34 protein-coding genes and 1 riboswitch are annotated in these 43,948 nt (G+C 51.4%); of the genes, 13 read left to right on the plus strand and 21 right to left on the minus strand.

What is annotated here, in order from left to right; translation table 11 throughout:
* Both I8J30_RS30085 and uvrA read left to right on the plus strand, forming a co-directional pair.
* Nucleotides 1-1,047, plus strand: a 1,047-nt coding sequence (locus I8J30_RS30085) for an exosporium glycoprotein BclB-related protein (RefSeq protein ID WP_276316197.1), incomplete at its 5' end; no start/stop codon positions are given.
* Nucleotides 1,048-1,521: 474 nt separating this feature from the next.
* A complete protein-coding gene (uvrA, locus tag I8J30_RS30090; RefSeq protein ID WP_210664112.1) occupies nt 1,522-4,029 on the plus strand; it encodes an excinuclease ABC subunit UvrA in 2,508 nt (835 codons plus the stop codon).
* A gap of 66 nt (nt 4,030-4,095) precedes the next feature.
* On the opposite strand, the gene I8J30_RS30095 is transcribed toward uvrA, so the two are convergent.
* Entirely contained in the window at nt 4,096-5,118 is a 1,023-nt protein-coding gene (locus I8J30_RS30095; protein WP_210664113.1) for an SDR family oxidoreductase, read from the minus strand.
* A gap of 76 nt (nt 5,119-5,194) precedes the next feature.
* Nucleotides 5,195-5,560 (minus strand): DUF4180 domain-containing protein, encoded by a 366-nt coding sequence (locus I8J30_RS30100; RefSeq protein ID WP_210664114.1) that lies wholly within the window; start codon nt 5,558-5,560, stop codon nt 5,195-5,197.
* A 230-nt stretch (nt 5,561-5,790) separates the two neighbouring features.
* On the opposite strand from I8J30_RS30100, the gene trpB reads away from it, so the two are divergent.
* Both trpB and I8J30_RS30110 read left to right on the plus strand, forming a co-directional pair.
* On the plus strand, nt 5,791-6,954 hold the full coding sequence (gene trpB, locus I8J30_RS30105) for a tryptophan synthase subunit beta (RefSeq protein WP_210664115.1): 1,164 nt from the start codon (nt 5,791-5,793) through the stop codon (nt 6,952-6,954).
* Between the two features lie 24 nt (nt 6,955-6,978).
* A complete protein-coding gene (locus I8J30_RS30110; protein WP_210664116.1) occupies nt 6,979-7,686 on the plus strand; it encodes a histidine phosphatase family protein in 708 nt (235 codons plus the stop codon).
* Nucleotides 7,687-7,735: 49 nt separating this feature from the next.
* On the opposite strand, the gene I8J30_RS30115 is transcribed toward I8J30_RS30110, so the two are convergent.
* A complete protein-coding gene (locus tag I8J30_RS30115) occupies nt 7,736-8,422 on the minus strand; it encodes a TetR/AcrR family transcriptional regulator (RefSeq protein ID WP_210664117.1) in 687 nt (228 codons plus the stop codon).
* Between the two features lie 177 nt (nt 8,423-8,599).
* Here I8J30_RS30115 and I8J30_RS30120 point away from each other — a divergent pair, with 177 nt between their 5' ends.
* Both I8J30_RS30120 and I8J30_RS30125 read left to right on the plus strand, forming a co-directional pair.
* A complete protein-coding gene (locus I8J30_RS30120) occupies nt 8,600-10,051 on the plus strand; it encodes a DHA2 family efflux MFS transporter permease subunit (RefSeq protein ID WP_210664118.1) in 1,452 nt (483 codons plus the stop codon).
* A 110-nt stretch (nt 10,052-10,161) separates the two neighbouring features.
* A complete protein-coding gene (locus I8J30_RS30125) occupies nt 10,162-10,974 on the plus strand; it encodes a VOC family protein (RefSeq protein ID WP_210664119.1) in 813 nt (270 codons plus the stop codon).
* 51 nt (nt 10,975-11,025) lie between these two features.
* Here the strand turns inward: I8J30_RS30125 and I8J30_RS30130 are convergent, their stop codons facing one another.
* The 4 genes from I8J30_RS30130 to I8J30_RS30145 form a co-directional block, all read right to left on the minus strand.
* The gene (locus tag I8J30_RS30130; RefSeq protein WP_210664120.1) at nt 11,026-11,370 is read right to left on the minus strand and encodes a zinc ribbon domain-containing protein YjdM; all 345 of its coding nucleotides are present in this window, start codon (nt 11,368-11,370) and stop codon (nt 11,026-11,028) included.
* Between the two features lie 105 nt (nt 11,371-11,475).
* A complete protein-coding gene (locus tag I8J30_RS30135) occupies nt 11,476-11,925 on the minus strand; it encodes an SRPBCC family protein (protein ID WP_210664121.1) in 450 nt (149 codons plus the stop codon).
* 9 nt (nt 11,926-11,934) lie between these two features.
* Nucleotides 11,935-12,270, minus strand: a complete 336-nt coding sequence (locus tag I8J30_RS30140; protein ID WP_210664122.1) for a MerR family transcriptional regulator — start codon at nt 12,268-12,270, stop codon at nt 11,935-11,937.
* Nucleotides 12,271-12,421: 151 nt separating this feature from the next.
* Nucleotides 12,422-13,597: a YhgE/Pip domain-containing protein gene (locus tag I8J30_RS30145; protein WP_240548489.1), complete on the minus strand. Its 1,176-nt coding sequence runs from the start codon at nt 13,595-13,597 to the stop codon at nt 12,422-12,424.
* A 195-nt stretch (nt 13,598-13,792) separates the two neighbouring features.
* On the opposite strand from I8J30_RS30145, the gene I8J30_RS30150 reads away from it, so the two are divergent.
* On the plus strand, nt 13,793-14,401 hold the full coding sequence (locus I8J30_RS30150; protein ID WP_210664124.1) for a TetR/AcrR family transcriptional regulator: 609 nt from the start codon (nt 13,793-13,795) through the stop codon (nt 14,399-14,401).
* Between the two features lie 95 nt (nt 14,402-14,496).
* Here I8J30_RS30150 and I8J30_RS30155 read toward each other — a convergent pair whose 3' ends face one another.
* Nucleotides 14,497-15,228 (minus strand): class I SAM-dependent methyltransferase, encoded by a 732-nt coding sequence (locus I8J30_RS30155; protein WP_210664125.1) that lies wholly within the window; start codon nt 15,226-15,228, stop codon nt 14,497-14,499.
* Between the two features lie 213 nt (nt 15,229-15,441).
* Here I8J30_RS30155 and I8J30_RS30160 point away from each other — a divergent pair, with 213 nt between their 5' ends.
* Nucleotides 15,442-15,957 carry a Crp/Fnr family transcriptional regulator gene (locus tag I8J30_RS30160; RefSeq protein WP_210664140.1) on the plus strand — a complete coding sequence of 172 codons (516 nt, stop codon included), beginning with the start codon at nt 15,442-15,444 and terminating at the stop codon, nt 15,955-15,957.
* Between the two features lie 6 nt (nt 15,958-15,963).
* Here the strand turns inward: I8J30_RS30160 and hmpA are convergent, their stop codons facing one another.
* The 3 genes from hmpA to I8J30_RS30175 all read right to left on the minus strand — a co-directional run bounded on the left by hmpA (nt 15,964) and on the right by I8J30_RS30175 (nt 19,896).
* Entirely contained in the window at nt 15,964-17,232 is a 1,269-nt protein-coding gene (gene hmpA / locus I8J30_RS30165; RefSeq protein WP_210664141.1) for an NO-inducible flavohemoprotein, read from the minus strand.
* A gap of 158 nt (nt 17,233-17,390) precedes the next feature.
* Complete coding sequence (locus tag I8J30_RS30170; protein WP_210664126.1) at nt 17,391-18,980, minus strand: histidine kinase N-terminal 7TM domain-containing diguanylate cyclase; 1,590 nt, start codon at nt 18,978-18,980, stop codon at nt 17,391-17,393.
* Nucleotides 18,981-19,026: 46 nt separating this feature from the next.
* Complete coding sequence (locus I8J30_RS30175) at nt 19,027-19,896, minus strand: endonuclease/exonuclease/phosphatase family protein (protein ID WP_240548491.1); 870 nt, start codon at nt 19,894-19,896, stop codon at nt 19,027-19,029.
* A 127-nt stretch (nt 19,897-20,023) separates the two neighbouring features.
* Here I8J30_RS30175 and I8J30_RS30180 point away from each other — a divergent pair, with 127 nt between their 5' ends.
* The gene (locus I8J30_RS30180; protein ID WP_210664128.1) at nt 20,024-20,803 is read left to right on the plus strand and encodes a DeoR/GlpR family DNA-binding transcription regulator; all 780 of its coding nucleotides are present in this window, start codon (nt 20,024-20,026) and stop codon (nt 20,801-20,803) included.
* 1 nt (nt 20,804) lies between these two features.
* Here I8J30_RS30180 and I8J30_RS30185 read toward each other — a convergent pair whose 3' ends face one another.
* Both I8J30_RS30185 and I8J30_RS30190 read right to left on the minus strand, forming a co-directional pair.
* On the minus strand, nt 20,805-21,656 hold the full coding sequence (locus I8J30_RS30185) for a DMT family transporter (protein WP_210664129.1): 852 nt from the start codon (nt 21,654-21,656) through the stop codon (nt 20,805-20,807).
* Between the two features lies 1 nt (nt 21,657).
* Complete coding sequence (locus tag I8J30_RS30190; protein WP_210664130.1) at nt 21,658-22,488, minus strand: alkaline phosphatase family protein; 831 nt, start codon at nt 22,486-22,488, stop codon at nt 21,658-21,660.
* A gap of 225 nt (nt 22,489-22,713) precedes the next feature.
* On the opposite strand from I8J30_RS30190, the gene I8J30_RS30195 reads away from it, so the two are divergent.
* Entirely contained in the window at nt 22,714-23,493 is a 780-nt protein-coding gene (locus I8J30_RS30195; RefSeq protein WP_091224767.1) for a sporulation protein, read from the plus strand.
* 54 nt (nt 23,494-23,547) lie between these two features.
* Here the strand turns inward: I8J30_RS30195 and I8J30_RS30200 are convergent, their stop codons facing one another.
* The 3 genes from I8J30_RS30200 to I8J30_RS30210 all read right to left on the minus strand — a co-directional run bounded on the left by I8J30_RS30200 (nt 23,548) and on the right by I8J30_RS30210 (nt 29,779).
* Nucleotides 23,548-26,031: an ATP-binding protein gene (locus I8J30_RS30200; RefSeq protein ID WP_210664131.1), complete on the minus strand. Its 2,484-nt coding sequence runs from the start codon at nt 26,029-26,031 to the stop codon at nt 23,548-23,550.
* A gap of 173 nt (nt 26,032-26,204) precedes the next feature.
* A complete protein-coding gene (gene cysI, locus I8J30_RS30205) occupies nt 26,205-27,926 on the minus strand; it encodes an assimilatory sulfite reductase (NADPH) hemoprotein subunit (RefSeq protein WP_210664132.1) in 1,722 nt (573 codons plus the stop codon).
* Between the two features lie 35 nt (nt 27,927-27,961).
* Nucleotides 27,962-29,779, minus strand: coding sequence for an assimilatory sulfite reductase (NADPH) flavoprotein subunit (locus I8J30_RS30210; RefSeq protein WP_210664133.1), 1,818 nt, complete (start codon nt 29,777-29,779; stop codon nt 27,962-27,964).
* Nucleotides 29,780-30,273: 494 nt separating this feature from the next.
* Here I8J30_RS30210 and I8J30_RS30215 point away from each other — a divergent pair, with 494 nt between their 5' ends.
* From I8J30_RS30215 to I8J30_RS30230, 3 genes are all read left to right on the plus strand, one after another.
* Nucleotides 30,274-30,450: a carbon storage regulator gene (locus I8J30_RS30215; RefSeq protein WP_210664134.1), complete on the plus strand. Its 177-nt coding sequence runs from the start codon at nt 30,274-30,276 to the stop codon at nt 30,448-30,450.
* Nucleotides 30,451-30,632: 182 nt separating this feature from the next.
* Nucleotides 30,633-33,137, plus strand: coding sequence for a flagellin N-terminal helical domain-containing protein (locus I8J30_RS33830; protein ID WP_276316198.1), 2,505 nt, complete (start codon nt 30,633-30,635; stop codon nt 33,135-33,137).
* A gap of 195 nt (nt 33,138-33,332) precedes the next feature.
* Nucleotides 33,333-33,488 carry a carbon storage regulator gene (locus I8J30_RS30230; RefSeq protein ID WP_091224761.1) on the plus strand — a complete coding sequence of 52 codons (156 nt, stop codon included), beginning with the start codon at nt 33,333-33,335 and terminating at the stop codon, nt 33,486-33,488.
* A gap of 22 nt (nt 33,489-33,510) precedes the next feature.
* On the opposite strand, the gene I8J30_RS30235 is transcribed toward I8J30_RS30230, so the two are convergent.
* From I8J30_RS30235 to I8J30_RS30260, 5 genes are all read right to left on the minus strand, one after another.
* Nucleotides 33,511-37,623, minus strand: coding sequence for a helix-turn-helix transcriptional regulator (locus tag I8J30_RS30235; RefSeq protein ID WP_210664135.1), 4,113 nt, complete (start codon nt 37,621-37,623; stop codon nt 33,511-33,513).
* Between the two features lie 517 nt (nt 37,624-38,140).
* Entirely contained in the window at nt 38,141-38,905 is a 765-nt protein-coding gene (locus I8J30_RS30240) for a YheC/YheD family protein (protein ID WP_210664136.1), read from the minus strand.
* A gap of 394 nt (nt 38,906-39,299) precedes the next feature.
* Complete coding sequence (locus tag I8J30_RS33395) at nt 39,300-41,837, minus strand: ATP-binding cassette domain-containing protein (protein ID WP_240548490.1); 2,538 nt, start codon at nt 41,835-41,837, stop codon at nt 39,300-39,302.
* Nucleotides 41,810-42,700 carry an energy-coupling factor transporter transmembrane component T gene (locus I8J30_RS30255; protein ID WP_210664137.1) on the minus strand — a complete coding sequence of 297 codons (891 nt, stop codon included), beginning with the start codon at nt 42,698-42,700 and terminating at the stop codon, nt 41,810-41,812. The genes I8J30_RS33395 and I8J30_RS30255 overlap by 28 nt, the downstream gene beginning before the upstream one ends.
* Nucleotides 42,697-43,680 carry a DUF4430 domain-containing protein gene (locus I8J30_RS30260; protein WP_210664138.1) on the minus strand — a complete coding sequence of 328 codons (984 nt, stop codon included), beginning with the start codon at nt 43,678-43,680 and terminating at the stop codon, nt 42,697-42,699. The genes I8J30_RS30255 and I8J30_RS30260 overlap by 4 nt, the downstream gene beginning before the upstream one ends.
* A gap of 130 nt (nt 43,681-43,810) precedes the next feature.
* Nucleotides 43,811-43,948, minus strand: a riboswitch (cobalamin riboswitch). This riboswitch is flagged as partial in the annotation.

Below are 43,948 nucleotides of genomic sequence, written 5' to 3' on the forward strand. Positions count from 1 at the left end.
CCCGCCCCCCCCCCCCCCCCCGCCCGCCCTGCTCCGCCCCCCGCCCCCGGCCCTGCCGCCGCCACCCGTGCCTCCGCTCTGCCCCGTACCCCCGCCCCCCCCGCTGCTTCCCGTGCGCCTGCTGCCACCGGTGACCCTGGTACGCCTGGCGCCGCTGGAGCTACCGGTGCGACTGGTGCGACCGGTGACCCTGGTACGCCTGGCGCCGCTGGAGCTACCGGCGCGACTGGTGCGACCGGTGACCCTGGTACGCCTGGCGCCGCTGGAGCTACTGGTGCGACTGGAGCCACTGGCGCGACCGGTGACCCTGGTACACCTGGCGCCGCTGGCGCAACCGGTGCGACTGGAGCCACTGGTGCTACCGGTGATCCTGGTACGCCTGGAGCTGCCGGCGCGACTGGTGCTACTGGCGCTACTGGCGCAACCGGTGACCCTGGTACGCCTGGGACTGCCGGAGCTACTGGCGCGACTGGCGTTGGCGCTACAGGGGCTACTGGTGCTACCGGAGACACCGGCGCTCCCGGAAGCGGTGCTATCATTCCATTTGCTTCAGGGTTGCCTTCCACTTTAACAACAGTACTTCTCGGGCTTCTCAACACTTCAAGTGTGATTGGCTTTGGAACCAATGCATCGAATATCACCATTACAGGCGGAACCATCGATCTTACCGGGGGAGCCGGTATCTTACTAAACGAAGCATTCTCGGTTCCGCGCGCAGCAACCCTGACATCCATGGCTGCATACTTCAGTACTACAGCAGCATTAACTCTAGTAGGTTCTACTGTAACCATAACAGCCCGGTTGTTCCAATCTACCACGCCTAATAATGCCTTCATTGCGGTTCCTGGAGCAGTTGTAACATTAGCCCCTGCTCTCACCGGAACACTGGGCATTGGTGATACCAGCAGCGGAATTACGACAGGACTCAGCATTCCCGTAGCAGCAGGTACCCGTCTATTAATGGTGTTCACCGCAACGGTTACTGCCGGCGCAGATGTTGCAACAGTTATTGCCGGTTATGCAAGCGCCGGAATCTCCCTCGTCTAATACAGACATGAAACTAATAGTCATCTATTCAAAGGCCCTCCTTCATGGAGGGCCTTCTGTCTGTCGAGAAACTCGCTCCCCGAAGTCTAACGGTTGCCAGAGAGGCTATTTCACGATTTAAGCATGGTTTCCGCCCGAAAATGGGCAAATAAGCTCCAAGATAACCGTTAGAGAAAATTCAAAGCCAGAAAAGACCAAATAAGCACTGTGGCAACCGTTAGAACACAGCCCCTCCGCTCTGGCAGGGGATTGTCTATCGAGCGGAAGACACGTCAAGTTAGTAGGTTTCTCTTGAGGCCCTCCTCTGCGGAGTGCCTTATTTCTATGTACAAAGCCTCTAACTGAAGATTAATGTATACTGACAAAGTTTGCACTTAATACTCTTGCTACCATCGATACGAAACTCCAACAACCTTAGCATTTGCACAAATGTTATATAATAAGGTTAGTTCTTCATTAGGGAGGAAAATATCGGTGAACGATTGGATCGAAATTAAGGATGCGCATGAGAACAATTTAAAACATGTATCCCTTCGCATTCCGAAGTACAGGCTTGTTGTGCTGACAGGGCCATCCGGCTCCGGTAAATCAACGCTTGCAATGGATACGCTGCAGCGAGAATGCCAACGTCAATACATGGAATCGATGGGCATGGTCTCCGACTCCATCAATAAACCAAAGGTCGGCGCCATTATTGGCCTGTCCCCTTCAATCAGCGTCGGACAGCATGTCACGAACCGCAATCCACGCTCAACAGTAGGAACCGTTACGGACATTTACACTTATTTGCGGGCGATTTTCTCCCGGGCCGGGCACCGTGCTTGTCCTTCCTGCGGCGAAAGCATCCCTCCCGGGCCCGCGACCACTGCCCATATAGGAGCTGCTGAAGAAGACGACCGCCAAGAATGGGTGAATTGTCCAAAATGCCATACCGCTGTTGAACGGCTGACCATGTCGCATTTCTCGTTCAACCAGCCGCAAGGCGCATGTGCAAGCTGCTCAGGCCTTGGCATGGTCTCCACCCTGCGAATGGAAGCTGTGTTCGATCAAGAGAAAAGCCTGCGAGGCGGCGGCGTTCCGTCCCTATTCGAGATGATGATCGACTATTATACCGTCATCTTGAAGGCAGCGGGCGAATATTACGGCTTCCACTTCGACCCGGACCTTCCGCTCAAGGACTACAACGAAGTTCAGCGCGATCTGCTCTATTATGGTGTGGAGAGCGAGCAGTTTATGCGCCATTATCCGGATACCAAACCCCCGAAGAAAGTGAACAGCGGCAAATTCGAGGGCATTCTTACCGGCATATGGCGGCGCTTCAAAGAGAAAGGGCCGGATGCGGAGGGCAGCATGAACACCGCCTCCTTGTTCCATCAACAGCTATGCCCGGACTGCCACGGTGCGAAGCTGAATGAACTTGCCCGCTCCGTGAAAGTAGGCGGCGCGGCCATTCACGAAATATCCGATTGGCCGCTTGGTCATGTATATGACTGGGTAGGTCGCCTCCATAATGAACTGTCCCCTGACAGTCTCGAAATGCTGGAGACGATCGTATCCGACGAAATCCCCTCCCGTTTGAAACGGATTCTGGATGTCGGACTCGGCTATCTGTCGCTCAATCGGCAATCCATCACGCTGTCCGGCGGTGAGGCACAGCGGCTTCGGCTCGCATCCCTGCTCGGTTCGGGACTGACAGGCGTCCTCTACATTCTCGATGAGCCGACCGCCGGCTTGCATCCGCGGGATACGGATGGCCTCATTCAAGTGCTGAAGCAGCTTCGGGATCTCGGCAACACGGTGCTTGTCATCGAGCATGATGTGGAGATGATGCGAGCGGCCGATCATGTCATCGACATGGGTCCGGGCGCCGGCAGCACCGGCGGGCGTGTCGTGGGCGAGGGATCGCTGGACGATCTAATGGCCGCCGAGGAGTCGGTGACCGGGGCTTACCTGCGCGACGAAGCGCATTACAAGCTTACCCGCAAAAGTCGCCGTCCAGGCAATGGTCGCAAGCTCACCGTGCGCAATGCACATGCCCGCAATTTGAAGAACGTGACCGTCTCGTTCCCGCTTGGCTGCCTTGTAGCGGTAACCGGCGTGTCCGGGTCAGGCAAATCCACCTTGCTCTTCGACTTGCTGGCCGAAGGGGCAAACGATAACTTGCAGCCGGAAGGCTGCGGCGGCATCGAAGGCACCGAGGAAGTCGGCAACTGGATAACCGTAGATCAGTCCCCTGTAGGACGGATGCAGCGCTCTAATGTGGCGACTTACACCGATATGTTTACGGCGATGCGCAATTTATACGCAGGGTTGCCGGAAGCGAAGAAGCTGAAGCTGACGCCGAAGCACTTCTCCTTTAACACCCCGGGCGGACGCTGCGAGAATTGCCAAGGGCTTGGTGTCATTACCGTGGATATGCACTTCCTGCCGGACATCGAGGTTCGCTGCCCGGCTTGCAAGGGCCGCCGCTTCCAAGAAGAAGTGCTGCGCGTTACCTATGAAGGGTACTCCATCTCGGATTTGCTGGATCTGACCGTTCAAGAAAGTCTCGCCGTCTTCGAAGGCGCGGCGAAGATGGCCGACACCATCGGCCTGCTCTGCGAAGTCGGCCTCGGCTATCTGCACTGGGGCCAATCGGTGCGGACGTTATCCGGCGGCGAAGGCCAGCGGCTGCGACTTGCCAAGGAGCTCGGCAAACGCACGAAGAAACACACGTTATATCTGCTCGATGAGCCGACAACCGGTCTGCATCCGGCCGACGTCAGACAGCTGACCGTGCTGCTCGACAAACTGGTCGATGCGGGCAATACGGTTATCGTCGTCGAGCACAATATGGAGCTGATTCGCGAATCCGACTGGATCGTCGATATCGGTCCCGAAGGCGGCGAGCTTGGCGGTACCGTGATGGCGGAAGGTACGCCCGAACAAGTCGCACAGGTACGCCAATCGTTCACAGGCAGATACTTGCGGGAAGCACTGTAAGCAGCACCAAAAAGCCGCTTCGCCCTCACAGCTGAGGAGGAGAAGCGGCTTTATTTTTCTAATCGGCTACCGGCCTTTAACGGACGCGATTGCCCCTTGCAGCGCATCGATCACCTTATCGCACCAAATATCGAATTCGGGATCTTCCGTTTGGCATTCCGGATGAGCGAGTACGTGGGCCACGGTCTGTTTAACCCCTTGATCGAAGCGAGTTGAAGCGACAAAATCGGGAACAAGCCGTTTGAGCTTCGCATTATCGAACACGACGGAATTGGCTTTATCCCCGATCAAACCGCCCGTATAATCCTCTTTGCTGCATGCCGCCAAGAACTCCGATGACACATGAACCGCTTGAAGTTTAACGCCCAGCGCATCCGCGATGGCCGCGTAAATTTGGTTCCAGGTCACCGTTTCGTCGGATGTAATTTGAACGGCTTCACCGATTGCGTGAATGTTGCCCATTAAGCCGATGAACCCTTTGGCAAAATCGCGATTATGCGTCATCGTCCACAAGGAAGTGCCGTCGCCGTGTATAATAACCGGTTTGTTCGCCAGCATCCGCCGGGCAACCTGCCAACTCCCCTTGCTGCCATGTACGCCAAGCGGAATGGAACGCTCATCATACGTGTGGCTGGGCCGCACAATCGTAATCGGGAAACCTTGTTCCCGGTATTGCTTGATCAAATATTCTTCGCACGCGATCTTATTGCGGGAGTACTCCCAATAAGGATTGGCAAGCGGCGTGCTCTCCGTGACACGGTAATCCGACAGCGGCTTCTGATAGGCTGAAGCGGAGCTGATGAAGATGAACTGCTTGGTTTTTCCATGAAACAACCGGTAATCCCGCTCGAGCTGCTCCGGACGAAACGCAATAAAGTCTGCCACGACATCGAAGCTCAAGTCTTCAATCAGCTTGGCTACTTGACTTTCATCGTTAATATCCGCTTGAAGCACCTTTACATTAGCGGGCAAACTCTCGTTGCGATTGCCTCGGTTCAACAGATACAGCTCACATCCGTCAGTTTCCGATAACTGCCTCGTGATCGCGGAACTGATGATGCCTGTTCCCCCGATGAATAATGCTTTCATAAGCCACCTCCGAAAAGAATTAGAAAGATACTTTACTTATTCTCTTCTTGTCCGCGTACTCCTCTTGAATGGCTACTCAAACACCATGGAGCGCATCCAGCGCAGCCTGCTGATCCTTTAGGAAAAACACCTGCTTGCCGTGATTGCTCTCGTAGATGAAGTCCTTCAAGCTCTTGCTGTCGTAGCCTTCGTAGTCCCCGACGATCGCCAGCTTCAGCTGGTAATTCGTAAATTTCTGCAGAATGTCCCCGGCAATGCGGGTTTTGAGGTCGAAGAAAGCTTCCGTTACATTGGATTTGCTTACTAGTATTTTGTCGCAGTCCTCGTTATAACGAACGGTTGCCATTAAATCCAGCGCACTCTGCACGTCTTCGATGAGGATATCCGAGCTTTCAATGATCGCGACTTTCGAGTTTCCTTGCTGATGAACGGTAATATTCACAGGTACACACCTTCCTTATTTGCCTTGCCACACGACACGCGAATGCCCGCAGCTGCAGTACACTTCCATATTCCTTACTATACACTTCCATTTGCAGAAAATCCCCGTCTTTATTCGCTCTCTCGTTTTTCTTCCGGTTACCCATATTTTCAATGACAATCTCACATAGTATGATAGGATAAAAGAAATTCGCTTCATATCCTACATTCCGTATTGGAGGCGCTTTCAAGATGAGTGATACGCACGTGCAAGAAGGATACTTTGGTGAGTTCGGAGGCAGCTTTGTACCGCCTGAATTGCAAGAGGTACTTGATTATTTGAGCGCGCAGTTCTATGCCTACAAAGATGATCCCGAGTTCAATGAGGAATTGCGCTATTATTTGAAAGAGTACGTCGGCCGTGAAAATCCGCTTACCTTCGCCAAACAGCTGTCTGAAGCATGGGGCGGTCCCAAGATTTACTTGAAGCGCGAAGACCTGAACCATACCGGCGCCCACAAAATCAACAATGTGGTTGGCCAAATTCTGCTCGCCAAACGGATGGGTGCCAAACGAATCATTGCCGAGACGGGCGCCGGCCAGCATGGCGTGGCAACCGCAACGGCATGTGCCATGTTCAACATGGACTGCGTCATTTATATGGGAGCGGAGGATACGCGTCGCCAATCGCTCAATGTATTCCGCATGGAGCTGCTTGGCGCAACCGTCGTTCCGGTTCATAAAGGACAAGGCCGGTTGAAGGATGCCGTAGACGAAGCGCTGAACGATCTCATCCAAAACTACAAAAATACATTCTATCTGCTCGGCTCCGCAGTGGGTCCGCATCCTTTCCCGACGATGGTGAAGCATTTCCAATCCGTCATCAGTGAAGAGTCGAAGCGGCAAATCCTGGAGAAAGAAGGCCGGCTTCCCGATGCGGTGCTGGCTTGTGTCGGTGGAGGCAGTAATGCGATCGGCGCTTTCGCCCACTACTTGGACGAGCCTTCCGTAAGGCTTATCGGCGTGGAGCCTGACCAAGCGCCAACCTTGACCGAAGGCGTGCCGAGCATCATCCACGGATTCAAGTGTCTGGTGCTGCTTGATGAGGAAGGCAATCCGAAGAAGACGTATTCGATTGCCGCGGGTCTCGATTACCCGGGGATCGGTCCGGAGCACAGCCATTTGAAGGTAACGGAGCGAGCTGAATACGTAACCGTCAGCAACGAAGAAGTATTAGCTGCCTTCCAAGAGCTGTCTCGTACAGAAGGCATTATCCCGGCGCTCGAGAGCGCGCACGCGATCGCGTATGCGAAGAAGCTCGCCCCAACCATGAGCAAGGACCAAATTATTATCGTGAACTTGTCCGGACGCGGCGACAAAGATGTGGAGCAAGTGTTCCATATGCTGAAGAAATAAAGGCATGGGATCCGGAGGTACGCGATGAAAATCTATATTATTCGTCATGCAGAGCCTGATTACCCGAATAACACCATCACATCGCCCGGTCATCTTGAAGCACAAGCGCTCGCGGAACGGCTGTCCGGCACCAAGATTGACCGCATCTACAGCTCGCCGCTGGGACGAGCCCTTCATACGATGCAGTATACCGCGGATAAAATCGGGATGCAGGCGACCGTCCTGCCGTGGCTCGAGGAGCTGGGCGGCTGGCAAATGGCGAATCGAGACGGCCATCCCATAGTCGCATGGAATGCCGATCACACGTGGGTCCGCGAGCATCGGCCGTTCCCTTCCAGCGACGATTGGCATGAGCGGGCGCCCTACAATGACCCTTCCTTCGCAGAACGATTCCAAGAGATTAAGGATAACTCGGATCGCTTCTTCTTGGAGAACGGCTACCGCCGCGAAGGCGGGCGCTATAAGATTGAGCAATCGAACCGAGATACGATCGCGATCTTCTGCCACCTTGGCTTCGGCCTGGCCTGGCTGTCCCATCTGCTCGAGCTGCCGTTGCCAATGGTCTGGTCCGGCTTCTGGATTGCGCCAAGCTCCGTCACTACCGTGGTCATGGAAGAGTACGACCACGGCTGGGCAGCTCCGCGCTGCTACGGCATCGGAGATGTCGGACATCTCTACCATGCCGGACTGCCGCTCAGCAGCGCGGGCTTGATCGCGAACAATATTGATTAACAAAAGAAGCCTGCGGAGACTACTGCTCCGCAGGCTTCTTTGTGTCCTATCAGGCTGCGCCGTAGGTGACTTTGCGTACCAGATGTTCGATTCGTTCCACCATCGACGAATCATCGATCTGCACGTACACGTCGGGCTTGAATAGCTGCAGCTTCTTGAGTTGATAATAATCGCTTATCGCGTTTCGCAGCGTCAAATTCTGCTTCATCAGGCAATGCGGGTCCAGCAAATTCCGGAACATCAGCTCGTCTTGCAGGATAAGCAGCGTCGCATTGAGCTCCTGCATGTAGCCCTCTTTCATGCCGCGTTCATAGAACTTGCGCAGCCTCTCATTACGCTCGCTAATGGCCACATTCAGAGAAGCCATCAACTGCGGATATACCTCGCGCAAATCGTTGAAGAACACTTCCGTACTATAGTTGGCAATAAGCAGCGACTGCGCGAACGCGGACTGAAAGCCGTCAATGTAAGCCTTACTGTCGCCTTCGGCAAGCTTCGCTTCAGCGCAAACAATATATTTGATAAAGAGTGCCGTTAATCGTTCAATAATCTCGTCGCGAGAATTGAAATACTTGTATAACGTTGCTTTGGACAAATCCATGGCTTTCGCGATGTCATCCATACGAAGTCCCTGAAACCCGTTCGATTTAATGGGATGCAGCAGCTTGGTTACGTATTTATCCTTCGTGGATTCATCGGTGTATCGGCAGCTTTGCGTTTCGCCTGTCGGTTCCATAAAGCGCTCACACTCACTTTCTTCCTTCCTAGTATACACAAACCTGACATTAAAATAAACTTAATATACAAAGTAAACTAAAATAGATAAAAGTAGTTTACTTTGTATGAGTATTGCAGTATGATCAACTCTACAATAGGCCAACGGCCGTTATTACGATAGGAGTTGAGTTTACTCATGGATCATTCCGCTGTACCGAATGTTCGGTTCTGGCCCATTATGATTGCGGTCTTCTTTGGCGCCTTTCTCAGTATTCTGGGTATCAGCACGATTAACGTCGCGCTGTCGATTTTTATGCAAGACTTTCATGCAAGCTTGAGTACGGTACAGTGGACGCTGACCGGCTTTATGCTTTCGCTTGGTACCGTCGCTCCGCTGACCGGTTATCTGGGGAATCGATTCGGCTACAAGAACGTGTACTTGTATGCCATGGTCGGGTTCGTCCTATTCTCCTTGCTGTGCGGCTTCTCTTGGGGGATCGGCTCGCTGATTACCTTCCGCATCATTCAAGGTATCTTTACGGGTTTGGTCTTGCCTGCAACGATGACGATCATCTTCCAAGTCATTCCGAAAGAGCGGCAGCCTTTCGCCGTTAGTATCTGGGGACTTTCGGCGATGCTTGCGCCGGCATTCGGACCGACGATCAGCGGCTGGCTCATCCAGCAGTTCAGCTGGCGCTGGCTCTTCTTCATCAATGTGCCCATCGGATTGATTGCCATCGTGTTTATTGTCGCGATGATTCCGAACTATCGCATCGGCAAGTCCACCGGCTTGGACAAAATCGGGCTGGCAACGGTCGTCCTCAGCAGCGTGTCGCTTCTGGTTGCACTAAGCCAAGGGCGCCAATGGGGCTGGGATTCAGGCAAGACAGTGGGGCTCTTCGCATTCGGGGCCATCATGCTTATCTTGTTCATCTGGCGCGAGCTGCGCACAGACAATCCGCTGCTTGACCTGCGGGTATTCGGCAATTATCGTTTCTCCATCACGCTGCTGGCCAATACGATCATTACGATCAGCCTTTATTCCGGCACGCTGCTCGTTCCGCTCTTCTTGCAGAACGTTCAGCAAATTACGCCGATGGACACGGGCTTGATCCTGCTTCCATCCTCCCTGATCATGGCGCTCTCCATGCCGCTTGCGGGTAAAATCTATCCGCGTTTCGGTGCCAAATGGTTAACGGTCGGCGGACTCGTGCTCATCATATGGGGCAGCTATGAAATGACGCATATGCACAATGATACCTCGCATCTGTACATCATTTTCTGGATGGCGGTGCGTAACCTCGGCGTATCATTCGCCGCGGCCGCAACAAGTACGGCGGGCATGGAAGAAATTCAACCGCAGATGGTTGGGCATGCTTCCTCGGTGACGAACTGGATTCGTAACGTAGGCGGTTCCTTCGCCATCGCGCTATTCACTTCACTGCTCGCTTCGCATACGATCACGCACGTGACGGAGCTGACGACTGCCGGTACGGAAACCGCGAATCTCATCCCGCTGTTTGGTTTTACAATGAGCGTGAATGACGTCTTCATGGTTGCAACGTATATTGCGGTGGCTGCGCTGCCGTTCACCTTCTTAATTCGTAAACAAGCTCGTCGCACGCAGCCTGCTGCGGCAGCGGCTTAATCATAGCGGCGCAGAGGGTTCCAGCCCTCTGCGCCGCTTTTTTTATGTTAAGGATTGCCAATTTTACATACATAAATGTATTATAAGTGTATAAAGGGAGGCGAATAGTTATGGTGACCCATTTCTCTCGTTTGCAGCTGCACACCTTCTCGATTCCAGGCGTGAAGCAGTTTTACCACGAACAGCTTGCTTTTCCCATTTCCCATGAGTCGGACACCGAAATCCACTTTCAGCCGCTACCTTCGATTACGCTCTGCTTCACGGAAGGGTTAGAGCCCAACGCTCCGGCGCATATCGCTTTCGAAGTGGCGGCTTCCGGCTTCGATGCCGCAGTAGGCTGGCTGCGCAACCAGAATGTAACGCTCCTCAAGTGGCCGGACGGCCGCATCGTGGATGAGTTCGATTCGCGAGGAAGGAACGTCTACTTCCGCGATGGCGACGGCAACTTGCTCGAAATCATTTGCCACTCCTATGTACAGGAAGGCATCCTTCCGCCGATCGGAAATATGAGCCTCCTCTATCTGCGGGAAGTTGGCATGCCGGTGGAGGCCGACGCCGTCATTCCGTTTCGGGAACAGCTCGTGCGGCTGATGGACTTTGGGCTTGATAAAGTATTCGATAATTTCACGTTTGCCATTGGGGGAACAGCCCATGCGATCCTTGTATCCAAAGCGCGAAAATGGATTCCCATCGCGATGGCTGCACTGCCGCCCGCAATAAGCATAAGCTTCGGCGTGAGCAGCATCGATTTTCTTGAAGGGGTCAAAACGCGGCTGGCTGCCGAAGGTATTCCGTTCGAATCGGATGCTCCGGAGTGCGTTAGCTTCCGGCTGTACTCGTATCCGATTTGCCTTGAGTTCGCTGACTTTGGAGCAGATGTGCCTGCCCGTCTGCAATTGCCGCTCGCTCGCCTGAAGACCTAACAAAAAAGCGCCTGCTCGTAATGAGCAGGCGCCTTATCATTTGTAGCCGGGCTAAATTTTCTTCACAAATTCGGATTTTAGCTTCATCGCGCCGAACCCGTCGATTTTGCAGTCGATATCGTGATCGCCATCCATTAACCGGATATTCTTCACCTTCGTGCCCATCTTAACGACAAGAGAAGTCCCTTTCACCTTCAAATCCTTGATGACCGATACGGAATCACCGTCGTTTAGAACGTTGCCATTGGCGTCTTTGATCATCCGGCCTGCATCTTCCGCTTGCCCGGCTTCCGATGCGGTATTCCACTCATGCGCGCATTCCGGGCAGACGAACTGACTTCCGTCCTCGTACGTGTATTCGGAGTTGCATTGCGGACAATTAGGTAAAGTAGACAAAGTTAGAAGCTCCATTCATCTTGTGATTGTCCGTTTATTTTGTCACAGTGCGTCTGAAATGGCAACCGACCTTACAGCCCCGCGCGCGCAGCAAGTGGGCGGTTCTTATTTCCTCGCTTCTTGCTCCACGAGCGCCATAAACTCACGCACGACTTTCAAATTCGCCTTCTGGCTGCCAAGCTTAAGCATAGCTCGTCCGACAAAGTTGACTCCTTTGTTCTCCCCTTCATAGATGAAGGTTGTGCGGGCATCGTCAACCCGTACTAATGTGAATGTGAGCGTAATTTCAAAAGCTTTGCCTAATACGAAGCGGATCGTTTTTCGCTTGGAATGGGGCTGGTCCTCGTACGCCAGGGTGTCGACGATATACGTTTCGACGCGCTTACCCTCCCGATATTTCTGACGATGCTTGGCTCCCGCTTCCCTCTCGCACTTCTCGATGAGCGTATGCTCCTCAACCTTCGGCATAATCCGTTTGATATTCCGATCCGCGAATAGCTCCCATACCTTCTCGATTGGCGCATGAATCGTCGTTTCTTCTTTCCATGTCAGCATAGTTGTCCGTTACTCCCTTCCCGATGCCAGAAATTCGTCAATCTCCTCTACTTGCAGCAGAAGATCCCTTATTTGCGACTGTATCTTGTCCCGCTTCTGTTCCAGCAACCCTTCCAGATGGGCAAAGGACTCATCGTTCATGACCGCGCTCATCTCCTGAATCGTACAGCCGAACCGTCTTAATTTGGTAAGCAGCACCGCTATAAAATAACTGCCGTCGTCGTAGTACCGATAATTGTTCGAGGGATCAATATACACAGGCTCCAGCAGCTTCACTTCCGCGTAATAACGCAGCGTTTCCTTGCTAAGCCCGGTCATTTTCGAGAACGCGCTGATCTTGTACATGTATCTCCCCCTCTCCCAGCATAAACCGTGTGGTGCACCACAGAGTCAATGGATTTCCGTATTTCCGTATTGATTATAACTTGCGCCAAAAAAAAGCGACCAAACCGGAGCAGCTGGAATCCGATTTAGTCGCTTTAATGGGGAACCTTACTTACATAGAGCTATCCAACGTCGGCGCTGCCTTCTTGGGTTTGAGTACAGATGCGGCCGCCACCACCATGCAAATGCCGGACAGCCAGCCAAGCACCTGATAGGTGCCGTTCATGTTTGTACCGTCGAAGTACATGACCGATCGCAGACCGGTTGCAACAAAGCGCAGCGGCGTCCAGCTGTACAGCCAATCCTTCGCAACGGCCGGCAGCATCTCAGGCGCCATATTGATAACCGGCATCGAGAAGAAGAATAACAGCACCATGAGCGGAACCGCCGGCATGCCAATCCAACGCAGCAATGTCGTTTGGAACAGGAAGAATGCCGATCCGGCTAATAATAGGAATAACCATAGCTGCGTCCGGTCCGAAAGCTCCATGCCATACCAGGAGCCCGACATCCATACGAGAAAAGCCGTTGCCCCCGTGACGATAACGAGGCCCGTTACAAGCTTCGTCAGAACGATACGCATATGTCCGCCGCCGGCTTTCACCGCTTGCTGCGACGCTAAGAACAGCGTTATGCTGACTGCCAAGCAGCTGAGCCACATCATCTGGGTCAGCAGCAGCGGCGCGTTGCCGCTGGCATTGTTAGCGCCTACGGGATGCACAATCTGCGAGCTGACCGTGAACGGCTCAATAAGTGCACCGGCTGCTGTTACCGGGATGGCATCGGTGTGTTTCCCGATCTCTGCCAACAGTTGTGTCGACAGCTGAATGCCGACTTTATCCATCGCTACCTGCAGCAGCATGTTCACTGTGCCCGCTACCTGAGCGTTCTTCCCTTCGCTGACATAGATCTGCAGCTGTGCGGGCTGCGGCGCGGCGGTTTGCAGCGAGAGCAATCCGGCGCTAAGATCCGCCGGCAGGATGAGCGCGCCGTAGTATTTCTGCTCATCGATTCCTGCCAGCGCCTCCTCCTTCGAGCCCACGATCTCCCACTTAATCGGCAGCTGTGTCTGCTGGGTCATCTTCTCCTTTAACGTCTCGCCGACGGCCAACTTGTTGCCGTCCGGCTGATCAACCGGCTGATCCAAGACGACCAGCGCAACCGGAAGCTCCTTCGGAGCCGCCCCCGCAGCCGGCCCGATCATCGCCACCCCAAATACCATAAGCACAGCCAGCACAGCTACCGCGCCGATCCATACTAATTTCTGCTTCAGTAAATTTGTATGCAAATTTGCCACTCCTTTATAATGGACATCGTGTTGAATAATGGTCACCGTGTTTATTATAATGATTTGAAGTGAGAACTCAATAATCAACATCCGACGTTTCTGTCGCTTATTGAACACATGCCAACGATGCTGTTCATTTGGAGCGAAAATTCATCTAAAACAACCATTTTATTGCAGAAAGGGGCTGCTTGTACGATGTCTCCGAAAACCGATCCCCGCATCGAGCGGACCAAAGATATGCTGCGCAGCGCACTGATTGAGCTTATTGAAGAGAAAGGCTTCGAATCGATTACCGTGCGGGATTTGACGCTTAAGGCCGGGCTCAATCGGGGAACCTTCTACTTGCACTACCACGATAAGTTCGATCTGCTGGAGCAGTGCAAATCGGAGATCTGGAGAGGCTTCGAAGAACGGATTCAGCACGCCAACCCGGAGCTGCTGCTCCAATATGTGGAGCGCGATGAGGCGTATCCGTTTATGGTCGATGTATTCCGTTTCTTGCGGGAGAACGGCGATTTCTTCAGAGTCATGATGGGCCCGAAGGGTGATCCCTCGTTTAATCTCAGGTACAAAGAACTCATGCTTAAGCATCTCTATAACAAGCTGATGCTGCTGCAGCCAGAGGATCATAAGCTGCTCGTGCCGCGCGATTTTCTCACGGCCTATATTATCTCCGCCAACTTTGGCGTCATGCAGCACTGGCTGGAAACCGGTATGGTTCATACCCCGCACGAAATGGCCTTAATCATCTCTCGTATCATGCGCCGCGGCCCGCTGCGCATGACCGGCGTTCTGGACGGATAGTTGACTCCCTCCGCAAAAAAGCTGTCCCATTAGAGTCACAAGACACTCTTCTGGGACAGCTTCTTTATATGCATGCAATCGCAGGCAACCGAACACTACTTCTCGGCGGCAATCAGCAGGAATATCGGACGGCGGGTCTCATCCCGCATGTCCGGATAGGCAGCGATCGCTTCCGGCGTCGGCTGCGGCTCCGACAGCTGCCTGATGGTGAAGCCGGTCTCGATCAGCTGGTTGATGATCGTCGCAACCGTGCGGTGGTACTTCACGACGTCATTGTCCAGAAACCTCGTTTGCCGCATGCCTTCCTGCTGGTAATCATCAACCGGCCAGTGCATCCGCTCCCCTGCGGGACCGTAATGCCAATCCTGCGCAGCGCGTGCCGTGAACACCGGATGCTCCACCGAAAGAATAAAGCTGCCTCCCGGCGCAAGGTACTCGTGGATTTTGCGGCAGACGATATCGAAACGTTCGACGTAATGCAGAGCAAGCGAGCTGATGACGACATCGAACTGCTCCGCTGCGAACGCGATATCCTCAATCGCAAGCTGAAGATACTCAATCCCCGGATCATGCTCGAACGCCTTGGCGCGCGCAAGCATCATCTCGGACAGATCCACGCCGATTACGGAGCTTGCCCGCATCTCGCGAGCATACCGGCAATGCCATCCGAAGCCGCAGCCAAGGTCCAGCACCCGTTTCCCTTGCAGGTCAGGCATAAGAGCCCGCAGTGCCGGCCACTCCCCGGCCGCTTCAAGCCCACCGATGGAGCGAGGCATTTGATTGTATTGGGCGAAGAAGTCCGGATCATCGTATTTGTTCTGTTTCATCAGTGACGCCCCTTTTCAGCAAATTACTTCAAGTATAGAGAGTCGAAACGTGAGGGTACGAGTTTTTTTGTTGCCACATGAATGCGGGCTATGCTGCAAGCCGCCTCCGATTAATCCTTGTACTTGCTTACGCCCATGAAGTCAGGTCCGCATTAGATCGGTTATACTAAAATAAAAAAATGCCGGCAAACACCGGCATTCACTGAGGTAATGATGATTATACACAAAGGCGAAACCTTATTCCGTCAGGGCGAATCCGGTCCCCTCTACCACCTGAAGAGCGGTTTGCTCAAAATTGTTCGCGTCCATCAGGATGGCTCGCAGATCTTGGTCAATATTATCGTGCCGGACGAAATCATTCCGCATCATTCCTTAATCAGCCCTAATCCTTATTACGGCACTGCGATTGCGCTCGTCACTTGTGAAATCGATTGTTTGCCCGCCGAAGCCTGGTACGCCGAGCTTGAACAAAATCCGGGGCAATGCCGCGACATCGCCCTTAAGCTGCAGGACAAGCTGCGCATGATGCAGCAGCGAATTGACCAACTCACCGAGGTTGCGCCGGCAGAGAAGCTGCGTAAGCTGCAGGCTTGGTTTCAGGCTTACATCTCCCCCCACTCCTTATCCGATGTGCTGACGCAGGATGAGATCGGGCAGTTTCTCGGGCTGCGCCGGGAAACCATTAACCGGCTGCTGCGCAGCCAATCGGAAGGAGAAACCATCAAGTAGTCGCCACTACCCTTGTGCAGAAGCTGTTTCCTGCGGCTGCGCCGTCGTTTCCGGTGCAGCTTCCAAGCTGCCGCTCGGTCCGAAGAATTCATAATGAATATCCTCCGAAGCGACACCCCACTCCTTCAAGAGGCCAAATACCATTCTCATAAACGGCTCCGGACCGCAGAAGTAGAAGCTCGCATCCTTCGTCGGTACGACGTCTTGTAGCCATGGCAGGTCGATATAACCTTCTTTATGAAAAGCTTGCGCGGCACGGTCATCTTCGGTCGGCTTGTCGTAACACCAGTACAACGATACCTGCGATGCGCGTGATGCCAGCTCCTCGACTTCGGATCGCAAGGCATGCACAGAGGCATTTTGCGCGGCATGGATGAACGTAACCGGACGATCCGAATGGCTTTCGGTCAAGGTGGATAGCATACTCACTAGAGGCGTCAAACCGACGCCGCCGCTAATCAAGACAACCGGCCTTGTATCCATGCGATCTAACGTGAAATGGCCTGCAGGTGCCGACAGCCACAGTACGTCCGCTTGGTTGATCTGCTCATGCAAGTATCTCGATACCTTCCCACCGGGTCTGTTCGGAAATTCGTCTTCGCGTTTGACCGAAATGCGATAATACGGTTTACCCGGACCGCCGGATAAGCTGTACTGACGAATATGCGTGTAAGTCTCCCCGGGAATGTGCACTTTAACGCTCACATACTGCCCCGGCTCGAAAGCAGGAAGTGCTCCTCCATCCTCCGGTACCAGATAGAAGGATGTAATGACATCGCTCTCCCGCACCTTCCTCTCCACGCGAAATGCCCGATAGTCCGCCCAACCGCCATTTTGCTGCTCAGCCTGTTTGTACATTTCGGCTTCCGTCTCGATAAAGACATTCGCGATAATTCCATAGGCTTCCGCCCAGGCGCCTAAAATCTCCTCCGTTGCCGCATCACCCAGCACATCCTTGATCGCGGTCAGCAGCATTTGGCCGACAATGGGATAATGCTCTGCTTTGACGCCAAGGCTGCGATGTTTATGGGCGATTTGCTTCACAGCCGGCAGAATCATCTCCAGCTTATCGATGTGAAGCGCAGCCGCATAAACCGCATTGGCCAGCGCAGTCTGCTGCCTGCCCTTGGTTTGATTCGCATGATTGAACATATGAAGCAGCTCGGGATGAGCGGTAAACAGCAGCTGATAGAATCGTTTCGTAATGGTCGTGCCATGAACCTCTAATACCGGAACGGTTGATTTAATAATATCGATCGTTTGTTTGCTTAGCATGGTCAGTTCCTCGCTTTCGTCACTTGGAATAATCCAAGTATACAAGACGGCCTCACGCAGTCGATGTGATTACAATCACAGGAATTCGCAACGATCTGTGAAAATAAGAACAGCAAAAAAGCCACCTATACGGCGGCTCTCTCTGCTCTACATGCTCTCTACACCAAGACAGTCCGGTTCGCAACGCGCACCGTATTCCGCCCCGCATGCTTGGCCTCATACAAGGCACGATCCGCAGCCTTCAGCAGCTGCTTCATATCATGCCAGTCGTCCGTCGCGGCTTCACCGCTCGCCACAGCAACGCCGAAACTCGCCGTTACCGCTATGAATCCATTCGGAGATGCCGATAACGCCATGGGCTGACTGACAAGCGCATTCCGAATCCGGTGCGCCTCGGCTTCCGCTTCCTCAAGCGATAAGCCCGGCATCATCATCACGAATTCCTCCCCGCCATAACGAGCAAGGACATCTTCCGCGCGCAGCACGTTGCGGCATACACCGACTACGTGAAGGAGTGCACGGTCTCCGACATCATGTCCATAAGTGTCATTAATCCGTTTAAAGTGGTCGATATCGAATAACAGCAGCGCAAGCGGCTCTCCGTTCAACAACGATTCCGCCAGCAGCTTCTCGCTCAGCTGCAAGAAATGCGTCCGATTGTAAATCCCCGTAAGGCCATCGTGAAAAGCAAGCTCATGCAGTCGCTGCTGCAGCCGCACGCGTTCGGAAACATCGATGAGCACAATCAGCTTGCCCGTTTCCTGACCGCCCTTCTTCCTGACGACGGATGCCCGAATATCGTAGTAGTAGGACTGGCCATCCTTCTCCCACAACGTTTCTTGCGTGCTCTGCGAGTCCGTTTCCTCAATGAGGGTACTGTCCGTATGCTGGCGCCATAATGGCTCGATCGACCGCCCAAGCGAATACGTCGATAACTGCGGCATCACCTGCGCAGCGGCCGGGTTGTAATCGACCAGCCGATTGTTCATATCCAGCACGAGTACGCCATCGCTCATGCTCTCGAACAGATTATCCCGCGCAATCGGCGCCACGTTCATCAATCCGCGCGAAGCGAGTGCCCACATATACAGCGCAGAAGTGCCGGCCATAATAACCGGAATGGGGTCGATCCCCTGCGGCGTCAAATTACCGAGGTAAGCAAAATCGCCCGCAAGCGGCAGCAGCAGCCCCACCAGCATCGTAATGTGCTGAAGCCTGTAAGCCGACTTCATGCGGCCCCAATACAGCAGCAGCAGCGCTACACCGCCGAACATGCAGCCAAACGTATATGCGCCTTGGATGATGTACCAAGGTCCCGCGTTCAGATCGACCTTCAAGAAACCTAATTCCGGCCGAATCGTGATGGCCCGATAATACAGATGATGCATTTCGTTCGACATCACGAGCGCAACGGTCACAAGCGGCATGATGAACAATCCCGCGCGCAAGGCGGGCTTCAAATAACGTTCCATGCCGAGAAAATACATAATGAGCAGAAGATTGATGGGAGGAAGAAACGGCATCCCGATGTATTCAACCTTAATCCAGAAGGTGATCTCTTCCAGTGATCCGGCAGACAGCTCCAGCGCAGAGCCGAATATATAAACGGCAGACAGCAAGCAGTGCGCGACAAAGGTCTTCGACATCGACTGCTTCGCACGATTCGTTAAGATGTAAATCCCCATAATGACATTAATGACGCCGGCCGTAACCATCAACGTTAGAATAGCCGAATAAGGCGTTCCCATTCCCTATGCACTCCACTCGGAATCCGAACGATTCCCTTTTATCATCTTACGCCGTTGCGATTTGGAAGGTCGACACAACCGCCGCATGATCGGACGGCCATTCATTATCCTCATGACTGCCGAACCCCTTCGGCTCGCCAACGACAAACACTTCGGAGTTCACAGCCGTCACGCGGGAACCATGATAGTATATAAAATCAATGCGGTCCTGCGGCTCAAACGGGTTATCGCCCCAAGGATGTTCCGGCGTATGGACCGTCGACCATGTAAGGCCGGGCATCGCTGCCGGATCGGGGTGCACGATGCGGTAGGAATCCAGAAGTCCCGCCTCTTCCGCCATCGCGCTTACCGGCCATCGTACGACATACCCGTCATGCAGCGACTTCGTATCATCGCCCCAATCGAGATGGGAAGGCGCGTTGAAATCGCCCATGAGGAACAACGGCATGTCCGATGCCAGATGAGGGGCAAGGTCACGCAGAACCAGCGCCAGCTCTCTACCGCGGGCCTCTTGCTCCATGGCCACAATCTCGTCTACCGGTTTATGATCAAACAAAGCCCAGTACGGTCCGTAAGGATCATAATATAAATGGGCATCGGCAACGAGAATGACTTGTCCGGAGGGCAGCTGAATGTGAGTAAGAACCGCGCTCATGCCATCGACATGGACGGCTTCGATGATGGGATATTTACTAATAACGCTGCAGTTTGCCCGGCCTTCTTGGTTCTGGTAATAATGCCAGCCCAGCTTCTCCGCCACTGCTTTGCCGGGATCCGGCGTTTCCTGAAACCCTACGATATCCGCACCGGACAGCTCTACGGCCCGGGCAATTTTGTTTACGCCGTCATGAACGGCCTCGCCGCCCAGCCATGTGTTGAAAGTCATGATTTTTATTGTATCCGTCGTCGTTTGCATCACGCTTACATCTCCCCTTTTCGACTATTTTAACGAATCGCGTCGGATTTGGAAATACAGGAGAACGTCCTGCCGATTTTTCTGCTAAAATGACACTTAGTAGAGCACATGCTTGGAGGCGACTTAGGTGTCCTTAATCGGCGAAGAACGCAAACAGAAAATACTGGACCTGCTTGAGCTGAACGGTAAAGTATCTTCATCTGAATTGGTGCAGCTATTCGACGTGTCGAAGGAAACGGTGCGCAGATATTTGGATGAACTCGAAGGACAAGCTAAGCTGAAGAAGGTCTACGGCGGAGCTGTTAAGCCTTCCGTCATCTTTGAGGAATCGCCTTATTTGGAGCGGATCACGCTCAAGCGCGAGGAGAAAAATCAAATAGGCCGGCAAGCGGCCGGCCTCATTCGTGATGGTGAAGTCATCTTTCTCGATGAAGGAACGACGCTGCTGACCGTCATTCCGCATTTGACGCAAACCGGCTTAACGGTGCTGACCCATTCGTTTCCCGCTGCTACCCTATTGATGGAACAGCAGAATCAAGGGCGCTTCGATGGCCGAATCTTGTTTCTCGGCGGGGAAATCAGCGCTTTGCATGCCCGGTGCGCAGGCTCCATGACCGAAACGGCTCTTGGCCATTATTATATCGATAAAGCCTTCATTTCCGTTGATGGCATCCATGCCGAAGCCGGTCTTACCAGCTTGGACGACAGCAAGTCCGCCGTATCCCGCAAGGCGATCTCCCATGCTACTGAGGTCATTGTAGCCGCGGATTATACGAAACTCGGGCATCGTTTCCCCTATAAGCTTGGCGATCTGGAGGATATATCGTTTATCCTATGTAACCAAGCGCCGCCGTCAGATTGGAACGAAGCGCTCGCCAAACATCCCCTGCGTTGGATCACGCCTTAGCCTAACCGAATAGGCTGATGACCACGATCGCGGTCGCAATCGTAGCGGATGATGCAATTCGTTTCATCCCCTGCTGCTCTTTCAGCACCATGATGCCCAGTAAGGTTGCGAAGACCGTCCCAATCTCTCGAACCGGAGAAATGTGAGCCATTGGCGCCAGATTCATCGCAAATAAGAATAACAAGTACGACCCCGGCGAAAGCACGGCACCCATAAGGATGACTCTCCAATTCGCCTTTAGCTCGACCTTCCACTTTCCTGAACGCAGCACAGCTGGTGTCAATGCCAGCAGGAAACCCAGATTGCCCAGACAGAGCAGTTCAGGCGGCGATAAATAGTCGAGCGTCAATTTGTCCACGAATACATAGCAGGTTGTACATAACCCCACTCCAAACGCAACGAGAATGGGCTTAGATGACCGCGCCCTCTTGCTCCTTCGAAACGACCAATCACTGATGATGAAGAAACTGACGATCATGCAGAGGATGCCAAACCAACCCCATACAGACAACGATTCGCCAAGAAAAGCAACGCCGATCGTTGGCACGAGCAGTGTTGACGTCCCCCTCATGATGGGATACATCTGCGACAAATCCCCAAGATCATAGGCTTTGGTCAGCATAAAGGCGTAGCAGCCTTGTATGATCATCGTGATGAGAATAAGCACATAAGCCTGCCACGGCAGCGCTTTGCTTAACAGCTTGCTTATAACGAGCGGAATCAGGAAGATTGTCGTTGGAATAAGGATGATCCATAAGAAAGCCGCCTTGTTCAAGCTTCGTTTGGCAAACAAATTCCATACGGCGTGTGTAAGTCCGGAGAACAGCACTAGGAAAACAGCGAATACCAGCATGCTATTCTACCTTAGCCGTGCCGAATAGATGCTGCGGCAGCTTCGCTTCCCAGGATTCAGGTGCTGCCAGTCCCAGTGCATGGGCAACAACCGCAGCTGTGTCCGTAATGACGATCGGCTCCGTAATGGTTGTTCCAGGCGCAATACCCGGGCCAGCCGCTGCCCAGAAAATTGTTTTATCCAGCGGATGGTCGCTGCCGTGGTCGGTATCGACTTCCCCGCCGCCGCCATGATCGGATACGACGATGACGAGACTGTCGTTCAGCGCATTCGCTTGCTCAAGCGCATCCAGGATGACGCCTGTATTGGTATCCGTTTCTTCGATGCTGCGCAGCTGTTCAGGCGTATTGTAGCCATGCTTATGGCCCGCTATATCCGGTAAATCCAAGTGAACGTACAGCAGCTTGAAATCAGAATGGTTACTAATATAGTCAGCCGTTGCCAAGGCAATCTCTCGGTCAGGCATAGATACCTTATGTACGCCGATATTCGGTTCAATAATGCCATAGTTGATAGGCTGCCATGCGCTGAACGAGGCAAGCTTGACACTCGGGTCTGCTTCACGGGCGATTCGGAAAATGGAAGGATAAGGCGAATCTCCAGGGAATAGCTGCTTCTCTGCCTTCGAGTTCGTTAATCCATGTTTATCGGGGTTCACGCCATGCATCAGCGCCCCCCAGCATTCTGCGCTGATCGTAGGTGAAGCCGTTTGCGCATCGAATGAAACAGCTCCTCTGCTGATCAAGCGATCTAAATGAGGTGTTGAAGCAGCCTGCACGAAATTCCCGGCTCCGTCCCAACCGATAATGACGACCCGCTTAATGACTCCCATAGTTCATTAAACCCCCTGTATAAATATGCGATGTAGTTCTCTTTAAGCATACTCATTCCGCCAAGTAAATTCAATACAAAACAACCAAATTCAACTAAAGACACATTCATATTATTTTCGGCCAGCCTTCATCCGCAAAAAAGAGTCCACCTATGAAACCTCCGTTGTCCTCTCGTCGTATCAGATCATTGAATACGTACAATTATAAGGAGGCGTTATATTACAATGTCTATGTTTAAACGCATGCTGGCAAGCGTCGGAATCGGTGCAGCGCAAGTCGATCTCATGCTTCACGAGGATGAGGTGCAGGCAGGGGATACTCTTAGCGGCGTTGTCCGGATTCAAGGCGGCCGTGTAGCTCAGCAGGTCGATGACGTCTACGCCTTCGTTATGACACGATATGTTAAGGAACATAATGATACCAAGATAGAAGAAGAAGCTCCCATAGCCAAATTTCTTCTCGCCGGCAAGTTTACGGTTGAAGCTGAGCAAGTCTATGAGTTTCCCGTATCCTTTCAGCTGCCGGTAAATACGCCGGTTACGATGGGCAGAACGCCGGTATGGATTCAAACGGGACTGGAAATCAAGGAAGCCATTGACCCTAAGGACCGGGATCAGCTTCAAGTGAATCCCCACCCGTATTCCGCGGTTGTACTGGATGCCGTTCGTCAGCTCGGCTTCCGCATTCGCGAAGTCACCTGCCAATACGCGCCGCAATACGGCAGAATTGCGGGACTTTCTTTCGTGCAAGAATTCGAATTTATTCCCACCTCGGAGTTCCGAGGCCAGCTTGATGAGCTGGAAATCGTGTTTTATCCCGATGCGGATGGGGTTGATTTGCTGCTGCAGATCGATCGCAAGGCGCGCGGCCTATCCGGCTTGTTCTCCGAAGCCTTTGACACCGACGAGCGTTACGTCAAGCTTCGCTTCGACCGCAATCACCTGGCTTCCGGCGCAAGCTATGTTGCCGACCAGCTGGCGGATACGATTCGCCGCTATATCTAGCTCAGCCCTAAAGAAAAAGGCGGCAGCAAGGTCTCCCTTGCGCCGCCTTTCCTATTATTTGCGAAGCCATTTGTCCAGCGCGGCCAGCAATTGCGCCTTGATAAAGGGCTTCGTCGTAATATCATCAATGCCGGCCTGATAGTACAGCTGATGATTATCCGAGAACACATCCGCCGTTAAAGCGATAATCGGCAAATGTTGAAAACGTGGATTGGCCCGGATATGCCTGGTAGCCTCGCAGCCATCCATCTCCGGCATATGAATGTCCATGAGAATGGCATCCCACTGCCCGGGCTCGGATTGCTCCAGCACCTGGAGAGCCTCGTAGCCATTGCTCGCTACTTCAATATCATAATGGCTCCCTGTCAATATTTCTCTCGCTATGATTTGATTGATTTCATTATCCTCGACGAGCAGAATACGACCTTTAAGCTGCCTGTCCGGCTGATCCCCTTGTTCCTCAACATTCTCGGCAGCCATCGCCGCAGCAATACCGGATAGCCCTATAAGATCATCTCTGTCCGTTGCAAGCTCCTCCAGTGGTACCACAAACGAGAACGTGCTCCCCTTCCTTTGCTCGCTGATCACTTCAAGCTGACCGCCCATCGTTTCCACCAGCAGCTTGCAGATGGCAAGACCAAGTCCGGTACCGCCGTACTTGCGGCTGGTCGAGCTGTCGGCCTGCGTGAAGGATCGGAATAACAGCGGGAGCTGCGCTTCGGAAATGCCAATCCCCGTATCTTGAACAGAGAACCGCAGCATCTTGTTCGATTTGGACGCAGCCGTCTCGACTTCGACCGCAACGCGAATGAAGCCGCGATCCGTAAATTTACTCGCATTACTGCATAGATTGAGCATGACCTGCTCTAATCGCAGCGGATCTCCCATGATGCGGTCCGGGCAATCCTCAGAGACATCGAATATACGCGTAATCGGCTTGCCCTCGACCATTAATGACGTCATGTGCATCAATTTATCCAGGAAGCCGTGAAGGGAAATCGGAATGCGCTCCAGTTCGATTTTGCCGGCTTCGATTTTGGAAAAGTCCAAGATATCGTTAATAATGACCATCAGCGCATCGGAGGCAGAGCCCATTCTGGATACATAATTTTGCTGAATCGGGGTAAGGTCCGTCTTCATCAGTAAGCCGTTTAACCCAATAATGCCGCTAAGCGGCGTACGGATTTCATGGCTCATCGTGGCTAGAAAATGGCTCTTGGCTTGATTCGATTCATCGGCCGCCTTCCGTTGGTAGAGCTCCGTATTATCGTGAATGGTCACGGTAACCCCTTTAACCTCATGAAAATAATCATAATACGGCGAAAGCGTAAGGCTGTATATCTTGTTCTGCTTCGGCTGTACCTGCCGCACCTCAAGCTCTTGCGTCTTCCGCTCCTCAATTGCTTGTTGGAAGCTCCGCTCCCATTCTTCCAGATACCCGTCTAACAAGATATCCGTCAGCTTGTGCCCGACGATCTGATCCCGCTGCAGCTGCAGCTCCTCGCACATCTTCTGATTCACCGAAGCAATGGTACCGTCCGGATGAAAGCTCAGAATAAAATCCTGCGAGTTCTCTACGAGCGTACGATACCGCTCTTCCTTCTCCGTAACCTGCTGCTCCGCTCGTTTACGCTCCGTGATATCCATAACTGAACCGATCCATTCCCTTACGGTACCCTCTTCCCTAACAGGGCAAACGGTAATTAAGAGATGGAATGCCGCCACCACTGCTTCGCAGGTCAATTTCTCGGTGATCGCCACGTCTGTAAGATTACGCTGCAAGAACGCGAATAGGGACACCTCTTCAATCGGTTTTCCAACAAAGTCCTCCGGAGTCATTCCCATCTCTTCAAGCAGCTGACCCTCTGCCAAAGTAAACCTATAAGTGCCGGATTCATTGGTAATTTTGAACGTAAATCCGGATTGCAGCCTTAGAATGCCATGCAGCTCTTGCTGCATTTCTTTGATCCTATGGTTCAAGCTGCGATTACGCCGGAAGTAATGAAGCAGATAGGCGGCCAATATGCCGCCCAGTAAGTTAATCAGCAGATAAGGAGCCACTCTCGGCAGGAACGGAAGGTCAAACACGACATAGAAGTCGATAAAAAAGAAGACTTCCAAATAAATCAGGAAGACGGTCCATTTGAGCACGTAAGAGCGCACCTTGGCGGCAATGATCGCGCTTCCGACGGATATACATGCGGCCACCGTGAACACCACCGTGAACGCGGAAGGGTCTTCTATCGTTCGGAACAGTACCGTAATCGCGCTGGTGACGGTTACCGCAATGGGGCCGCCATAGAGCGCGGACATAAATATAGCGATATTGCGCACATCAAGCACGACGTTGGATTGCACATGAATGCCTGAGAAAATCAGAATGATGCCGAATGCACCATGTAATACGCCAACATGCACCTGATACCGCCATGAAGGCTTTCGCGCTTTTCCTAACCTGGTAAACAGCTGTCCGGACAAAAAAGTAAATACAAAAAGAATCGAGGTGTTTACGATCAAATCACGAATAAACGGGGTCATTGGTTGTCACTGGCTCCTAGTTGTCCCATAATTCTATCTCCGATATCACGCTGATCATGAATAGACTAAACACATTCGACAAAAACAGACAAATCCCTCTTCAACCTTCCATGTAAAAGTGATTTTAACAAAAAACGGTCGCACATGGCGACCGTCAGGCATTATAAATGCAACTAAGCGTGGAAATCCAGACCTGAAACCACTTCTTTTACATATTCGCCGCGAATACAGAAGTCGCCGAAATGCTCGCCTTCATTCCGCTCTTTCGCATAGTGGAGCAATATCGGCTTCAGCTCATTCAGAATTTCCGTTTCGCCGATATTCTCGCGATACAGCTTGTTAAGTCGGTTACCGGAATGCCCGCCGCCCAAGTACATGTTGTACTTGCCCGGCGCTTTGCCGATGAACGAAATTTCTGCCAATGCAGGGCGCGCGCAGCCGTTCGGACAACCGGTCATGCGAATGACGATTTCCTCTTCGCGCAGTCCCGCTTCATCCAGTATCAATTCAAGCTTATCCAGCAGGGAAGGCATATAACGCTCCGACTCCGCCATAGCCAGACCACAGGTTGGCAGCGCTACGCAGGCCATCGCGTTTCGGCGCAGTGCAGAGTACTCCGCCCCATCCGTAAGTCCGTAGGTTTCAATCAGCTGTTCCAGTTTCTTCTTCTTCTGACTCGATACGTTGCCGATAATCAAATTCTGGTTAGGCGTAAGGCGGAAATCTCCCGTATGAATCTTGGCGATCTCACGCAGACAAGTCATAAGCTGATAGCCGTCCTCGTCCTTCACCCGGCCATTCTGAATGAACAACGTATAATGCCACTTGTTGTTGCTTCCCTTCACCCAGCCGTAACGATCCCCATTATGGTCAAAATGATACGAGCGCGCTTCTTCCAGCTTCCAGCCCAGTCGTTGCTGCAGCTCATCGACGAACCACTCAATACCGCGGTCATCGATCGTATACTTGAACCGGGCATGCTTACGCACCGCACGGTCGCCGTAGTCCCGCTGGATCATAACCGTTTTCTCCGCGAGATCGACCGCTTGCTCCGGTTTAATAAAGCCGATTACCCGCGCCACCTGCGGATATGTCTTCGGATCACCGTGCGACATTCCCATACCGCCGCCAACCGCTACGTTAAAGCCCAATAAGCGACCATTTTCGTGAATGGCGATATAGCCCAGATCTTGTGAGAAAACATCCACTTCGTTAGCCGGTGGAACGGCAATACCGATCTTGAACTTCCGCGGCAAGTAAACCGGTCCGTAAATCGGCTCCTGCTCCACGCCGTCTCGGCTGTCGACCACTTTCTCCTCATTCAGCCAAAGCTCATGATAAGCGCGAGTATGCGGATCCAGATGACTGCTTACCTTCTGCGCCCATTCCTGTACTTGCTCATGAACCTCGGATTGATACGGATTCGGGTTGCACATGACATTGCGGTTTACATCGCCGCATGCAGCCAGCGTGCTTAGCAGCTCTTCGTTTACTTCCTGAATAACGGATTTCATATTCCACTTAATAACACCGTGTAGTTGGAATGACTGCCGCGTCGTTAACCGAATCGTGCCATTGGCATGACGCTGCGCAATTCGGTCCATCATAAGCCATTGCTCCGGGGTTACGATACCGCCTGCAGCCCGTACGCGAACCATAAACTGATAGGCGGGTTCAAGCTTCTGCTTGTTCCGCTCATTACGCACATCACGGTCATCCTGCATGTAGCTGCCGTGAAACTTCATTAATCGGTTATCATCCTCGGAAATGGAGCCTGTAATCCGATCCTGCAGCGTTTCCTCTAACGTTCCCCGCAGATAGTCACTTCTGCGTTTAATATCTTCCACGTCGCTATGCGGTGCACTGTTTGCTGATAGTAGATTATTATCCGACATGTCTCTGCCTCCCTCGCTCTCTTGGATCTCCCTGATTAGTAGACGTCCCGTTGATAACGTTTATCCTGCTGCATCTTCATCAGGTACGCTTCCGCTTCTTCTTGGCTGAGGGAGCCTTCCTGCTTCAGGATGGTGATTAATGCCGCTTGCACGTCATGCGCCATCTTCTTCTCGTCTCCGCAGATGTAGACGGCAGCGCCTTCTTCCAACCACTGATACAGCTCTTTGCTTTTCTCCAGCATGCGGTGCTGCACGTAGACTTTCTCTGCGGTATCCCGTGAGAATGCAACGTCCATGCGCGTTAGCACGCCTTCCTTCAGCCAGCGCTGCCATTCCACTTGGTAAAGGAAGTCCGATGCGAAATGCTGATCCCCATAGAACAACCACGTCTTGCCCTCTGCGCCATTCTCCTCGCGTTCGCCTAGGAATGCACGGAACGGTGCAACGCCTGTGCCCGGTCCGATCATAATAATCGGCGTTTCCGAATTGGCTGGCAGCTTGAAGTTCGGATTGTCCTGCACAAATACCGATACGGTTTGCCCCGGCTCAAGGCGCTCTGACACATAGGTCGAGCACACGCCATACCGGACTCTTCCTGATGCCGTGTAATGTACCTTGCGGATGGTCAAATGCACTTCATCCGGATAAGCCTTCGAGCTGCTGGCGATAGAGTACAGTCTAGGCGGAATGCGTCTTAGCAGCGCCAGGAAGCTATCCGCAGGCACGCCTTCCAGATCGTAATCCTGTACCAGGTCGAGCAGATCGCGTCCTTTAATGTACGCTTTCAACTCTTGTTCCTTACCGGCGGCCAGAAGCTCTTCCAATCCGGTTCCGGGCGTAAGCGCAACGATTTGTTCGAGCAGCGGTTTGGTCAGCACGGTAATTTCATAATAGCTTGTCAGAGCCTCTCTCAATGAGCGCTCCTCATTAATCTTAGGAAGCGTAATAAGATCATCCGGCGACCATCCCATAGCAGCAATCAATTCGTCCACAAGTCTCGGATGATTGTGCGGGTATACGCCTAAGCTGTCGCCCGGTTCGTAGTGGATGCCGGAATCTTCAAGAGAGATCTCCAGATGGCGAGTCTCCCGGTCCGATCCGCGTCCGTTTAAGTTTAAGTTCTCCAGCACGGTAGCCTGAAACGGGTTCGACCTTGAATAGTCCGAAACCGTTCCTTCCAAAGCAGCGGAATTGGCCGTCGGCACCTGAACAGCAGCTGAAGCCTGCCCCAGCGAAGCGAGAACGCTCTCAATCCATTGGTTCGCCGCTTCGTCGAAATCAACGTCACAGTCCACGCGCGGCACAATTCTATTGCCGCCAAGCTCCTCCAGCCGCTGATCGAAGTCTCTGCCTGTTTTGCAGAAGAATTCATAGGACGTGTCGCCCAGAGCAAGCACCGAGAACGGCAATCCTTCTAATTGAGGCGCTCGCTTGCTGTGCAGAAACTCATAGAACGAAATCGCATTGTCCGGCGGATCTCCTTCTCCGTGCGTACTAACGAGGATAAAGAGATTTTGCACCTTCTTCAGCGTGTTCGCCTTAAAATCGATCATGGAAGCTTGCGTCACCTGAAAGCCTTGATCCTGCAGCTTGCCGGACAATTTCTTTGCCAGCTTGTGGCTGTTTCCTGTTTGTGATCCGTAGAGTACGGTTACCTCTTTGGAAATGGCCGGTGTACTCGTTGGCTGGGCCGGAGCTTGCAATGCCGTCGTTGACGCCGATACCGCGGCAACCGATATCGCCGATAGATAACCGCTCAGCCAAATCTTCTGCCCCTCTGTCAGTGTAGGCATTAATTGATTAAGCAAATCCACTTGATTCTGTTGAAAAGGACTGTTTGTTACTTGAAACATGTTCCCTACACACCTCGCTCTCGTATGAGTGATGAATGATTCCGTTCATTCGGGTACGATTTCTTACCTTGATTCCTTTAACGTATCATGTGCGGCCAATAGTAACAAGACAGATGATTTTATAGCATTCATAAGCTTTTGCAATAAACGCATAGTAAGGCTCCTGAAGGCCCCGTAAATATTTTTCAAATTTCATCAAAAAACGCTAACAAAAAATAAAATGCTGTCGATATATTGGGTAAAGCATCTCATATTACACTCATGGACGAGTGAATAAGCATGGTATTTAGTCCGGAGATCATCCGAACAGATACCTGCCTATTTACTCGTCCTTTTGCTGTCTGATCATGTTTTCCCAGTCTTCACTAGGTTTAATGCAGAACATCATAAGACTTATGGATGAGCAAATAAGTCGATTGTCTTTCTTCAGGATGAAGATGGGCAACGACGTATTTGCTCATCTTTTTTCTACTAACTTCTAAGGAGAGAAGTGCATGCTCGTACTAGGGAGAAAACCAGGGGAATACATCATGATCGACAACAACATTATGGTCAAAGTTGTAAAGAGCGATGAGGGCCACTTGCGGTTAGCCATTGATGCACCTAAACATATTTCAATCGTTCGCGGAGAGCTGGTTGACGAGAAACTGGCGCAACAACAGAAACAATAAGGAAATGCACGGCCTTCCACTTAAGGACGAGTGGTTCAAATCAGGGAGGATAGGGAAGAGGCTGACAATTCATTGGCTGGATCAGCGCGCGACCCGGCAGCGAATTGGAAGCACATCTTTATTGTCTCACAAGAATGCAAATGGATGGCATTCTTAACACAACCACATGGAGGTAATGAACAATGAGAATTAATCACAACCTTGCGGCACTTAACACTTCCCGCCAATTGGGAGCTAACGGTGTGAACTCGTCCAAAAACCTGGAGAAGCTTTCGTCCGGCCTACGTATTAACCGTGCCGGCGATGACGCAGCAGGTCTTGCGATCTCCGAGAAAATGCGCGGTCAGATCCGTGGTCTGGATCAAGCGACTCGCAATGCTCAAGATGGTATTTCCTTGATTCAAACGGCTGAAGGCGCGCTAAGCGAAACACATGCAATCCTTCAACGTATGCGTGAATTGGCAACGCAATCTGCCAATGATACGAACTCGGGAACGGACCGTGATGCGATCCAAGAGGAAGTTAACCAACTTTCTTCCGAGATCAACCGTATCGGTAACACAACGGAGTTCAATACAAGAAAAATCTTAAACGGTGATGTTGCGATTACCGGTGATGGCAGAAAACTGACCGGCGGAGCTACAACTACACTGGGAACAGGGATTACGGCAATCACAGTTGATCCTAAATCAACCGCTCCAACAGGCACATTCGATATTAAGGTTACTTCCGACACGGTAGCACAAATCGAATCAACCATTCTCTCCAATGTAACAGACGCTTCCGTAACAGCCGGCGACACGGTTGATCTCGCAGGCGGCGCATACAAAATCGCGATCACTGCTGAGAGCACGAAACAACTGGACGGTGCGGCTACGGACTCCGGCGCAATCCTGAACACAACTAGCGGCAACACAGCGATCACGCTTGAGAGCAACTCTTCGTTGAATGATGTGAACCACACGCTTACGGTTCAGAAGAACCAAATCTACTCCTCCATCGGAAGCGGATTGGATATTAAATCAGGCACGGCTAATGCTACTGACTCCGGTACGTATACAATTGAAACATCGAGAACAATCGATGCTACGAAGGTTACGGATAACGGCGCCGGTACCCTTAAATCCGCTGGCGTAATCTCCAACTTCACTATGGCTTCCAATGCAACTTCTGCACAAGCAGCACTTATTAACAACGGTACTGCTAATACGTTGACAATCGGCGTAGTTGATGGCGGTGACGCCACTGCAGATATTACATTTACGTTTAGCGACGGTACTAACACCAGCACAGTTACGATTTCCGGAGCAGCTGGCGATGGCGCAAAAACACTTCAAGTTGCCGGCGTTCAATTCGATGTCGATGTTGACGCCATTATTGGTGGTTTGAACCTTGCTGATGCTGTTAATGACAACGGTACTTATAACGGTCAAGTAATCGGCCTTGCTTCCGGCGCTGCGCTTGATCAAGTTAAAGTTACTCAAGGTGCTAACAGCGCAACAGCAACAATCGCCTCCAACACGACCGGTGATCTTACATTTGATCTCGATGGCGGCGGTACAGATATTACCCTTACTTCGACAGGCGCTTCCTTCGTGTCGGGCAACACATTGTCCACGACGGTTCAAAGCCAATACACCGTTAGCCTGAAAGAAACGGTTTCCGGCAACCAAATCGGTACAAGCTCTGTTGTGAATGAGCTTCAACTGGCTAGCTCGCCAAATGCACTGACGAACCTTTCCTTCGGCGGATCAGGTGCGCTGATTGACCTCAGCACTACTGCCCTTCAAGGCAAAGCTTCCGGTGCAAGCTATACGGTATCCTTCGATGTTGAAACGGCATCCGGCTACACAGCTGAGCTTCAAAAAGCCGACGGTACTGCAGTTGATGGCGCGAAATACTCCTTGAGCGCTGCAGCAGCTAACAACACGGTTATTGACCTGGGCCGCGATGTTAAATTGGAGTATGACGGTGCAGATCTTTCCGGTAACGGAAGCATCTTCTTCGGTGTTAATGCCAATGTTACAGAATATACATTCGAATTGACTAACGATGGCGGAACAACAACGTACGACACTCAAAAAGGTAAAGCCGGCGACACCATTGAGTTCGATAACGGCGTTTCACTGACTACGAATGCTGCTACGTTGACGAACTCCACAAATACAACATTCAAGCTTGAGGATGATGTCGTGGATAACTCGTTGTCCATGCAAATCGGTTCGAACAGCGGTCAAACATTGGCTGTTGAAATTGCCGACATGCGTTCCAAAGCTCTGAAAGTAACAGGAACTGCCGCTAACTCGACGATTACAGCTTCTAACGGCAAAGTAGCTGCATTCACGGCTAAAGCTTCCGTTACAAACGAATCCAGCACGGAGTATTCGCTTGATCTGAGCACAGCTTCCAAAGCTTCCGCAGCGATTTCCGTTCTTGACGATGCGATCAGCGCTGTATCCACTGCCCGCTCCAAGCTGGGTGCTTACCAAAACAGACTTGAGCATACAATCAACAACCTCGGTACTTCTTCCGAGAACCTGACGGCTGCCGAATCCCGTATCCGCGATGTAGATATGGCGAAAGAAATGATGGAGTTCACGAAGAACAACATCCTTTCCCAAGCTGCTCAAGCGATGCTGGCACAAGCTAACCAACAACCACAAGGCGTACTGCAGTTGCTTCGTTAATCTTCACTAGAAAGAAGGGAACTCTAGCACAGCTAGAGCTCCCTTCTTTCTTTGTTTTAACGGCCGCTATAACTTTGGTTATACCGCTATTTCCCTAAACTTAAGGCCGCTATAACTTTCGTCAGATCACATTCCGGCCTGCTCGGTTTATGATCATCCTATAACCAATTCCATCTACATAAAGGGGCGAGTTTCATGCTGGTCGTCGGAAGAAAACCCGGACAATCCATTGTCATCAATGAAAATATTATTGTTTCTGTTATTAAGAGTGATGATGGCTTGTTACGTTTAACCATTGATGCACCCAAAGAAATCCCGATTATTCGCGGAGAGTTGCTTGAACAGCAATAAGTAAGAATGGAAAGGTTACTGTTTAACCCAATAGCTGCAGCTCTCTCGCTTTGGAGATAGCCTGTACTCTCCGATTAACCTGAAGCTTGCCATAAATATTGAAGGCATGAATTTTGACCGTGCCTTCTGTAATGGCTAGTCCTGCGGCAATCTCTTTGTTCGATAAACCATCTGCCATGAGACGCAGAACATCCAGCTCGCGAATTGAAAGCGACTCAATCATCGAGGCTGCCAGTTTCACTTCGACCGCTTTGGTTGCTTCGCCGGCAGGCTCTCGTAATTGCCAGAGCTGCATATAAGCCATCTGCGAGAATGCCATTTCCAATACTTCGAAGCGTTCAATCGTAAATACATCTGCAATTAAATTGTTTTCTAGGTACAGGATGCCCTCTCGATGATCCGGATATCGAATGGGCATACACAAGATGGATTTCGGTCGTTTCCGATGGATATAGGGATCTGTTGCGAAAATACTTTGGCACGCATCTGCAAGTACGATGGATTCCTTCGCCCTCATGACATATTGCACCACTGCAGCGGAATAAGAGGCAGCAGGCTCTATGCATCGGTCGGCACAGCGGTTCATATCATTCTCTGTAACGATATCCTGTTTACCGAGACCGCCTAATAAGATGATGCCCTTCTCGGCACCTGCATTATGAATGGCTAGCCGGAGGAAACCCTCCAGCAATTTCGTTTCTGCCGTGCCTTTGGCTGCGATTCTGGAAGCCTGTCGAATCGTATCCATATCCATTACCTTATCCAAGCCCTGTGCGAGCTTTCTGTCGGGTTCTGTTTTTCCCATCTCGGCGATGTGTTCGCAATCTTCCAGATCCTCTTCTTCAAAGAAAGTGAGCGACTTAAGCACAGGATACCGTTCCTGCATGAAGGTAACCTTACCTCTGGCGCCCCATTTGCAATACGCTTTGCACGCATTCCGAAGGTAGGTTTCTGCGGTATGCGGATGATTCAACGAGAGGTGAAATTGGCCAGCCAAATCAAGAGCAATCGCTTCATCCTGCGAACAACCGGTTACATGCGCTAGTTCAATGGCTTGGTCATACAGCTTTGCAGCCGTTGTATGCTTACCGCTTAATCGAGCTGACTCGGCCAGCATGATCCAATACTTGCTTAACGTGTTTTCCGGAACGATCCTTGTCCACTTTTTCATCTGAATCAGCAATTGATTTAGACATTTGCGATAGCTTCGTCTTAAAGCATCGGAAGCATTAGGGTAGAGCGCGGTTAAGGTCAACGCATGGTAGAAGCAGTTCCTTTGATCGAACGACAATGTCTTGCTTCCCTCATATTCCCTCGTTTCTTCGCCAGCTGCCAATGCCTCTGCATAATAGCCATACAAGTAATACACTTCAAGCTTGCATGTTGCGTTATAAACCATATAGGATTTGTACGCATTGTTCATTTCTGTTTCCTGTAAGAGCCGGCTATTATCGAAATACTCGAATTGAATTTTCACATTCGCCGCATCCGTCACGGCTTGCAAAAGGTGTACATATTGATTGGTTAAATCAATCACCCTCACGGACATCGCGTCAAGCATTCGATGCGCGGTTTGCTCATATTGTTTGCACATAAGACTCAAACGGCGCAAATTGCCGGTATCCGTAATGATCCTCGAGGATATGGCGTAGCCTGCGTAATTCAGATCCCCTACCTCCAAGCTGAATTGGGCCGCATGCTCAAAGTGGCGATCCGACAATTGGGGCCGCAGGAATTGTAGAATCATCCCCACCATGAAATGAATTTTCCCTCTTAAGACAACACTGTCCATTTTCTCGGAGTAGCTGAGTGCAATTTCAACCAGGCGCAAGGAGGCTTTATAGCTTTTCAAGCCGAAGCATAACGTAATCGCATAAGAGCCGAGCGCTATCGCCAGCGCTTCCGAGTTTCTCTGATCCAATGCCATTCTTACATACTTGGCGAACAGAATAACCGCTAATTGTTCATTGGTAATAAACAGAATCGGCGATGAAGCCATGACGATATCCGCTAAAGCTTTATGCAAAGGATCCCTGCTCTTCGACAGCTGTTTAATATTGTCCCCTTCCCTAGCCAGACGTAGCTGGGTGAGCGCAATTTCGGAAATAATCGCCAGCTTCGAGGCTTTGGACGGTACAACTAACCCGAATTCCGCCATTGCCCTTAAGGCAATTTCGGCCGATTTCCCTTCTCGCTTCAAGAAAGCGTACATCGTAATCTGGATAATATAGATTTTGGCCCGATCCGCTATATTCACGACATGAACGAGAAGCTGCTCCAGCCTACACTCGGCCTGATCGAAATAACCGCAGAAATACTGGCACTCTGAGCTCTCAAGCAACAAATTGGAATAGAGGTCAGAATGTGTAGACCAACCCTTGCTCCCAATCAATTGAACACCTATCTCCAACAGCTCCAACGCCTGCTCATACGCAGCAGAAGCTTTGGCTCTCTTACCCGCTTGTAAATTCAGACTAGCCAACAATTCAATCTCCGATGGTTCCCTTATCAGCTCGCTGCCCCGATTCAGATGATGCACCATCTCGAAGAGAAGATCATCCATCGCTATCGATTCCAATTGAAAGCAACTAAGCATAAAATGCCCGATCTTCAAATGAACCTGCTTCTTCTCCTCTTCCAGCATACGTTCATAGGCCGCGCTTCGCAGCTGATCATGCAAGAAAATATAGCGGTCCCCTTCACACCATACGAAACCTTCACTCAATGCAGCCTGCAATACTTGTTCCGTCTCTTCAACCTCTTGTTCGCATAACATGGATAATCGTTTGATGTCGAAAGCGTTTCCTATACAGCTTGCTAAATGCAACAACTTACGGGTATCCGGGGGCAGCGCATTGAATCGACTCATGATCAAACTAATGACATCTTCGAACCCTTCCCGTTCTTTAATGAGCTCGATATCCCAGTCCCAGCAAGCTTGGTCCGCGTTAAAAAACAGCAGCTTGTCCTCATAACCACGATGCAGCATTTGCTTTAAATAAAAGGGATTCCCGCCCGTTTTCTGATAAAGCGCTTCCGCTAGCGGCTTCACTCGGCCCGGCTCCGCATGCAGCGCATCCGCAACATAGTCAATTACATTCGAATATCCGAGGGATTTCAGATTCATGCAGTGAATGGAAGGATCCTTCTTAGGCGCATGCCCGAATAAGATTTCTAAAACCGGATGCCCTTCATGAATTTCATTGTTTCGATAAGTGCCAATAATGAGCAAATGTTTATTAGTTGGGTCGTTCAGCAACACGCGAAGTAAATGAAGTGAAGCAGCATCGGCCCATTGCAAGTTATCCAGCCAGATGACCAGCGGGTGATGTTGATCCGCGAATAGTTGAATAAAGTTGCAAAATAACGTTTGAAAACGAATCGTTGATTCGGCCGGCGGTAAATCTTCGACGGGGGGTTGTTCACCAATGATGAGGGCCAGCTCGGAAATCACTTCAATGAGCACGCTTCCGCTTTGGCCTAAGGCAGATAAAATCTTCGTTTTCCATAAAGTGAACCGTTCTTCACTTTCCGCTATAATTTGCCCAATGAGATCGCGAAAGGCAACAATAAGGGAGGAATAGGGGAGGGAGTGATTGAGCTGATCAAATTTGCCTGAGATGAAGTGCCCCTTGTTCTGCATAATAGGCGTTTGAATGGCTTTCACTAACGAAGTTTTACCGCTGCCTGCATGGCCGCCAATTAAGAGAAACTCCATAGATCCCGCGGAAACGCGCTCATAGGATTGAAGCAGTCCCTGCAGCTCCTCTTCTCTGCCGTATAGCTGAGTCGGCAATTGAAATCGACTTCGTTCGTCTACTGCTCCTAAAGCGAATGGCGCAATACTGCCATTCTCTCTATACTGATTCGCGCATTTCTGCAGATCATAACGGAGACCGTAGACATTGAAATACCGATCATCTGCGGACTTGGACAATAGCTTCATTACGAGATCGCTCAGCATGCGCGGCACTTCGGACTTCACGGAGTGCGGGGGAATTGGCAGCAGGGCCATGTGGGCATGAATCCACTCATTCACGGATTTGGCCTTTAACGGCGTTTCTTCGACCAACAGCTCATAGAAGAGAATGCCTAGGGTATACAAGTTGCTGCGTTCATCAATCTTCCGCTTCATGCGACCCGTTTGCTCCGGTGATATGTAGGCAAATACTCGATTGAGCTCTTCTTGCTCGTTATCATTTCCCTCCTTTTCGGTCTGATTGCATGGGGGCGAGCCGACAAGCCTTAGTATCGGCCGCTCACCTTGATATTGAATAAATAAATGGTCGGGGCTAAGAGGATCATAAATGATCCCATTACGATGATGCTGACTAATCAACTCTACCAATTCCAATGCAAGAGTGAAAAAAGAAAGAAGCGGAATGGGCCCTATTCTCATTAACGTCCGTAAAGTCGTCTCTTTGTTATCGACATCCAACGCTATACCCCCATTCAGTAAGGAATAATCCAAGATGCTAAGCCATAATACCTATTTCTATTAATACCTATTTCGCTAGGACTATAATACTATTCATATAGGTCTTTAATCTGAAATTTACACTTATTTTGTCGAAATAACAATCATTTTCTCCATTTTATTGTCAGTATGCGCATAAGGCCATCCTCATCAAGGACGGCCTGCTCGATATCGCTCATTTGGTTCTTCCATACTTCCTGCCATAACGGACAACCGTTCGGTAAAACCGCTTGTCGGCAAGCGACTTTAATGCACTAAAGCCCGGCCTCGTGTTGACCTCCAGAATCCATAACCGACCCTTGCGATCAAGGGCCACATCGAGGCCGAGCTCCTTAAACCGAGTACTGTGACGATCGAAGCAGCGCGCCGTTTGCATGCCGAGCATCTTCAGCTTCTGCTTATATCGAGTAACTTGAGCGCTGCTGTACCCCGAACGACGCAATGTCGGCTCAACCTTAGCAAGCTTGCCGCCTTGATGGTAGTTCGTGACGATTTTGTTCTTCTTGCCAAGCTTGACGAACATGACGGTCGGCACCCATTTGCTGCCGTCCTTCTGCACCATCATCCGCAGGTCGAACGGTCTGCCTCGAGCAGCTTTTAAGTAAATGCCTTTCTGGAGAAGGTAGCTCCTGCCGCGAGCGATTCTAGTTAATTGGCGATAAAGTGAACTTGCAGAAGAGATTGTTGTCGTTCGCGTATCTTTTTTCACCTGATATTTTCGAGCAGATAACCGCACAATACGCGCAATGCCGCTTCCGCCCGTCCCGGTTGTTGGTTTGAAATAGACCGTCTTATATCGCCCAATCATCGCATGCAGTGATGAGCGAGTAAAACGCTTCGTTTCGGGAACGAATCGTCTTAATGTACGGTCTGCCAGCAACCACTTTGTCTTCGTCCATTTGCTTTTAATCGAAATGCTGCTTCCGCCTTTTCTAGGCACACCATCATCTCCTTAACATCACTCGGGATAGATTACTACCTATCGTCGAGAAACGTCACGGCGAATACCCCAGTGTTACAATAACAGTACGTGATTCCATTTAGGCAATTCCCCACGAAGCCTCATCCACCCTAAACCTATACAGATATGGTAAATTAATAAATACACATAAAGCTCAGTACTAGCCATCGTTTCCTGACCGTATTCGAACTAATACGACGGAAAGGTATGACCACCATGCCGCTTTTGAAAATCTATCAATCGGCTCCGCGAAAGTAATCGAAGAGAAGCAGAAACAACTGGACGAATGGTTGAAAGCGAAAGGCAAGAAGTAAGCGATTGGCGTGCTCGTTGCGGAGAAGAAGCCTGGGATCTTGGTATCCCAGGCTTTTCGTTATTGTGCGCCTCCTATTGAGTCGTGGTCGGATACGGGCGACACCATCCCGTACTTCTCTTTGATCCGGTCTAATTTCTCAAGCAAAGGCCGCGATAGCACAAATAAGAACAGCACCGTTGCCCCCGCATGTATCAAATCGAACGGAATTCCCTGTATGCAAGCTGCGACCAGCATGGCGATTGTAGGATTCGTTTGCGTCATCCATACCGAAGAGAAATTCATAATACAACCATAGATAATAAAGGTTGCCAGGCCGCCAAACAGGCATAAAACGATCCGATTTCTGCGTAGAATGCCTTTCTTGAAAAGCAGCCCCGAAAGAAAACCGATGATGCCAAAGGCAAACATCTGCCAAGGCGTCCATGGCCCCTGACCGAAAAAGTAATTGGATACAAACGCCGTAATCGCACCTACCAGAAACCCGGCCTCTGCCCCGAATGCGATCCCCGATATAATCACAATGGCGACAACCGGCTTGAATTGGGGCACCATGAAGAACGCCATTCTGCCCGCGACGCCAATGGTACACAGCACGGATAATGTCACGATCTCTCTAGCCTGCGGCTTCCTTCCCTCATAGATCATCATGAACGGAAGCATCGTTTCCAGAATCACCAGCATGGAAATAAAATAGTACTTCCGATCATTCAAATAATAGATGCCGCACCAAATCGTCAACGGGATGAACAGCAAAATGAGAAATGCGGCGGCCAGTGTTCGTTTGGAGAGATTCCGATGCTCGATGGGCATTTGTTCGTGTGACATTGGAGTGGCTCTGCTTACTGTCGGCTTCGGCTTTTCACGATCCGCTTTGGTTAACGACGCGGGTTTCTTCATCTTCGGCTTGATAGAATAGTCGTTTATTTCCGGTTCGCCATGAAAAGCGCTTATAACATCATTCGTCGTAATCGCCCTCGGAATTAAGTCCCTTGCCATCCGGTTCGCTGCTGTCGTATAAAAGCTGTTGCCTGCGAAGAAATCCCGCGGTCTTCCTTCCGATACGATTCCCCCGTCGAAGAACATGGCACAGCGGTCGGCGTAGTTTGCACAGAACTCGATATCGTGGCTGACCATTACAATCGCCGTTCCTTGCTGTTTTAGATGGAGCAATATAGCTGCGAATTGAAGTTTATAATGGGCATCGAGCCCCTTGGTCGGTTCGTCCAACAGAAGGACAGCCGGCTCAAGGAGCAGCACCTTGGCAAGAGCTGCTTTCTGCTGTTCACCTCCGGATAGATCATAAGGGTGCCGCTGCAGCAAGTCTTGCAAACCGCATAATTCCGCCACGTCATTAACGCTCTCTTGGATTGCTTCTTTATGGAATCCTCGTCCGGATAGCACTTCCTTAAGGTCTGCCTCAACGGTTTGGCGAACGAACAGCGACTGCGGGTTTTGAGGTAACACACCCAGAAGCCCTTGGTATTTCTCGCCGCCCGGAATCTCGTCGATCGGCCGTCCTTGAATCAGCACACGTCCACGATAGGGCTTGCGCAGCCCGGCCATTAGAGATAGCGTCGTCGTTTTGCCGGTACCGTTACCGCCTACGATCGCATAGATTTCTCGCGGGTATACTTTTGCTTGCAATCCCTTAATGATATCGGGAGCATTTTTGTCATATTTAAACCAAGTCTCATCCAACTCGACAATAGGTTCCCGAAGCCTGCTCGCCATAATGCTTTCCGCAATTTCACCCTTGTATTCTCTTGTGTTTGCAAGTTCCCTCAGAAATTGTCGACCTTCCCGGACGGTGGTCGGACAAGGAAAGTTATTGTCGATTTTTGCATATATTCGCACAGAGGCAGGCATGGCTTGGAACATAGAATGGCCCAATTCCCGAAGCCTTAAGCCGACCTCTGTCGGTGCGCCCGTTGCGAGGACAGAGGCACGGTCCATAACGACGACCGTATCTGAGAGTGGAAGCACGTCTTCAAGCCGGTGCTCCGATAGGACGATGGTGACACCAAGCTCGCGGTTGATTTTGGCGATGGTGGCCAGAAATTCTGCGGCAGCAATGGGGTCAAGCTGGCTTGTGGGCTCATCCAAAATGAGGGCCTGAGGCTGCATGGCCATAATCGAGACCAGATTGAGCAGCTGTTTCTGCCCGCCGGAGAGCTCGGTTACCTTCTTGTGAAACCAGTCCTGAATGCCGAAGAAGCTGGCCATTTCCGCGACGCGACGCCGAATTTCGGAGGTGCTGCAGCCTAAGCTTTCCAGTCCAAAAGCGAGCTCATGCCATACCTTGTCCGTTACGATCTGATTGTCGGGGGATTGCAGGACGTAGCCGATCCGAGCGACTTGCTGCCGCCTGTCCAAAAGAGGGAGAGGCGTCCCTTGAAATTGAATTTCTCCGCTTCGGACGCCATGAGGGGTGAGATCGGTTTTCAAATGTCGGAGCAGCGTTGATTTGCCGCAGCCGGATTGTCCGCAGATCAGCACAAACTCTCCTTGGCGAATGGATAAAGAAATATCGTCTAATGCTTTCTTCTCCGAGCCGGGGTAAGTGAACGTCAAATGTCGGATTGCGAAAGCTTCCATTTCCTGTCCTCCCAACTATTAATCATCAGCGGCGCTGCACATAATACGGCGTAGGCCAGAAACAAGCTCAAGCTGAATACCGACAAATCAACGCCGCGCATGGAAGGAAAGTACCTGAAGTACAGCCCTTTAGCCAATGCACCTGTAATGATATACATACCGATTGTCGCCATACCGATTGCCGCGATGCGGTCACGGCGGTCGAACTTAAAGAGGGAGAAGGCCGTTCTCCCCTTTAATCCGTAGCCTCTGCTCTTCATGGAGTCCGCGGTTTCGATGGCGTTTTCCAGCATCCAGGTCACCATGATCGACAGAATTCGAATGCCGTGCTTGATTCTAGCGAAGACGCCGCCACTCGACATATCCCTGCCGATGCATTTCTGTGCATGGGACACTACGGCAAGCTGCGCCTTAAACTTCGGAACAAAGCGCAGCACCATCGAGAAAAAGAGGGAGAGGACCGGGATGACGGTACCGAAGAGGTAAATGAACTTATCCGAGGTCATGACTGCGTTGTAACACGCGAACCAGCTAATAACCGTTACAAACATCGCAGCCGCTGCGATGCCGTAAGCGATGGATTCCAGCGTCAAGGGATTACCGCTGTGCAAGTACGTTAGGACCGTAACTCCCTCATGATTGAATGCGGGATTAATGATGGCTGTTATCAGAAGCATAGGCAGCATATAGAAGAGCTGAAAACCGATCGCTTTCCGGCCACTCAAGTTAATCGAATAAGCGATTGCGAAGATCATGGATATCGCTAAGCAGACCGGATGCATGAACACCATGGCGAACAGGATCACTTGGACGAAATACAGGAAGTTGACGACGGGGTGATAGCCGGAAAAGGCGTCTTTCATGATTTTCCGCCCCCGGCAGAATCATAAGTGTCCCCTACATCTCGGCCCAAATCGCAGGTGTATACCCATTCGATTATATCGCCTTGTTTCAGTTGATACCGGCTTGCGCCGTAGTTCGGAAACCAGCCGTTCACCTTATACATCCACCCGGATAACTCTCCGCAGTCGAATTCGTACAGATTATGGATTCCTTCGATATACGCAGAGTTGTACAGGGGCGTATTCTCAAATTCCATCGGAATTTTGTTCTTCTTCATTTCACGCTGCAGCACGTTAAACACGGACTCGCCCTCATAGAAGGTCACTTTCTGCGACTTGAAAATGACGCCATCCTTAGGCACGAGCTCGACCTTCTCGGCATCCAATTGATCCATATGATCGAGGATTGCGGCACAGCTCACGGAGAGATACGCTGTCATGGCCTTGTCGGAGATTTCAGCCTTCTGCGGTTCAACGGGAGCCGGCTTTCCTTCCGGAACGGGGTCGGTCTGATAGGGATCTTTTCCGGCATCCGGCTTGATGGCAGGAGGCTTCGCGTCCGTTGATGGCGGCTTCGTTGCTCCCCTCGGCGGCGTGGTGGAAGGCTTGGTCTGAGCTGACGTGTCCGAGTTTGAGTTTGAGTCTGGCTTAGGCTTCACCGGTTGATCAGGCTTAGACGAGGCTATCACTCCATTGTCGGGAGTTGCCGGCTCCTGTGCTTGTTCGGTCTCATCGGTTAGTGCCGGTGATTTGTCCTCTGCAGAGACAGGCTCGGACTGCCCGGTTGAAGATGCGGCCGTTGACTCCGACTCGGATTCAGCGGCAGGTGTCGGCGATGTCGGAGCCGACTCTTCTCCCGCCTGATCCGTCATTTCCGTCGCTGCTTGCACGGTCGTCCGTTCACTCTTCTTCGTCGTCGAAGGACCGCTGCTATAGAAAGCAATAATGAGGACAACGACAACAATCGCCGCCGCAATAAATGTTGTTCTGTTTGGTTTCATGCACCTCTGTCTCCTTCGTTGTTCAGAAAAACAAAAAAAGCCCCTGATTCGTAACGAATCAAGGGCAGCCGGCGTCGTCAATCACACGAAAAGACAACAAAAAAAGCACCGCCTCCATCATCCGTAGAGTCTGTGAAATCCAATCAAGGCAGGTCTCCTGGCTATGCGTCAACGCTTCTCTATGCCTTCCCGGCTTATGGGCCAGTGGCGTCTCCTAGATCAGCTCTTCATTTACAGTGGCGGGACCGCGCCGGATTTTCACCGGACT

The sequence above is a fragment of the Paenibacillus lignilyticus genome (assembly GCF_017942085.1).
GTDB classification, from domain to species: Bacteria; Bacillota; Bacilli; order Paenibacillales; family Paenibacillaceae; genus Paenibacillus_Z; species Paenibacillus_Z lignilyticus.

Bases quoted from the DNA above. Each gene is read 5' to 3' on its own strand.
- I8J30_RS30235 (WP_210664135.1), bottom strand. From the start codon at position 37,623: ATGAAGCGGAAGATTGATGAACGCAGCAACTTGTATACCCTAGGCATT.
- I8J30_RS30260 (WP_210664138.1), bottom strand. From the start codon at position 43,680: ATGAAACCAAACAGAACAACATTTATTGCGGCGGCGATTGTTGTCGTT.
- I8J30_RS30210 (WP_210664133.1), bottom strand. From the start codon at position 29,779: ATGTTTCAAGTAACAAACAGTCCTTTTCAACAGAATCAAGTGGATTTG.
- trpB (WP_210664115.1), top strand. From the start codon at position 5,791: ATGAGTGATACGCACGTGCAAGAAGGATACTTTGGTGAGTTCGGAGGC.
- I8J30_RS30150 (WP_210664124.1), top strand. From the start codon at position 13,793: ATGTCTCCGAAAACCGATCCCCGCATCGAGCGGACCAAAGATATGCTG.
- I8J30_RS30190 (WP_210664130.1), bottom strand. From the start codon at position 22,488: ATGGGAGTCATTAAGCGGGTCGTCATTATCGGTTGGGACGGAGCCGGG.
- I8J30_RS30120 (WP_210664118.1), top strand. From the start codon at position 8,600: ATGGATCATTCCGCTGTACCGAATGTTCGGTTCTGGCCCATTATGATT.
- I8J30_RS33830 (WP_276316198.1), top strand. From the start codon at position 30,633: ATGAGAATTAATCACAACCTTGCGGCACTTAACACTTCCCGCCAATTG.
- I8J30_RS30135 (WP_210664121.1), bottom strand. From the start codon at position 11,925: ATGCTGACATGGAAAGAAGAAACGACGATTCATGCGCCAATCGAGAAG.
- I8J30_RS30160 (WP_210664140.1), top strand. From the start codon at position 15,442: ATGATTATACACAAAGGCGAAACCTTATTCCGTCAGGGCGAATCCGGT.
- I8J30_RS30115 (WP_210664117.1), bottom strand. From the start codon at position 8,422: ATGGAACCGACAGGCGAAACGCAAAGCTGCCGATACACCGATGAATCC.
- I8J30_RS30110 (WP_210664116.1), top strand. From the start codon at position 6,979: ATGAAAATCTATATTATTCGTCATGCAGAGCCTGATTACCCGAATAAC.
- I8J30_RS30200 (WP_210664131.1), bottom strand. From the start codon at position 26,031: ATGACCCCGTTTATTCGTGATTTGATCGTAAACACCTCGATTCTTTTT.
- I8J30_RS30140 (WP_210664122.1), bottom strand. From the start codon at position 12,270: ATGTACAAGATCAGCGCGTTCTCGAAAATGACCGGGCTTAGCAAGGAA.
- I8J30_RS30230 (WP_091224761.1), top strand. From the start codon at position 33,333: ATGCTGGTCGTCGGAAGAAAACCCGGACAATCCATTGTCATCAATGAA.
- I8J30_RS30215 (WP_210664134.1), top strand. From the start codon at position 30,274: ATGCTCGTACTAGGGAGAAAACCAGGGGAATACATCATGATCGACAAC.
- I8J30_RS30095 (WP_210664113.1), bottom strand. From the start codon at position 5,118: ATGAAAGCATTATTCATCGGGGGAACAGGCATCATCAGTTCCGCGATC.
- hmpA (WP_210664141.1), bottom strand. From the start codon at position 17,232: ATGCTAAGCAAACAAACGATCGATATTATTAAATCAACCGTTCCGGTA.
- I8J30_RS30255 (WP_210664137.1), bottom strand. From the start codon at position 42,700: ATGAAAGACGCCTTTTCCGGCTATCACCCCGTCGTCAACTTCCTGTAT.
- I8J30_RS33395 (WP_240548490.1), bottom strand. From the start codon at position 41,837: ATGGAAGCTTTCGCAATCCGACATTTGACGTTCACTTACCCCGGCTCG.
- cysI (WP_210664132.1), bottom strand. From the start codon at position 27,926: ATGTCGGATAATAATCTACTATCAGCAAACAGTGCACCGCATAGCGAC.
- I8J30_RS30175 (WP_240548491.1), bottom strand. From the start codon at position 19,896: ATGCAAACGACGACGGATACAATAAAAATCATGACTTTCAACACATGG.
- I8J30_RS30170 (WP_210664126.1), bottom strand. From the start codon at position 18,980: ATGGGAACGCCTTATTCGGCTATTCTAACGTTGATGGTTACGGCCGGC.
- I8J30_RS30185 (WP_210664129.1), bottom strand. From the start codon at position 21,656: ATGCTGGTATTCGCTGTTTTCCTAGTGCTGTTCTCCGGACTTACACAC.
- I8J30_RS30125 (WP_210664119.1), top strand. From the start codon at position 10,162: ATGGTGACCCATTTCTCTCGTTTGCAGCTGCACACCTTCTCGATTCCA.
- I8J30_RS30195 (WP_091224767.1), top strand. From the start codon at position 22,714: ATGTCTATGTTTAAACGCATGCTGGCAAGCGTCGGAATCGGTGCAGCG.
- I8J30_RS30155 (WP_210664125.1), bottom strand. From the start codon at position 15,228: ATGAAACAGAACAAATACGATGATCCGGACTTCTTCGCCCAATACAAT.